This window comes from Paenibacillus sp. N119s (genome assembly GCF_059447605.1).
Window position 1 is genome coordinate 1 of the sequence record NZ_JCAJRU010000006.1, and the last position, 51150, is coordinate 51150.

A 51150-nucleotide genomic window follows, 5' to 3' on the forward strand; every position below is an offset into this window, starting at 1 on the left:
TTTGTGCAATTGGATCTCGCACGATCTCTATACACGTTTAATGCTTTTTTCAGTCAAAGGTACATAATATCCTTTTCCATTCGGACCCATAGCGAACTTATTGCGAAGATGGATTAGATTAGGTCCGAATTTTGCCTCCAATTCTTCACGGAACTCATACAGGATTTCCATGATATAAATATCATGAATAATCACTTCCGTAATCGGCATCACAAGCCCCGGATGCAGCGTCCAGGCAGCGCGGCTGTCATCCCCGAGTGAAAGTATGCCAGCCACAACCTCCCGATCATCTATGCTAAGCACAATCCACCGACCACCGATTTCGGCTGTAATCTCCTCACTCATATCATGGCGGTAAACGGTAGCAAAATCAAAGTTAAGATCACCATATGCTACAATGACCACTTCAATTCCTTGCTGAGCGGCTTGCTCCAGGGCATCTCGGAACACCTCGGCATCCTCTTTCCAAATTTCCAGTAAAATTCGGTGTTTGGCTCCCTTCACACCTTCATTGATGCGGTTGATAATGGCTTCATACCCCGAAATATTCCAAATGTTCTCTCTATTTTGAAACGATGCTGTGTACTGCTCCAGACTCTCTTGCGCCACATTAAAAATCTGCTCTGCTTTGCGTTTTCTCTGGGCAATTAATTCATGTGGAGGAAGCGGCACATACAGAGGTGTATTTTCTTGACTGACCATGATGTCGCCACGGTTGACCATACCCGACAAAACCTCATAAATTTTGGATCTCGGGACTCCAGAGTTCAGTGAGACGGCATATCCCGAAAGTGGAGAGCTTTCCAACAAGGTCACATAAGCCTTGGCTTCATATTCACTAAAATTCAAATCACGCAGAATTTCTAATAGGTTTGGTTTTGATTTCATGACGTCTTCTCCTCAATTCATGTTCTTCCTTACTATATCACTTCCCCTTGACAAAAACTGATATACAAACTATCTTTTTAATAGCATTTTTATAGTAGTAACCATCGTAGCTACTATCATATTTTCATAGGGGATGACCTTAGGGAGGATTTAACTTGAACAAAGTCATAGCTCACCACAGCGAAAGCAACCGGATTTACTACAGTTCTACGATTCTAGCCCTATTAATTTGGAGCACCTCGTTTATTGCTACCAAAGCAGCCTATACGACGTTTCCTCCTATAACCTTGGGTCTATCCAGATTTATATTAGCTTCTATTGTATTAGGTATCGTTTTACTGATCAAAAAAGAACATGTCAAAGTAAAACCAAAAGATTTGGCTACGATTTCGTTTAGTGGAGTTTTGGGAATCACTCTTTATTTTTCAATGGAGAATATAGGGGTTAGCCTGACTACCGCTTCCAACGCAGCATTAATTGTCGCATCGTATCCCGCAATTACATCACTGCTTGAATTTATTTTGTACAAGGTCAAATTATCCAAATATAAAATCTGCGGTATAGCACTGGCCATGATTGGGGTATATTTCTTAACCTCTGTGGGCGAAAGTCCGGATGGCAAAAATCAACTCAACGGAAATTTAATATTGATTGGAACTGGATTTGCATGGGCGTTTTACACTTTTATGACGCGCAAGGTGGTGGACAAATATCCACCAGTGACGTTATCTTTTTATCAAACCGTTGCAGGTAGTATCTTTTTCATACCATTAGCCCTATTAGAAAAGGATAGCTGGCAGGCCCCGACCACGGGATCGTTTATGTTGCTTATGTATCTGGGTGTGTTTTGCTCTGTTATCGCATTTTTGCTTTATAATTACGGATTAATCAAGCTGTCACCGAGCAGTTCCGTTTCTTTAATGAATTTGGTTCCGATATTCGGGGTGATCTTCTCTGTCGTGCTATTGCATGAAACAGTTTCATGGCGCCAAATTATTGGCGGTCTGGTCGTTATTATAGGTGTACTCATGAGTGCACATCAAAAAAATACCTGAAACGATATTACAGATTAGTCCTGTTTGAATATGTGTTTCAATCTTACAATACCAGGGCGAGCGGCCTTTCTAAAAGTTTCTCGCCCAGTCAGTTATATCTATGCAGTCGGCTTTTTTTCTTTTATATAATAAAGGTGGTTATATTGATTGATGAGGTTATCCATAATTACAGACTGCTTAAGCACACTGGCATGATTAAAACCGTGCTTTGCTTGTAAAACATACAGCTTTTGACGGGCATTCTCAAGCTGTTGACGCAAAATGTCGTCTCTTATCATAATATATCCCTCCCTGTCGTAATAACAGTGTAAAGGGTTATGAATAATGCACTAAAAATAAGGGTTTGGGATAATTATCTAATTCACTTATCCGGCAGAATGAATATTCTGATCCGTTGCGTTATTTTGGGTTGAAGCCGTAAAAACGTTTTTTCCTTTCGCCCATAGCAACAACGCTGCAACCAGCAAGATGCCCCCGTTTAATACAAAGATCCAGCGAATGGGCATCCAGCTGCCAAGCATGCCGCCGATCAGCGGCCCCGCCATGGTTGCGAGCTGGGTAGCTGATTGATTCAGGCTAAAGGCTCGTCCGCGAAACTCCGGTTTGGTGACCTCCACAGTCATTGCATTGATCGCTGGCATCACAGACGCATAAAACAATCCGTATCCAAACCGCAGCGCACCAAAACCAACAAAGTTGGTTACAAAAAACTGCAAGATGTTCCCGATTCCGGAACCGATCAGCCCAATCAGCAGCACTTGTGCAAAGCCGATGTTCCCTCCAATCCGGCCCCATCGGGGAGCCATCAACACCGCCGCGATACCTACCGCTGAGAATACAATCCCGGAGCTTAAAGATGCATGACTGCGGTCCACACCCATTTCAAGCACATACACCGTAATTAGCGGTTCCAATATCATGACGGAAAAGGTGCTTAACCCAGCGAGAATAAGCAAAAAGTACAGCGGTCGATTCGCAATAGCCTCTTTGATATCATCACCCACATGCGAGCGGGTACTGGTCCCCTTGAAGCTATCCTCTCTAGCACCAAATGTCGCGATTAACGCAGATACCAATACAAGAGCCGCAGAGAAATAAAAGGCATTCCGATTGCCATAATAATGGCTCACTACACCGCCAATCAATGGGCCTATAATACTGCCCGTCGCTCCAGCAGTCGCCATAATGCCAAGGGCATAGCCCGTTTTTTCTTCAGGTGAGCCCGTTCCTACCAGCGCTATCGCCGCAGGAATAAATCCGGAGAGGAGTCCTTGAAACAAACGAACTCCTACAAATACGTATGGGTCTGTCACCAAAGCACATACCAGGTACAATATCGCCAGGCTAAAGCCTGATCGAATCAGCATCGGCTTACGTCCATACTTATCTGCAAGCGAGCCCCAAAACGGAGCAATCAGCGCGCTCGCTAAAAAAGTGACTCCAAAAGCAATCCCTGACCATAGTTCCAGCTGATTGTTTACGCCCAGTTCCGTATTCAGAAAAATAGGTAAAAACGGAATCGACACGGAATAGGCCATGCTGCAAAACAATACACCGATCCACAAAACAATCAGATTGCGCCTCCAATATAGATGCATGCTGCCACACGTCCCTTCTGTTCAATCCATTATTACCCTCTAAATTAGAAAAGTCTACCGTAACCCTTAGCCTTTCAGCGTGGAACAACCACGAAGAAGCTGATATAATCGAATGGAATGGAGATGATGAGATGGCTAAGAAAAGAAATTCGTCTTTCCCTGCTCCTGCAGCTCAGGACAAACCTGCTACGTTAAAGGATCTATTAAGTCAAGACGTGCTGAACAAACTTAAGGCTCAGGTCAATGAAGCACAAGCAGAACAGGACAAGCGTAAAGAAGACGAACGGCAACGTGCCCTCGAAGCAAAAAAAGCTGAACAAAAGAAGCTGGACAACAACTTTGAACACCTGTTGAATAACAGCGATTTGGACTGGCACAAATATAAATAAGCCAAAACCAGTGCGGTTTTGGCCTATCTTTACACTTTATGTTATAGCCAGTCACGAATATGTTGTACTGAGTACAACACCCCTATCCAAACCGGCAGACTGAACGCCATACCCCATATGAGACCTTTAGCCAGCTTTTTGTCTACCTCCATCATGATCCTGCCCCTTTCCTTGGGAATAGCAGCAGTATGGGTCAAGAATACGGCTTTCAAACCCGTATTTCCTTATCCCTAGCAAAAAAGGTATGATAGTACATGGAAAAGTGTTCTGCGCTGTCCCCAAACTATAAATTAGGATGTTACCCATCCAACCTTTCAGGAGGAATATCAATGAACCGAAAATCGATACGCCCATGGTACACGTTGTGCCTGCTGGCCATCATGCTCGTGCTGGTTGCCGGATGTGGCACAAAAGCGACCGATGTGGAAGCCGCAAGTCGGACAAACACCACAACTCCCGCTGCAACTAAAGACAAAAGCAAGGCTGTTTCACATCCGATTGTCACGATTGTCATGAATGATGGCAAGAAAATCAAGCTTGAGCTGTATCCGGAAGTAGCACCGAACACGGTTAACAATTTCATCTCCTTGGTGCAAAAGGGAGCTTATAACGGTACCATTTTCCATCGCGTCATCCCCGGCTTTATGATTCAGGGTGGTGATCCGCAAGGTAACGGTACAGGTGGCCCAGGTTACAGTATCAAAGGGGAATTCAAGAGTAACGGCTTTAACAATACACTCAAACATACACGTGGCGTATTATCCATGGCCCGCTCGGCGGATCTGGATTCCGCTGGATCGCAATTCTTTATCATGGTTGCCGATGCGGACTACCTCGATGGTCAATATGCCGCTTTCGGTAAAGTAACGTCCGGGATGGACGTGGTCGATGCTATCGTCAACTCCAAGCGGGATAGCAATGACAAACCCATCAAACCGGCTACGATGAAAAAAGTTACTGTTGATACGCTGGGTAAAAAATATCCAGAACCCGTCAAAGTAAAATAACCCGTCTTTCAAAACGGGATAACAGCAACGACCTTGTGCATAGGCATGAGGTCGTTTTTGCTGATCCCCTGATGCTTTCTAAGCTGCTGCCTCTAGGATGTAGTAAGAGTATATACACAAAAGGAAGCGTTTTCAATCATTATTTTTAGAGTTTTTTACTGTTTCATGGACTGTCAGCATTCGACAAAAATTACCAGACGCGCAGTAAAGTCATCTAATTGGATTTGGTCTCGACTGAACGAATACCTTCCATCTCTTGCAGCAGTGACAACAATTCCTCCACTCCCTCTGACCGTGACAGCTTTAGCAGCATATGAATAACCAATTGCTCACCATTATTGATGCGCTCTGCGTGAAAGCTGTGAATGGTCAGCTTCTTGTCTTCTAGCAGTTCTTTGATTCGAGTTAGTGCGCCCGGCTCATTATCAACCTGCACAACTACTTGCCGTGTAGAAGGGGTAGCCATTTGATAAAAACGACTATGGAGCAAGGACTGAGCCGCCAAAATAAACAGCGTTACACCCGCGCCAAGCCCATACATTCCTGCACCGACAGCAATCCCAATCCCGGCGGTAGTCCAGATGCCCGCAGCGGTGGTAAGCCCTTTGATTCTATTTTTTTGTGTGAAAATCATTCCTGCGCCGATAAAGCCAACTCCACTTATGACCTGCGCTGCTATTCTGGAAGGGTCCAGCGACAGGTTAGACCAAACCGTTTGATCCTGAAAACCATATTTGGATACCACCATCATAAGCGATGCCCCGATCCCGACAATGAAATGCGTGCGTATGCCGGCCTCCTTCATCCGGCTTTTGCGTTCATAACCGATTAACGCGCCGCACAACCCGGCAAACATGACCCGAATCAGGTAATCCCAATCCCACATACTTTTTTCACTCCACTATTGTTTATGTTTATACTTAGGCAAATGAGCCTTTATCCAGCCGTTATTTAGTTATTACCCAAACCCTTTAAGGAACCTTCACTTCATGCTCGGGAAGATTGCGATGTGCCTTTCTGCCCTTGAGCAGCCACAGCTCCGGTGTATCCTGCACACCATCCATACGCAAGCTAAACGCCCTTGTTGGCAGATTACGTACACGCAGCCATAGACGGTTTCCGTCTGCTGCTGCATCCACAAGCTCTAGCAGTGTTAGTGAATCACTCCTTAGCTTGTGGTTCAAACCGCGAGTTGAATTCGCGTTGTCCTCCCGACTCCAAATACGCAGTTCATCCACAGACGGGGCTGCAATCCGCTTGCTAAAAGAAATAACCACTTCGTCATCGGCTGAACGTACTGCCTTAAGTGGCACAGGAGGTTCATCGTACATGTAGCCTCCCAGATGGTACTCATAGGCAGTCCAGGCGTTGTAGTCGCCCTCCAGGGCGGCAGCCCCGAACTGCCGTGTCCACTCGCGGTCCCGCACCATCCGCGCGAGTGAACCGATATCCGCCTGCACCCCGAGGGGCAGGTCGGGATAATCGGCGCGTATGGACTGAGCGATGCGAGCGTAGCCGCGAATATACTGTGGCGGCAGGCGGCGGCGCATCCAGTCCGGCCAATGGGTCTGGAGTACATGCATATCCGGGGCTACGCAACCGATCATGGCTACCGCATCCAGACCCTGCCATTCCCGCAGCTGACCGTGAACATCGCCACGCCCGCTCACAGCAAGCGACCATGTCGCCACGCAGATGTCTGGCCGGACATCACGCACACCGCCCGCGCCGTTCACCAGTTCACGGATAAGCCCGTTCACAGCCTCCACGCGCAGATCTATCCACTGCGCGTACAGCTTCGGGACCTTCCGGTAGTAATTCCGCGCATGCTTATCGCGGAAATTCGGAATGTCCTCACCGTAGCGCGCGCGGAAGGCACGCTGTGCATGTGGCCCAATATCCCCGTACACTCCACTGCGCAGCCCGTTCCATTCGGGGAAATATGGCTCCGCCACCTCAAAACCGTCAAATGGAATATCGGTGACGAGCCGGGCAGCGGCCTTCTTTTTCCATTCTACATACTCCTGTGCAAAATGGGAAAGCCGCTGAAAGCCGTCATTCGGCTCACGCAACAGTTCCATGCGCCATTCCTTCCACGCTGGCGGCAGCTGGGACACGCCAAAAGCACCATTGCCCAGCACCATCGCCCACACCGCGATGCCCCTACGCTGAAAAGCAGCCACAAGCGCTCCATCCACTTCATTTTCACGCACAACAAAATAATGCACGGTCTGGTAGCCCGCAAGGGCGATCTCATCCGCTATGCTATCCCGCGACCGGTTGGCGTAATAGGGAAATAACGGATCAATTTGAATACTGGGACCGTTCAGGACCCATGGCTTCATTTTTCCAATTTGTGCTATAGCGTCTGTCGATTCGGATCGTTCCTCTCGCTTATTGTCCAATTCGATCCACCTCCGTCATTCACCTTTTCTCCAATATTTGCTCAGATCTATAGGTTTGAGCTATATGTTCGTACTGGTTCGCCTATGTTACCATATTTCGCAAATGGGGTGAAATACTGTTGCTACTGTTTCACCATTAGCGTTCAGAGGTATTGGAATAACGAGTCAGGTTTAGCTTATGAACGGAATGGGAGGAATAGTCAATGGCAGAGCAGAGATTGCAAGGAAAGATAGCAGTGGTCAGTGGTGGAGGTTCAGGAATCGGTAAAGCAACCGCTATTCGCTTTGCAGAACAAGGCGCCAAGGTAGTCATGCTGGATCGGACACCCGAGCATGCGGAGGAGACCAAAGCAATCATTGAGCAGGCTGGCGGTGAAGCACTTGTGCTGGAGTGTGATATTTCCAAGCCAGATATGATTCAGCAGGGGTTCGCTAAAGTCGCGGAAACCTACGGAAAGCTGGATATCGTGTTCGCCAACGCAGGTATCAATGGCACCATGGCCCCTATTGAGACTATGGAGCTGGAGGAATGGGACCGCACGATGAACATTAATCTACGCGGCACCTTCGCTACCGTTAAATATGCCGTTCCATACCTGAAAGAACGCGGCGGCAGCATTATCATTACCAGCTCGATCAACGGTAATCGAACCTTTTCGGGTATTGGATTCTCAGCCTACGCCTCCACCAAGGCAGCTCAGGTTGCTTTTATGAAAATGGCAGCGCTGGAGCTGGCCCGTTACAAAATTCGGGTCAACGCGATATGTCCGGGAGCGATCGATACGAAAATTGATGACAACACGTACCCTACCGAAGACTTGAAAAAGGTACAAATTCCTGTCGAATTTCCGAAGGGCGGACAGCACCCACTGGAAGACGCTCCTGGTGAGCCAGAGCAGGTGTCCAATCTGGTCTTGTTCCTCGCCTCAGACGAGTCGTCACATGTAACAGGTACGGAAATCTATGTAGACGGAGCGGAATCCCTGTTGCGTTAAGCTTAAAGGAGAACGTTGTACCCAGGCAAGTTTAGACATTCCCAGCAGCCTTATCTCTAGTTATTACTAGTGGAAAAGGCTGCTTTGTGCATGACGTGTGCATGGCTTTACCATGCTTCTATAGCACTCCGTCATCACCATACACAGCTCCTTTGCGAAGACGGACATACAGCCTGCCTCCTGGCAGCACCTCAAACAACAGCATCAGAAGAGAAAAGAATAACAGTGCAATGACCTCTTCTGCCAAAATATAAATAGGGTATGGCCCCAAAACATCCAGTATCGACGGTGTCGATGGCTTTCCGGTCAGAAACATATAGTTGGCACCGAGAGCACGATCTACAATCCACACCATCAACGCCAAGCCATTGAGAAATAGCATAACTCCCCCTACACTCTTCCACGTCGGTCGGAATCCAGCGATCCAGGTCATATATAGGGCGGCCAAAATAATAGCACTATGAGCTACGAAAAAATGGATAAAACGATAGTGCGGAAATGCATAAGCCAAATTAGGCGTGAGTACTGCTTGAAGCGCTCCTCCAATTCCGGCAAATAGGATTATCGGATATAACCAGCGGCTGCGGAAAATAAGCATGAGGATAGACAACAGCAGTGTCACACTGCACAGCTCCAAGGGCAATGAGGTCTGAACATCCCAAATATGCTGCGCCACATACCATATATTCAATGTCACCTCTGAAAGTATGAGGATCGTAATTAGTAGCCAGCGAATTCCCTCACTTACAGGCTTATGCGATCCAATCCAGCCCCGCGTCAGCCACAGCAGCAAAACGCATACAATAAGCCCCAGTACAGCCAACCCATGCGACGGAGTAAAAGCCTCGAACCCTTCCGGCGCGTACGCATCCACCCAAGACCCTGACCCTAGCCAGTCCATAGGAAGCCCCTTTCGATCGATCTCTTTTTTTCTTCATATCTTATATCCTCCATTTTATACCAAACAGTCGAATATGTTCTAGCCCTCTTTCTTGCTTGTTCCATACCTTAAGCTTTATGATAAAAGATATCATATTCAAAGGAGAGCCCTCATGCCTATTAATCGCCGATTAATTACAGATCAGGATTTCAGCGAAGCACTAGAGCGTCATCTTCGTGTCCGGGTATTTCAAGATGACCAATTGATTGGCTCGGGCGGGATTATTATCCGTTTTGACGATCAGACCATCGTTGTGCAGTCCAGCGTCAGTGATCTGGCCTACCATTCCAGAAAACAATGTGAGTTTTTTGAAATTAAAAAATAGCCACCGCACACTGGAGAACGATTTTTTTCGTTTTCCGGTGTACAGCGGCTAAGTTTAGTTGTTCTATTGGTATGCATTATATCTCACATGACGGTAATAGTTACAGCTGCATTCCGCGTGTTTTCAGCATAAGTTTATTGGTAAGCACTTTCAAATCCTCGGAAGAAGATGAGATTTCCTGCATAATTGCCGTCTCCTCATGAGCAGCCTTATAAATTTTGTGAGCCCCCTCAGAGAACGCCCCTGACATTTGTTGAATACGATGAATCTGCTCAAAGGTTTGATCCACCCGGTTCGTTTGCTCTGTTACAGCTTCTTCCATGGTACGGATGCTTTCGACAAATTCACGTACAATGGCGTTCAAACGGTTCAGCGTCTGATCCACAGAGCTTGTCCGTTCCGCCTCAGCACTGACCAAGGACGTTTGCTGATGCATCAACTCCACGGTCTCAACGATTTGCGACTGTACACGGCTAACGATGGCATTAATTTGCTGTACAGATTCCGTACTTTGGGCGGCAAGTGCGCGGATTTGGTGCGCCACTACAGCAAAGCCGTTCCCTTCTTCTCCCGCACGCGCTGCTTCTATGGAAGCATTCAGTGCCAACAGATGGGTCTGTTCAGCAATATCCTTCACAGTGCTTGTAATCGCTTCAATTTGAGAAGCTTCTTGTTCCAGTCGTGCAATCACCTGCTGTGAACGGCTATGTGAAGCTGTCAGCTCACCCATTCCATCCATCAGGGATGAAAACACAGTCTGCGTCGAATCCACGGAATGCTCCATGTGGCCTGACAGTTCCAGCATATGCCCCGATTTGTTGCGCATCAATTTAAAATCGCCCAGCATTCGATCCGCTGTTTTAATAGATTTGGCAGATGCTTGCTTTTGCTGCTCCACGCCATCCAGAATATCTTCTACCACCGTAGACATGGACTCGATTTGCGCCGTAGCTTGCACAATAGCCAAGCTCAGATTTTCCGCACTTTGCGAAGTTGTTCTGGTGCTATACGAGATCTCATTGAACATATCTTTAATGTTCAGCATCAGATGCCGAAATGCATCGTACAACACTTTGATTTCATCATCAGAACGACGCTCTGGAATGACGACAGACAGGTTGCCTGCCGAAGCTTCCTCTGCCGCCTTAGCCAATCTAACAATTGGCCGTGTAAGTAATTTTGAGATCAACCAGCCCAAAATGCCACTCCACAGGACGCCCAATAACAAAATGATCGAAGTATACACCCATTCCTGTGTACCTTGAGCAAGCCAGTCCTTGAGTACAAAAATAAAAAAAGCGCTTGTTCCATAGGTTATTGCTGAAATCGAGACAAATGCAGTAACCATTTTCGTACCTAGTGACATCTTCATGTACTGTAGCCCACCTCAAAAAACTCAAATTTGATTCCATTTTACCATAAAATTGCTACATTTCTAGTAGTATTTTTCACAGACACCTATATTTATAAGCATAAAGATGCAGGTCTCTAAGTCCCCTGACCTAACTACAAAAACAATATGTTATTCAGACAGAAATTTACGCCAAAAAAGCGGACGAATCGCGCTGCCGCTTACGTTGCAGGCTATTCACCACATCTAAAACGCTCTATTACTCCGCAATGCCATTTTCCATTATTGAGAATAATTGTTGTTTTCCTGCTCAACAACCGCCTTTTTAATCGCTTCAATTGTGTCTATTTGATGACTGTTTTTTTCCAGTACAGTAAACTCCCATAATCCGCTGGTCAGCTTGTCTCCTTGCTGGATATCAAAACGTTCTGAAAGCATCCAACCGCCAATCGTATATACGTCCCCGACCTCAATATCCGTCTCCAAGCGCCGATTGACTTCATGAATAAGCGCCTGTGATTTGAGTATGTAACGATGATCATCTTTTTTGGTAATGAGTGGTGTTAGCGCTGTAGGGATTTCAGTATCTGTATAAGAAGGAATGTCTCCCACAATCTCCTCCATAATGTCCTCCAGGGTGACAAGCCCAGACGTACCACCATATTCATCCACCAGCACCGCTACTGGAATACGTCGTTTTTGCATCTGAATTAGCAAATCCCGAGCCTGGACCGTCTCGATCACCTGAAGCACCGGATGAATGTAAGATGCCATCGTCGTGTTCCCCGTGCTATGTCCACGGGCCAAATCATGCAGAGCTTCCTTCACGCGAATCATCCCGATAATCCGATCCCGGTCCCCATGTTCAGCTACAGGTAGAAAATTATAGACCTTGTCCTCGATCAGCTCCATAAACTCGGCTACCGTTGCCTGGTGAGAAATGGAACGAATGTGGATGCGTGGTACCATAATTTCCTGGGCTGCACGGTCGTCAAAATCAAATACATTGTTTAGATATCGATATTCTGTCGGCGTAATTTCACCACTACGATAGCCTTCAGATAACGCCAGACGAAGCTCAGCTTCACTGAGTGCCGCATCTTCTTCAGATACCTTTTTCAGCCCAAAGAGACCCGTAATGACACGTGAAGAGCGACTGAGCACCCAGTTCAGGGGATACGTTATTTTATAGAACACTGTAATTGGACGGGCAAAAAACAATGCCATCGGTTCGGCAATTTGGATGGCAAATGTTTTGGGCACCAGTTCCCCAACGACCACCTCAAAATAGGTCAAAATCAAAAAAGCCAGCAAAAAGGAGAGTATCCCCGTTAATCCGGCCGGAATATGTGCCAACACAAACAGGGGATGCAGCAGCTTCTCAACTGTAGATTCCCCTAACCAGCCCAGCGCCATTGAAGTTAGTGTTGTACCAAGCTGACAAGCGGATAAGTACTCATCGAGCCGAGATAGAATATTTTTAACGGCTTTCGCGTTTTTATTGCCCTCTGAGGCCAATTGATTGATACGGGATACCCGTACACGAATAATGGAATACTCCGAGGCCACAAAAAAAGCAGTTAAGGTGATAAGTAAAATAACCAGAATGATATTTATCGTTTCCATAGCCCTCTCTTGCCCCGTTGATGACGAAGCAAGAAGCACCCCCTTTGACATTCATTTTTGGATGGAATCATCGTATGAATAATGATGCCCATAATCGTGTATTACCCAAAAATGATAAGGAATAGACTATGTAGGACTTTGTTAACGAATCGCCAGCGGACTCTTTTGCACGATATCTATCCATTGATCAGCTATGAGCTGGTGCCCGACCGCTGTCGGATGAACCCCGTCATGCAGCCAATAGGAAGCGTCCGCCTTCGTAGCGGCTTCGTTCAACATGCTTTGGAGCGGCACAAATACGGCCCCATATTGGTCGGCAAGTTGTCGTACAATCCGCTGGTATCCCGTTATTTTTTCTTGCCAAATATCCCAGCGCGCCTCAGTAGCTCCTGTTTTCAAAATAAACGGCTCACACAACACCAGCCCGATCTCTGGCATCACTTCCCGCGTTTCCTCCAGCAGGTGGTCATAGGCTCGTTCAAATCGGTCCGTCACCCCGGACGGCTCCTGCTCCACGATCCGCCAGGCATCGTTCACTCCGATCAGAATACTGAGCAAGTCCGGCTGTAGACTAAACGTGTCTTCATTCCAACGTGCATACAAATCCGAAGCCCGATCCCCTGAAACTCCCCCGATTCACAAATTCAGGCTGCGTTGCAGTCAAGCGACTCCCAAGTGCCCCAGCGATCAGATACACATAGCTCTGCCCCAACCAATGGTTGGCGTCCTCATTCCGTCCCCTTCCCCCATCTGTAATGGAATCTCCTTGAAAAAGAATACGTGTGTGTCCTGTACTCGACATTTTCCATGGTCCCCCTTCACAATTTCCAATAATACCCTTATCATACCCCGTATTCTCCAAATTGGAAAGCGGTTTCAGAAAATCTAGGAGCAAAGGCGATCGCCATCGCTCATTCCGCAACTTCTAGGAAAAATCCCATTCATTTTCACACCGCTCGGTACTTACACACCTCGCGAAAATTACAGCCTCCGCATACTCTGCGTGAAGGCATGGGCGTAAAGAAAGACTCAGGCTTGGGGCGATTATAGTAATCGTCATCAAGACAGGATTTCATTTCCTCGATGTAACGGCCTACATTGCCAACTACCTTGTCGATCTCCTCTGGCGTGGGGCGATATACTTCATGCTCTCCTGTCATCAGGTACTCCACGCGCACCTCAATCTTCTCCAATGGAAGCTGATAGTGCTCCTGCACATAGGAAGCATACAAAAATAACTGGTCGGAGAAGTCGCCCTCCTTACCTGTTTTCCAATCTACAATCACCATGTCTCCGTTGTCCCTGCGATAGAGCAAATCCATTTTGACATATACTTTTGTCTCGTGTAGGAGCATCGTATCCCATTTTTCCACCTCAACGATTCGAGCCTGCCCCTGTTGCAGCTCACGCCAAACCGCGGTACGGTACAAATTGCGCACCACCGCGTGCTGTCGCTCCTTAATCTGGGCAATCCGTTCCGGTAGCACCTCGTCTCCGTAATAAATCTCTGCCAGCATGACGCGATTTTTGGGATCTTGCAGCCATAGCTCACGGTGCAATGATTCCTTGTAGCTGTCATTCAGCATGTTCTTCATAGCTGTCTCCAGAAATGCGGTGCGCGGGATCGTCCCTTTTTCCATCCACCCTCGTATGACCGATTCACACATTTGATGCGTAATATTTCCGAATAAAATATATAAGTTGCTCAGTTGCTTAAGCCGATACAAGGTCACTTGCTCTTCAGTGCCCTGTGCCGAATTCCAGCCATTATGTGAGCCGTAATAATGATAATAGTATTTGCGTAAGCACTCATCGAACGTTTGGGCCCTCGATTGTGAATAGGACCAGGACGGATATATTGCCATGACAGGCCCTCCTTCATTTGAACTTCCATCCCTCTATTATAACGCATCCCTGAGCTGTATCGGCTATAAAAACGACAAAAGACTTTAACCCATAGGTTAAAGTCTCCGACTGACTAGTTAGTACACCCGCTACGAGTCCGTTCAGCATGGATCAATTCACTTACATTAACAGCGCCATCCTCACGGACGTTGACTACAAGTACTGGAGTTCCCAACATTGCGCTGATCCACGCCTTGTAATCATTCACATGATCATTTGGAAGAATCGTCAAGATCACACCGGCAAAGCCTCCACCATGTACTCTGCATGCGCTGTCGTCAATTGATTTTAAATACATTTCCGTTAGGGCCAGTGCAACCGATACATCTTGTTCCCGATCCATCCTACTTCTATATACGTTCTGTAGCCATTTCCATGAAGAATTACCGGATTCAGTGACGAGTTTTAAAAAATCAGAAAAGCGCCTTTCCTCCAGCGATTTCACCTGCTCATCCACACGCTTATTTTCTTCAAAAAAATGCAAAGCACGAAGTACTGCCCGATCCCCAGCTTTTTCCCTAACCATCTTGAGATTGGCATACAGATCCTCAGGCGATAAGTCACGGCAAACAGAAGCGCCTAAAGACTGAGCCACAGCACGCATTTCGTTCGGCACCGCTGCGTAATCATCTGTTAAATCAGCGTGATTTCCACCTGTATTTACAATAACCAGGGAATATCCGTTTTGCTCAAAATTCCAATGGACTGGTTTGATGATGGGTTCCTTGGGATTTTCAAAATCAATGGAAATCAAGCCGCCATATGCGCAAGCCATCTGATCGAGCAGCCCTGAAGGCTTGTTCCAATAGACATTCTCCGCATACTGACCAATTTTGGATGTAGCAACAGTGTCTAACGCGCCCTCGTTATAAAAATGATTTAATATCGTGCATATCAGCATTTCAAACGAAGCGGAAGAGCTTAAACCTGAAGCAGAGAATACATTACTTGATATATAAGCTTGAAAGCCTCCGATGCGATACCCGAATTCAAGCAAACCTGCCGCAATGCCACGGACCAGCAACATCGTACCGTCATCCTCCGGTTTTGGCGACAAGTCGTTTAAATCAATGACGTATTTCGTTTGGTAGCCTTCAGAAAAGAATGTTATAACGGATTCCTCTACTTTAGCAGCCACACCGATCGTATCAAGTGTGATACTGCCGGCTAAACAATTCAATATCCCCTACACCAAAATGCTCCTGATACGCCTGTATAAGTGATTGATATCGAGAGGTTTGCTCGGAAATTTGTTGCTGGCCGTACATCCGTGCGAGAACAATCTGTCCCTCGCTTGAATTCAATAGCTCCATATCTTTCATCGTATATCCCCCTACTTGTATGTGTGCTTCCACTCAGAATGATGCTTTAATTATCTCAATTTTCCCTACGTAAAAGTATGGCACAATTTCAATCTGTAAGCGCTTATTTTAATCGCTTTACTGAGCATTTTACCAATATAACTAAAAAAGAACCAGCCCCTAATCGGGGCCGGTTCCAAGATGTGCTTAATTTCTTTTTAATCGCGTTTCAGTACATATTCTCCAGCACTGTTACGAGTTACAGTGGCGCCTAGCGCCTCCGCAACAGATTTGAAAGGAACATACAATGTGCCATATTCATCCGTATATGGAGCTTGTGGCAAGGTCAATGTGCTTCCTTCCAATACAGCCTGCTTGGAGCCACTTTTCAGCTTAATCGTTTTACCCGTAATATCATCAATTACTGTTGTTTGTTTGGCAGCTGCATCCCATTTTAATTCTGCGCTTAGTTCGCCTGTCAGTTCACGCAATGGGATGAAAGTCGTACCTTTACGATTCTCCAAGACGTAGTAATCGTCTTTAGGATCGAAAGTGGTTTCTACTTTTGTAATTTCCAAATCATTTTTTAAAATATTGTAGATCGGGGAATTTGTTTCAAAGTTACGCAGTGTTGCTCCTGGGGTTAATTCAGCTTGGTTATTCAAGTCAATCACACCGTTAGAAATATCTACTTTATCGGCCGTCACACTACCGTTGACGTTCCAGGCTTGAGTCTCGGTCAGAACGGTAAAGGATTTCACTGGAAGACCGTCGATGTCTGGCAATGCAACTGTCAGGTCTGACAGCGCTTTGCGAACATTTCCTTTTTCATCAAAATACATGTCGCTTTTCAGCACCGTGTTTGCACTCAGAACTGTTTTGATTTCAGGTGCCTGTGCATACATGGTGTTAACTCCTGCATCATACTGCGCCACAGCCAGATCCAAATACTTTTTAACCTCGGTGTAAGCCTCGTTGACCAGTTTTTCCTTGTTTTCATTCAGTTCCGTTATTACTTTATCACTACCTTCAATAGCCATACCGGAAGTGATCGTTTTAGTCACATCAATGGCTTGACTGATCAGTTCTTTCAAGCCTGCCTCGTCCTTGGCCAGATTTTCCAGGAACGGTTTTACCAATGCAACCAGTTCATCACCGCGCAGTTCTGCATGGAGATGGGTCAGTTTCACCTTGTCTTTTTCACCGTACACTTCTTCAGTTACAGACGTTGCAGAAATGGTCGAAGGGTTAGGAGCATGCTTGAGCATAAGTGCAGCCGCTGTTTTGGTCAGGGCTCTCACATCTTTGGAATATACATACGGATCAAACCCAGCAGGCAGACCGCTCAAACGCTCATGCGAGTTTAAAGATATGTAATAAGGTTTTTTAGCACCTTCCAATTGAATAGCGATACCTTGGCGATCCAAAGCAAGCTCAAATGGCAGATTATACTTATCAATGTGCAATGTACCCTTGGCAGAAACAATTTCCTCCGACTGTACCTTGGCTTCATCTACAGTCACCGAAATCGAATTAAGCAAATTTATGATTTCCTGATCTCCTTGTGTGATTCCTTCTCTTGGAGTTAATTTAAGTGAAATCTTCTCCGTTGTTTGCTGGGATTTCACATCAAGTGTTCCCAATAAATTTTTACTTACATCAAATCCGCCTACTGCCTGGCAACCTGTCAAAGCTACCATTAACAGAATAAGAGGGACGGCAATCCATTTTTTTATATTCATATTAATCCCCTTTCAAAATATTTCCCTGATCCCTTCTATTATCTCAGTGTTAATACGCATTGTAAATGAGTAGAACGGAAAATAGAGCTAGTCATTTAGGATCAATTTTCAGCCTGAAGCATCCGGTAAGCCAGAAGTGCCATCTCCAGGCAACGGCGCTTATCAGGGTCTGTCAAATTTCCTTCTACAATTTCGTTGATTTTATCCAGCCGATTATAGAGGGTCTGCCTATGAATATACAGAATTCCGGCAGTATCACGCTTGGAGCCATGGCATTGAAAGTAGGCATCCAGCGTATCCAGAAGCTGCATATGGTGCTCACGATCATGTGCAATCAACTCCCCCAAATGGTCTTGTACAAATTCTTGTAGAAAAGGAATACGAGGCACTGCTTTCAACAATTGATAGATTCCGATGGTGTCGTAAAATAGCTGATCCTTCATCACCGGGACGCTTCGCGCGACTTCAATGACCTGATAGGCCTCTTGAAAACTACGGTCCATCCCTGTCATGCGATGTCTCATCTTGCCAAAACCTGCATGAATGCGCACTTTGTCAAGCTGTCCTGCGGCATAGTTCTGGATATACTGGACCGTATGGGCCAGCACCTTTTTCATCTGTGCTGCGGAACGCAGCGTTAATTCCTCCTTGGCACAAAGGATGTAGCATTGACTTCCCTTCATCATTAACAGATTGTGCAACGTTTCTTTTTTCAGCAGAGAACGAAGCAGCACTAATACATCCTGATTGATGGATTCCTTGCGCACCTGACTGGCGTCCTTGTCCTGATGCTCTACCTCAATGATCCCTGCCCAAAATAAATACCGTCCCTTCGTTAACAATCGCAGTCCCATCCGGGTCTGGGCCTGTTCTTCACTCGGAAGCTGGCCGTTCAACACATCCTGAATCAGTTCATTTTGATTACGTAGCAATCGGTCTTCAAGAAACTGTGTTCTCAGTACCAATGTAGCGGCCGCCTTGGCTGTGTAATCAATGAGCAGCGATATTTCCTCGGTCGGCATTTCACTATGCAGGACCACACCTACCGCAGAAAACACCTGACCGAAGCATACAACAGGCTGAAACAAGACAGCAGTGGATTCATTCAGGTGAAACAGCAGGTGCCCTTCCCGATCGGCCGTCATACTTGATTCCACTTCATGGGCGTAAAAATCTGCAATATGGTCTGCCACATCCGCCTGGACGGAGGGCACGAATCGATTGGTATCAATGGAGGACATGTAGATGACCTGCCGGGCAGCATAGTCATGAAGCACACGCAAGAGAGCATTCATATCGGTGCTGCGCAGAGTTTCCTGCTGAAGCTGACGTGAAAATCGCTCCAGATCTTTTAACAGTTCATGATGTCGGTTAATAAGTAGGGAGTGAATATCTTGTGTAATTTCAACAAAACGCACCGGCTGCTCAAATACGATGACCGGGAAGTGATGCCGTTCCGCCAACTCCAGTATTTCCGAGGGAATCTCATGGATGCTCGTGCCGAGCTCTACACATAATCCTGCGGCTTCCGAGCGGATCAGTTGTTCCATATACTCGGCGCGTTCTTCCCCCTTCCGGGTTAGCCACAGGCCGGTCGTCAAAATCAGGTCATGACGGCTCACAAAGGGGGATACATTGGTGATTTCTAACACATGAACCCAGCCCACACGGCGATTCACGCCCTGTTCCCCAGCAGCCAGCTTCGCCCGCCGGAATACAGGACGTTCCAGCACATCCGCAATGGTAAATGTTTTTTTACCCTTCATCGGCATTCTCCTTATGTGTATGTTTTCATGTCATTTTATATGACATATATTCATCAAAAAGTCGAGCCTTTAAGTCAGATAATCCGACAAAATGTATGATGCCAAGGAGTTAACCCCCTTGTAAACTGTACCTAATCTAACATGAATTGCATTTATCGGCTTGAGTCCATGTAACTAATCGGTAAACTGCATACAAATGATAGTGCCATTTTTGATTTTGCAGCATAGCTGCACTAAAAAGAATTATTTGCTGTGGGATAACAATTATTTTTTAGGAGAGGTGAACGAAATGAAAATTGGGATTCCGAAAGAGATTAAGAACAATGAAAACCGTGTCGCTCTGACACCTGCGGGGGCTGCTCAAATGATTCAACACGGACATCATGTATTTGTAGAAAGCCATGCAGGTGCTGAAAGCGGCTTTACAGACGGAGATTATGCCACTGCAGGGGCTACCCTTGTACAGCAAGCTGCGGATGTGTGGTCCCAGGCGGATCTTGTTATCAAAGTAAAAGAGCCGCTTCCCTCTGAATACGGGTATTTTCGGCCAGATTTGATTTTGTTCACCTATCTGCATCTGGCTGCCGAGCCCGCACTCGCCCGGGCTTTAACAGACAGCGGCGTAGCTGCCATTTCCTACGAAACGCTAGATATTGAAGGAAGCCTGCCGCTGCTTACACCCATGAGCGAGGTTGCAGGCCGAATGGCTGTACAAATCGGAGCACAGCTGTTGGAGAAACCAAAAGGGGGGAAAGGCATCCTGCTGGCAGGTGTGCCGGGGGTCAAACGCGGTAAAGTGACTATTATTGGCGGAGGGGTGGTCGGCACCAATGCGGCCAAGGTCGCCATCGGTCTCGGCGCAGATGTTACACTGATCGATCTGAGCCTGCCAAGACTGCGCCAGCTGGACGATATTTTTGGTAATCAGCTTCATACGCTGGTATCGACCCCCTCCAACATTGCGGAAGCCGTGGCGCAAAGCGATCTGCTGATCGGCGCTGTCCTGATCACCGGTGCCAAAGCCCCACGGCTCGTAACAGAGGCCATGGTGCAGACCATGCAACCCGGCTCAGTGATTGTCGATGTCGCCATTGACCAAGGTGGCATTGTCGAGACGATTGACCATATCACGACACACGATCAGCCAACCTATGTAAAACATGGCGTCATTCACTATGCAGTAGCGAACATGCCCGGTGCGGTGCCGCAAACCTCCACGCTCGCTCTGACGAACGCGACGCTTCCCTATGCTCTCCAACTTGCGGATCTTGGCGTGCAAGAGGCGCTTCGCAGAAGCAAGCCGCTGCTTAGCGGTGCCAATGTCCTGAATGGACATATCACCTACGAAGCAGTCGCCCGTGATCTGGGGTATCCTTATGTTCCTGCGGAACAGGCATGGCAGGCCAAAGCCTTGCAATAAAATCGAAGCAGCACAAAGAACCACACACTTTTTCCCGCAGGGATTGAAGTGTATGGTTCTTTCTTTGTATGCTAACTGCATCTAACATATTTAATCGCATTTAGACGGCTTCTGACGAAAGGAACGCTTGGAGACGGCGATAAATATCTGTGATTTCTTCCAGCGACATGCGCACCAATCCACTAGACGAGGGTGCCACGAATTCATGCATTTCAGGGATTAGCGGTTCAGGCTGAAATCCCCAATCTGCTTTGGATTTTTTACTATATTCGGTGTACACGCCTTTGCCGACAAAGCAAGCGACCTTCGGGCGGTACTCCATAAGCTTCGCATGCAGCTTCAGACGTCCTTCGGCGTATTCCTCTCGTGTAATGTCCTCCACTCCCCTAGTGGGACGAGAGACAATGTTGGTAAAACCGTAGCCTAGCTTTAGCAGCTCTCGATCTTCCGATGGATCGTACAAGCGAGGCGTCAAGCCAGCCCCCTCCAATATGCGCCAAAAGCGGTTGCGTGGATTCGCATAATGATGCCCTACCTCGCCTGATTTCAAACTGGGATTAAAGCCGATAAATACAACGGATAATCCATAGTCGAGATGATCGTCTACCTCGTGCAGTTCAGTCTCTGGCTCTGTCATCGGCTCCCTCCTTCCTCAAACCATATCCAGCGGCTGCTTTCTCGTTGGTGACGGGAAAGCTTCGTCTATTTGATCAAGTTGTTCATGGGTGAGCCGAATGTTCGCTGCCGCTGCATTTTCTCGTACATGCGATTCTTGCACAGCCTTGGGGATTGCCCACACATCACCGTCCCGTATGACCCATGCGAGTGCAATTTGCGATGGTGTTACCCCATGGCTGGCAGCAATGTCTAACATAACAGGATGCTCCAGCAGCCCCCGTCGCAGGCGTCCACCTTGGGCAATCGGGCAATAGGCCATTACAGGTACCCCATGCGTACGGCTCCAGGGAAGCAGATCATATTCGATACCTCGTGAAGCTGCATGATACAGCACTTGGTTGACAGCACAGGCTTCGCCCCCACTCAGGCTCCATAACTCCTCCATATCGGACTTGTCCAGATTGGATACGCCCCAGTTACGGATTTTGCCCTGCTCACGCAGTTTTTCCATGCCCTGTATTGTCTCTTCCAGTGGAATATTCCCGCGCCAATGCAGCAGGTACATGTCCACATACTCGGTTCCCATCCGGGTTAGGCTCGCTTCACAGGCTTGAGCCAATCCTTGACGGTCCGCATGATGGGGGTAAGCTTTGCTGACGAGATATACATCGTCCCGGCGGCCCCGAATGGCTTCCCCGACGATCTCTTCTGCGCCGCCTTCCGCATACATTTCAGCCGTGTCCACCAGCGTCATCCCCAGCTCGAAGCCAAGTTGAAGCGCACGTACCTCCTCCTGCCGGAGCGAGGCTTTTTCACCCATATTCCACGTGCCCTGTCCGATGAGGGGTACTTCACGACCGTCCGTCCAGGTAATCGCATTTTTCTTATGTTGACTTTGACCCATATACATTCCCTCCTTAGGAGTTTGGTGTCACAGGCTTGTCAAATACATGACTCTGCGTCCAGTGCTGACCACCATCCGAAGTGGTATACATAATTGGAGCCTTCTCTGAATCCGAGAAAATAGCCCAGCCTTCCTTGGCATTGGCCATCCCGATTTGCTGGTTGCCATAACCATCAAAGCCTTGCTTGCCGTTGTTCCACGTCTTGCCACCGTCATGGGTCCAACCAATCGTATTAGGCTTGTCGCACGGTGCACAGTAGCCTCCCATCAGTGCGGTACTGCTGTTAACCGCATAGAGCATGCCTGGCGCTGTCCCTTCATTTTTAGAAACCTGGTTGTCCTGCTGGCTAACACCTGGTGCCGGGCCGCCGCCAGCGGTGGAATTCCCCAGTACAGTGCGCCAGCTTTGTCCACGATCAGCAGTATGCCAAAGCGAATACGAGGTCTGATTCATCCCCGTGTCTCCAATTAGCTCAATCCATGCATTGCCCCGCTCTACCGAACGAATAGTTACTCCGTTTAGAGGTCCTTCGGTTGTTCGCGACATAACGGTAGTCCAATTTTGGCCCCCGTTACCGGTATGTAAAATCTGGATCGAGCCTTCTGTCTTCTGAGTTACCGCCCAGCCGTTTTGCCGATCATGGTAATACGGTTGCCCTACCGTGTGGTCAGGAACGGGGAGCGAAGACCAGCTTTGCCCTCCATCTTTGGTATATTGGTTGCCACTGAATCCTTCTTTGGATGATACAAAGTGTAAGAATCCCGCTTGTCCTTGCTTAGGCATAGTCCCGACAGCTTCCCAACGCTTACCGCCATCGGAAGTTGCCAGCAATGAACCGCTATCTTCCATAACAGCCCAGGCCTGCTCTCCATTCAAGGCAAAAATCTGTTGAACTGTACCCTGACCATGATACTGCACATTCCAAGCCGAACCAACTGAACCAGATGCGGCCGCATCTGTTCGGGCAATCCATCCATTGCCGCCGATCCAGCCGGATTGGCCGTCGATCAATCGTAATGCAGTAATATTGTCCATGCGGACCTTTGCTATATTAGCGCCTGTCGAAGCCTGCCCTCCTGTTTCCACTGGTTTGCCAGTGCTGGACGCGGTGGTGCTATTTTTACCGTCAGAAGCAGTCTGCTGTTCCGGTGTAGCTACAGCGGCTCCCGAACCATTGACTTGTGCTGATGCGGCATCCTTTGGTTTGTTCTGAGCCGGTTGTCCTGTTTGTGAGCCTGTTTCACAACCTGCTGCCACTATGGCCACGGCGAGCAAAAGCACCCAAACCGATGTTTTTTTCTTCATTTTGTTCATCCCCTTATGTTGTTGATATACCTGCTGCGCGGGTCATTGTATTCACAGCAAAGTATACTCTATGTATTACCCTACTGTACTGGTTTCACTCTTATGGTGAAACTACGATACTGTCTGTATGCGATCATCCATATAGGATTACGAGATAGGATTACGAGTTTACAGGAACAAAGCCACCCTTTTCGATAGCCTGCGTTCCTGCTTCGCTTTGCAGCCATTCGAGTAATCGTTGCATAGAAGCACGTGGTTTCTCGCCTTCGCGTGTAACTACAAACAGTTGAGCTGTGAATGGATATTGTTTCGAACGAATATGTTCTTTGTCGGGCACCACTCCGTCAATAGATAAAAATTTGACCTCTTGACGATTATGCAGCACATTTGCAAAATAATAAAATGAATAACCGAGCGCATTATGATCCTTGTTAAAATCAGCAACTGCATTAATCATTTCACCCATTATACCAATTTGGAGTTCCCGAGGCGGTTCAGCCATGTCATGACCTTTCATCACTTTCTTCTGCATGTAGGTTTGGCTCCCTGAATTTTCCTCACGCTGATAAGCAATGATCGGCTGATTCTTTCCCCCTACTTCACTCCAGTTACGAATAGATCCTTCATATATGCTGCGCACCTGCTCCGAAGAAAGTCCGTCAACCGGATTGCTTTTATGTACGAGAAAAATAAATGCATCCCACCCGATGGGTGTGAGCTTCATTTGGATTCCCCGACTTTTCGCCAGACGCAATTCCTCATCAGATGGACCCGCCACCAGGATCAGATCCGCCCTCTTTTCAATCAGATTGACATAAGCCTGATGTGTTGTGTTGAATTTCAGTTCGTGGGCCGCACGAACCCTGCTCATTCCGGTCAATTCATGCAGCATATCCTGCGCGAATGGAATGGCCGCTGTAGCTCCATCGACTACCGGAAAATCCCTCTCCGCAATGTACGGACGTTGAGGAAGCATGATCGTAATCACCAGCACAATAATGAGCGCAGCAGATATTGCAGCTACAACCCATTGCCATCTATGGTCCACCTTTCCTTGCTTGTCGGTCACCGCTGGATAACGATCTACCCCAACCCCGACTACCATGCCAGCTATGGGTAGCAGTGAAGTCAGCAAAAACCAAATTCCACTACGCTGTGTGTATAAACCCAATACCTCCAGTACAGGTTCCGCCCAAGCATGATAGAGTGAAAAAAGCTCCCACGCTCCCCCGGACATTTCGGCAAGTTGGCCACCAGATCCTTGTATTCCGATAATCCACAACCACAGCCCGCATAATAATGATGCTAGCCCCGTCAGCATCAGCGGAAGCTTATGCATGCTGGACATACGTGCACTCAAAGCACCATAAGCCGCAAAAATGAGACCAACCAGCCATGCATATAGCAGCAATACTACAATCACGGTTATATCTGTCACACCTTCGTGCCTCAGCAAATACTGCACCTGAGGTACTATAAGCAGACTCCAAATAACATTAAACATGACTGAAAACAATCCAAACATAAACGTACCGACCAGCCATGGCCAAAACCATGCGATCCGCACAGAATTGCCCTCTTCTGGCTTGCTTATAACTCCCTTTGGTTCAGACATGTACATCCCCCTATATCTTATAAATGAAAATGAGCCTGTCAGCCATTGCTTCTTCATTGTACAATTATGGTAAAGATTAGTATACGAAAGGATGGTAAAAATGTCCTTAACCGATCAGCCAAACCATACATCAGATGCTGCATTGCTCCAAAAAGCACACGATGATCTGTGGCATTCCCTACAGCCCCTTCCCAGCGACGAAGCACTCAAGCTACTTCACAGCTTTACAACACAGGTAGCGTTCTATCATGAGAAAAAGGACAAGGAGGAGGACTTTAAAAGTTACCTCAGAACCCCCTTGCCCTATATAGCAATAGCCATTGGTATTTCACTGCCAACCGCCATGTGGCTTCTGATCTTGTTCTTACCCTAATATGTATAACCAAAAAAGCCTCTCCCGCGGGAAAGGCTTTTTGGTATCGAATCCTCTTTATATTGCTCTGGCATGGATCAAAAAACGATGTTGCTTCACGTCCCAGTACCCATCACGTTTAATATCCAAATACAGACCATACAGCTGTTCTATATATTTCTCTAGCTGGAAGTCTGCAATCTGCCATTCAATTACTTTTAAGTAATAGACAATCGCTCCAATATCGTAAAATCGCTGTGTCGGAAACTGCTCCCGCTGCTCTACGATTTCAAAACCATTGCTTTTCAAACCTGCAAGTGCTTTAGAAAGAGTCCAGTCCGCATACATGTAATCAGGCGCTCCCAATCGTGCGTTAATGCCTGCACAATCCAGACCTCCCGTCTGTTGAGTCAAAAACGTACCTCCTGGACGCATAATACGGCGCACTTCCGCTGGCGAAAATGACTCATGCTTGTTCAGCACAAGATCGAACCCGGCATCGCCAAACGGAAGGGAGTCGCCATCATGTATAGCCATCACGCGCACACCCAGCGGCTCCAATCTTGCCTTGGCGATAGGAACGTTCGGTGCATATGCCTCTGTCGCACAAACGATCTCTGGAAAAGGGCGTAACCGCGACAATAGCTCTCCCCCGCCTGTGCCCATATCCAGCATCGCTTTGGAGGAATGAATCAATGCCAAAGCCTTGCTGGCATAAGACCAGTCCAAAGGCTCGCTCGCCACTCGTCCCGTATCCGAAATGAATGAAAAATCATATGCTATCCAAACCAGATACTGTCCCTCGTAGGAGCTTAGGGAACTGCTGGTAATGCCTTGGCAAGCTCCGGTGTCATATCGTTTGGAGTAAAATAGTAATAGCCTGTGTGGGGATCTGAACTAAATAAAGGTTTGATCTTGACCTGAACCAGGTAAGTGCCTTTCGCCATATTTGGAGTAAAGCTATTAGATCTACGCTTTTCCAGTACAGTGCTCCACAGCTTCGGATTTTCAATCGTTATTGCTTTGTGCTTCTGTTGGATGCTTTTAAATAGTTTATAGTCGTCAATATACTGATTGGGTTGATAAGGTTCAAGCTCTTCAGCAATAATAGGAACAGCCCGTATCGAAAAAATATCCTTGGAATCAATGATCACCTTATCCGCATACCCCTTTTGCTCTAGCCAACCTGTAAGCTTGTGGTAGGAAGCCGGCCAATTAAATGAAATTTCACGCTGCCATCTCGGTTCGTTATGGGTAGAAGATGATTCTTTATTTGTAATAGAAATACTCCCCAATGGATATTCCTCTGATTGCATTTCGCTATAACTCATATTTAATACTTCTTCTCTGAGTATATCTTTAAATTCACGAGTTTCTTTTGGATTGGTTAAAACCACTCGTCTTTCATTATCATCTACGGATTGGATATTAATCGTCTCCGCTTTTTCTTGCAGCTTATCCAGCTTGTATCTTACCGTTTTATAAGGCTCAGCTCCCATCACTTTAGCCAGCTCTGTCCGGAAAGGCTTCTCCGGGAATGTATAGCGCCGAGTCATGGTGGAACCATCATCCAAACGGTAGACTATGAATGCCGATTCGACGGCCAGGTTTTTGGACAATGTTTTCTCGCCAGCTGCATGTGCACGTACGAGTTCACGATGTAAATTCAGCACAGAGGCGATATAGGCCCTGTCTTGGGAGTAATAAGCTTCTGTCTGTGCATCTCCCCCTAGAGGTTCCTCTCGTCCGACATAAACTTTTTCTACGGAGTGTGCTGTTGGAATCCGCCCCTCATAACCCAACCAACCTGATATCGGGATATATAGTACCAGCCCCATGATCACACCGTACACGACCATTTCCACCAAAGCTCGAACACGCACAATTTGCCACGTCTTGCGGATGACCATTTCTACAACGATATAGCCTAGAACAGCTCCAAGTGCATACCCAAAAATCGACCAATTTGCTGCTCCTCTTGTACCTGCATTATAAAAATAATCGCCTAGTATAAGCATGGCGCATAATGTGACTCCTGCCTTGAACAAAGGCTGCAAGAAAGGAAATGCTATGGCCTGAGTCGCCTTCTCGACCAAGCGTTTACGATACAAACCATAACTCAAGGCAACAAACAACAGAGAAACACCTAAATAGGCAAGTAGCTCCATGTAGGAAAAGGCACGCTGCGGCAAGTTGTCCATAATGCGTACAAACGGCGATAAGTTTTCCCAAACATTATTATTGCTGCGAAACTCCGAGCCGTTAATATATTGAACAACGGTTTCTCGCACCCGCACATATCCGTATAAATTACGTTCCAGAAAACGCCCTATCATCATGAATAGAAACTGAGGCAATAGGAGCAAAACATACACTACTACGGTCTGTAGCAACGATTGTCCCACGCAAATCCCTACAAACACCGTAAAAGTAAACAAGAAAATCGTAAAGACGGACACGACCAAAGCCCACGATCCAACGTCATTAATTTGAAAAATATAAGGCAGTTCGACTGACGTGTTAACCCAAGCAATTACTCCCGCAGTCAGCCATACAGGTACAAGTAAAAGAATAAGACCGCTAATTACATGTGATGTTAATAAATGCTCTCTACGCAAAGGTAGGCTGTGATACAAATCGGATGGCCCCTGTCGCTGAACAAAACGAAGCAGCATCACACCTGCCAGCACGGGTACGGTCATTAAAATTAATTTTTGCAATTCATTACCCGAGTCAGTGCTATCGAACAAGCTTTTTAAAACCACTCGCGGTTGTTCATCACCAATGCTCATAAACAATGGCAGCAGTACTGTAAACAGCAATCCTACCAAGTACAATAGACCGATCCAGCCATGCTGTCTCAGGCATTGGCGAATTACGCCGCCGCTACAGAAGAATCGGTTGGATGTCATAACCTGCGTCCTCCATTTCATAAATGAAAATTTCCTCAAGCGTCAGGGGCAGCAAATCGAAGACATGCGGCTCATACGCTTCAATCGTCTCAGTAATCCGCTCTCGCTCACCCCGGATAATAAGCAGCAGAACACTGCCCCTGCGCTCCTTATGTACGACCGAAAGCTGACCACAGACAGCTTCCTCATGTATGCTGTCCCGAAAAGCAACCTGCACCTTATGCGTATCAGATTTGAGGTCGTCAACCTCTTTTTCCAACAGCATCCGTCCTTGGTGCATAATGCCGACATGATCACACATATCTTCAATCTCACGCAAATTATGAGATGAGATTACGACAGTCATTTCACGTGCAGCGGTTTCTTGGAACAAGAGATTTTTGATCATTCTACGCATCACCGGGTCCAGACCATCAATGGGTTCATCCAAAACCAGCAGCTCAGGCATACAGCTCAAGGCAAGCAAAAAAGCGGCTTGACGCTTCATTCCCTTGGAAAAACGGTGAAGCTTGCGCTTCGGGTCCAGCTTGAAAATATCTGTAAGCTGTTTGTAGCGTTCCTCACTCCAGCTTGGATAAATGGAGCGGTAAAAGCGGGCCATTTGGCGAATTGTCGCTTGCGGGAAGAAATAGGGGGTATCCGGCAAAAACAGAATGTGCTGCTTGACTTCAGGCTGCTCATATACCGGCTGTCCCCCGATTAACACCTTGCCAGCATCGGGTCGATAAATTCCGGCAATGATTTTGAGCAAGGTTGTTTTCCCTGCCCCATTCGAGCCCAGCAGTCCAAAAATGGAGCCCTTCTTTACCGTAAGGGCTAGCTGGTCAACAGCTTTTTCTTCTGTAAATGTCTTTGTGACTTCCCTTAATTCAATCAAGGGACATCCCCCTTTCCTTTGTCTGCATAGCTTCCACGTATATGTCGTCCACTTCCTGCTGTGTAAAACCGAAATAGACAGCTTCGATCATCTGTTTTAACAATGCCGCCCGGATCTCGTCTCGCTTTATTTGTTGCGGCTGCTGCTGGGTAGGCGTGACAAAGCTGCCTTTGCCTTGAACGGAATAGATATATCCTTCACGTTCCAGCTCGCGATACGCCTTCTGAATCGTATTCGGATTCACCGTAAGTTGAGCGGACAATGCCCGTACAGAAGGCAATTGCTCATCCGGCTGAAGCGATCCGTATACGACCATTTCCTTGACCTTTTCCATAAGCTGCTCATAGATCGGCTTGCGGCTGCGGATATCCAGCTCGAACATGGACTTCCTCCTTTCAACACTGACTCAAATTCAATTTATATAGGTCAACTGTTCTAACTGTACTATCATTAATAGTACAGTTAGAACAGTTTGTCAATCTTTTCTTTGCTGCTTTCTTACAGAAATAGCCGTGATGCAGGTTGCATCACGGCTATTTCTTTTTAGTCTTCCTTTGAATCATAAGGCTGATCACGGTCTATATTCGCAAGCGTCTGCCCCTCTGGCAGCTTTAGGTCCAGCTGGAATCGGAATGTTGCTCCTCTGGCCTCATCGCTGTCCACGCCAATAGAGCCCCCCATTAGCTTGACCAGGTTTTTGCAAATGGACAAGCCGAGGCCTGTCCCTCCATATTTCCGGTTCAATGCCGGATGAAGCTGGGAAAAAGGCTGAAACAATAGATGCTGACGATCTGCCGGGATGCCGATTCCAGTATCGGTTACACTGAACTCAATCAGGCATTTCTTTTTACGGTGGCTGTAGGCCTTTCTCTCCACAAAAATATTTACCCGCCCCCGCTCCGTAAATTTGATCGCATTGCTCACCAAGTTCACCAATATCTGTCGGATACGCACATGGTCACCGACCAGCATTCCTGGTATTTCCTGATCTACATGCCATTCTAGCTGGAGGCCTTTTTCCATAGCCTGCGTCATGAATAGGTCAGCTACACTGCCAACCACTTCCTCCAGCACAAAAGACTCATGCAGCAATGACATTTTGCCAGCTTCGATTTTGCTCAAATCCAGGATCTCATTCAATATCTGCATTAAAGCGTTGCTACTGCTGGTAATAATATCAATATAGCTACGCTGCTCCTCATCTAATTCGGTGTCTGCCAGCAACCCTGCCATACCTATAATGCCATTCATCGGTGTACGCAGCTCATGACTCATCACAGACAGAAATTCAGACTTGGCCCGATCGGCACGTTCGGCCGACTCCTTGGCCCGAATAATCTCCTTTTCATTCGTCCTGTCTACAAAAACCATCACAGCTCCTTTTCGCTCACCGTTATCCATCAAAGGGCTGATTCGGTAGGAGGCCAGAAAACTGGACCCGTCTTTTTTCCAAAATACAGCTTCCTCTGCCTGATAAGAAGCGCCGCTGCGAATCGCTTGCAGAATAGAAGCCTGCTCGTCTGGAAAATGGCTGCCTATTTCGTTAGCATGGCGAATCATGTCTATACATGAACTGTTCAGCGGATTGGCTGAGCCTACGCCGAACATCTCGACAGCTGCCGGATTCATAAAGCGGACATGTCCTTCGGTACTCAAACCCACAATTCCTTCGGATACCGCATTCAAAATGAGCGAATGCTCGTTGCTGAGCTTTTCAATTTGAGCGATGTAGTTTTTAAGAGGGGTCACATTTTCTATAATCCCGTAGCAGCCTACAATGTCCTCTTGCACGAAAATCGGGATATGAGTCATCTTGATGAATAGACGCTCCCCCTCCTTATGTATGAATTCCGATTCATAGGTTTGTGTCTCCCCCTGTCTGGCCAGTTCCATATGACGCTTGATTTTGTCCTGTTCCTCAGAGGAAGCCATTACAAGGAGTTCAGATCCAAGCAGCTCATCCCTCGTATAACCCGTAAGCTGCTCCAGACTTGGATTCACACTCAAAATATGACCTTCCATATCCATAGCGCATATCCCAAGCGGATTATGCTGGAATAGGGACTTATAACGGTTTTCACTTTCACGTAGACGCTGCTCGATTTCCCGATGCTCTGTAACGTCCTGTATCATTCCGACCACTTGAACAGGCTTGCCTGCCTGCTCGTCCATCTCAGCTTCCCAGATCGAACGCAGTACCTTCTGTTCCCCAGTGGGCAATACGATCCGATAAAAGGTTTCTTCGTGAATTCCCTTTAAAATAACGTTGTTGATAATCTGTTTCATCCGTTCTGTATCTTCAGGATGAATCGCCTTCATGAAGGCGTCAATACTTGTTTCAACCGGCTTGACGAGATAGCCAAATATGCTGCGAAATTCCTTGGAAAAATGCATAACATTGTTGACCAGATCCCAATCCCAGGAGCCGAACATCGCCAACTGTTGAGCTTTTGCCAGGTTCTCCTCGCTCTTTTGTCGCTCTGTGATATTCCGGCCAATGGACAGAACCCGCTTGATTTTGCCTCGCTCATCCCGAATAACGCGGAACGATACCTCCAGCCACAAGTAGTGCCCGTCCTTATGACGGACACGCCGCTTCATGATGCCTGTTTCCTTGAACATTCCATGTACACGCATGTAATCGGCATCTTCGACATGGTAAAATTGCAATCGTTTTTTCCCAAGCATCTCCTGTTTCGTATAGCCAAGAAGTTTTTCCACCGAAGGAGAAATATATTGAAGTACGCCGTCTGCCGTGCTGTAGGAGATGACATCCGGCGTATTTTCGGTAATCAACATGTACAAATCCTCATTGTCCGAAAGCACCTGCTCCATGTCCTTTTTCTCCGTGATATCCATTGCATACGCAATCAAATAAGACTGCTCGGTAGCCTCATCATCAAATATGGTTAATTCCAGCGCTAGCCAGACGGTTGTTCCCCGTTTATGCTTTAAACGCAGCTCTGTCTTGTAGACTTGATCCGTTGCCTTTAGCCAGCCTGCATAGGCCTCCCTCAACCCTTGCTGATCCTGAGCCTCATGATACAAAAGATGGTAATATCGGATATCCAGTAATTCCTCCTGCTCATATCCGACCATTTTGCAAAAGGCGGGATTGACGTACAGACACTTCCCCTCCCTCGACAAAATCACGATTCCTGTCGGGGCATGATTATACATATGTTCCAGCAAAGGCAGTCGCCGAGCAGCAGAAAACACAATGAATCTCCTCCTTTGTGGTTCGGCAGTTTTTCTAACTAGCCCTATTTTAATATGAAAGTAATTAAAACATATATGCACAAAGATTGCCGATGCAGGTTCATCGGCAATCTTTAGATTATTTTTTTATACCACCCGGCTAAGAAAATGACGCAAAAATCGCTCTGCGTCTACTTGAAGCGCCACATCTACCGTAGTCGGTGCTTGAGCTTCACTCTCAGTCTAAGATTAACTTTTTGCCCATGATGACCCTCCATTAGTAGAACAGCATTCTTTTTTTTCATTATACACAATTTGAATGCTTATTCCCTTGGTCATCGAATTCTTTATTCGAAGACGTTAAAAAAAGGCTACGGCAGTTGTGCCGCAACCTTTTTAACCATCCATTTCAATTACTCAAGTGTACAATGCAAATTCCACCTACATCCTAAGGCTCGATTCCCCATACCAGCTTATCGTTGTGGAACAACGTAACTTTGTTCCATTCAGCATAAGAGGTTTTGGTTGGATCGAAAGAGTAGTCATTGGATTCATTCAGATTAGACCAGTCGCTATGGTTCATGCGGATCTGAATATCACCTGTTTGCGCCCCAGCAGCAAGCGTACCGGCAGCAGCACTGAAACCGAGTTCAATATACTTGTCTGTAATGGTACGCAGTACGTTATCATTACCTACTTGCGCCCAGTCTACCGCAGATTGCAGCTCTTGGCTGCCATCTTTTGTGAAGTAGTAGCGGATTTTAAGCTCACTCAGCTTCACGGGTGTTGTCCCTTTATTTTTCAGGTTAAAAAAAGGCTTGGCCGCGTTATTCGCTGGATCGGTGTCCCCGGCCCGATACATGACAACCAAATCACCTGCTGGCTCTGTAGGATCAGTAGGGTCGGTTGGATCGGTCGGTGTACCTTTGGGTTCAGCGCTTACCGTTGCGGAATCCTTACTTGTTCCTTTTGCATTCGTAGCACTTACAACATAGAAGTAAGTTGTTCCGTTCGTCAGCCCTTTATCCGTGTACTCTCTTGCAGTAACAAGAGGTGCAACGGTTGTAAAAGGACCTGCTTCGCTAGTGGCACGTTTTACCGTGTAGCTGTCGGCACCAGTAGACGCATTCCAAGTCAGCGTTACTTGGGCATTACCCACAACAGCCTTTAAGCCTGAAGGTACAGCTGGAGCTGTAGGCGCTGGGTCTACACCACCACTGGAAGGCACGATTGCAGGGTACGCATTTTGTACCAGCATTACAAACTGATCATGGAACCATGCTCCTGAAATAGGTGCATTCGGCAAAGCATCCGTTAATGTGCCATCCTTGGTTGTATAGGTAGGATCACACATACGGTCAAAGCCTTTGCCCTCATCGTTCGGAATGAGCGAACTGGAACCATCGGAATCCCCTGGAGGTTTCGCCCAGACATAGGCATCGATATGGCCAGCTGGAGCCGTTTGTGGCGGTGTTCCCATCCCTGCTCCGCTGCTATTACACCAGTTACCACGGTGCGAACGTTTGTCCACACGACCTGAGTTTACATAGGAGTTAATATCATTGCCGACTGCGGAAGTCGGACGGTTAGGTCCCCCCCATCCATTACGGCCGGTATCAATTAACATGCCGAGCGAGCTTGGCCAGCCTGCATTGACAAAATCTCTATGCAAGGACTCTGCGAAATCCGATTCATCGAAATTAGGATTCCATTCGTAGAATTTGGACGATTTGATCGGCTGCCCGCCAATATTCAGGTTGGGATCAGGCAGATTCGGTTCTGTCAACGGTGAAGTATTGGCTGTATTCGTGATAAAGCCATCCACACTGGATAAACCTTTGCTAGTATCTTTGAAGATAGTGGTAAACAGAGATACCGTTGCTGCACGGTTGTTATCCCAACCTAACCAGCCAGAGTGACCGATATCCACGTATTTGTACACATTCGGAATCTCGTTCAGCTTATTCATTGTGTATTTAACGCCAGCCTCATAAATTCCTGTAGATTTGGCTTGTCCACATTGGGGAGTATCCAGATTGGTTACCAGATTTGGCAAACTGTCCGGTTCAATGATCGCTACGATGCGAATATCCTTATATTTGGGATTCGCAAAAATAGAAGCGATTTTGTCAATATAATCCTTTTTGTACGTTTCCAGACCTGCCTGAGTCAACGGCAATTCACCATTGGAAGCCAAGGCATGACAATCCCGTCCAGGCAGATCATACACAATGAATTCCGCCGTAATCGGCATGTTGCCTTTCTTTTGCGCCAATACTTGGTCCAAATGCGCTTCCAAGCCAAGCTTGCCCCCACCACCGTTAATAGCAGCAATACGATCAAGCCATACGGCTGTCGGGAACGTTTTGACCGTTTGCATTTTTGCCTTCAGGTTCGCATCTGTAACCTTGGCAATCGATGTGTCGACACTAGCCGCATAATCAGGGTTAACATATTTTGTCGCTCCTTGGTAAGGATTATCGACATGGGATTCTGCATGTATTTTATCCGTAAATCCTGCACCTGGTAGAAAGCTGCTTGCGACGAGTGATAGCGCAAAAGCATACTTCATTCCTTTACGAAGCACTTGCTTTGTTTTCAATTGCTTCACCTATCTTTCCGTAGATTTTGTTAATCTTCCTATGTCGGCACCTGATTGTTATATGATTAAATGTGTGTTACGCCTACTCTCTTTCCACAAAAAAGTGGCGTTCATAGCTGTAAAAGGTAAGCGCTTTCTATTTGTTCATACGCTTACATTTTCCCCTTTTTGTCACCTCCTATGTTAGATTATAGTGAGCTGGAAATCTCCTGTAAATTGAATAAATTAAGGAGTACATTTATTAATTAGGGCTATGAATTGCCACAACGACGGTTCGGGAAGGCCTCTTTTTTTCTACGATCCGTTCTATCTTTTGTTGAACTTCCCTACTATGATAAGCTCTCAGCGGATTCAAGGTCGACAGTCAAAAAGTCGAATCCTAAAAAACAAGACTGTATTCTTTAATTTCCGTCAGCCCAAATCGACAATGATAAACCTCACGTTACTAGCTACGCTAAAATCGTTAAACCTATCGACAGCAAAAAGAGTGTTCCAGGCCTACGGCCATGAAAACACCCTTCTATCGTTGTACAGTCCACCTCTGCTCATAAACAGGTCCATAGAATGAGCGTTACTGCGATTGTACCAAGTAGCTGTTACGCCTTGCTGTTCTGTACTTTTTCGCGATCCTTGCCTTTGTCGGATTGTCCTGCATTTTTATTGGCGGCATCCCGATCCAGTTGCATTTCTTCAACCGTCTTCACCTTAAGTCGTGCTGCTCCCTCATAAGGCCGGGTTGGAATCAGATCGCCTGCAGCCAAACGTTGGCGCGCCTCGACAATCGCTGCTCCGTATTGCGGCAACCATGCTTCCTGTGCCACTAGCATTTCATCGACCATCTGCCAAATTTCTTTCGGATTACACACCGCGCCCACTAACGGGTCCATCATAAACGCTTGGCGCAGCAGCTTATCGTCACCATGTACAGCCGCTTCGACAGCCAAACGCTGGACGGAAATACTAACATTGCACACGGCAGCAGGACCGAGCGGCAGTTCTCCAACTTGCGGCATAGAAATGCCGTTCCGATCCACATATCCAGGAGCTTCAATAATCGCATCGTCCGGCAAGTTGGAAATCACACCGTTATTCACGACATTAAAGTGCCCCCGGTATACACGTCCTGTTTCCAGGCTTTCGATAATGTATGAGCCGTGCTCTTCACCGCGATTTTCCGCCTTGTACTCCAGTGGCTCTTCCTTCATCCAGTTGGGGAAATCTGTTTCAAACCAGTTGCGTCCTTCCGTACACACACGCAGATAGCCGCCTGTCTCTCCGTTGATCCAGTTCCCCAGATCAATCCAGTCCAGAATTTCGCTCGGACGCTTCCGATACCAAGGTACATATTCACTGAGATGACCATTCGATTCTGTGCTGTAGTAGCCAAAACGACGAAGCATATCGATGCGTACCTTTTCGGTGCGGCTAAATTCAGGATGCTGTTCAAAAGCCTCCAGCAGCCCTGCTGTCAAATCCTTGCCTTTATGCGATGCCTGGACGTACCATGTTTGGTGGTTGATTCCGGCGCATACAATGTCCACATCCGGCTTCTCCAGACCGTACACCTCGGCAATTTGGTGATGCCCATTCTGAACGCCGTGACATAGACCAACCGTACGCACACCCCCGTACTTGTTGCAGGCCCAGGTCATCATCGCCATGGGATTCGAGTAGTTCAGCAATAGCACATCCGGTGCACTTAGCTCGCGGATATCCTTACAAATCTCCAGCATTTCAGCGATACCACGCTGACCATACATGATGCCTCCTGCACATAGTGTATCGCCCACGCATTGATCCACACCGTATTTTAGCGGAATATCCACATCGGTCGCAAAGGCTTCCAGACCGCCGACACGGATTGTACAAATGACATATTTGGCATCCTTCAAAGCTACTTTTCGATCCGTAGAGGACTGTATTTGTATGGACAAACCATTTTCACGAATATCCCGCTGGCACAGTTCAGTAACCATATCCAGATTGTGCTGACTGATATCCGTAAAAGCTACTTCAATATCGTTAAACTCCGGTACCGATAACAGATCTCGCAAAATTCCACGGGTAAAACCGATGCTTCCTGCTCCAATAAAAGCTACTTTAAATGACACGGCATTCAACCTCCGGTAATTAGAATTGTAATATACCGTCATTGTAGCAACATGCCAGTAGAAAACGTTATCAAAATCATGACCAGATTCGTACTTAGGTGTCAAAAATCCTAACTTTCGCATCAACAGATACTGCTTGCCTTGACGATAGCTGCGAATGCTACTTCTATTGCTGTATAATGAGTAGAGTATCTAAATATTCCCAAAGGAGCAAGACATGTCAAACCGTAAATGGACATTTATCCTTATCCCCGTCTTGCTGCTATTTGGCTGGCTGTTGTTTCAGTTCACTCTGTCTTCTTTTCAAATTCATCAATTTGCTGAACAATTGAAGGCGGTTTCACCAAAAGACAGGGGTCCCGATACCAAAGTGGTATTGATATCACAAGAGTTAGATAATTATTACTGGCGGTCCATCGAACAAGGAGCTCGAAAGGAAGCGAAGCAGTACGGTATGCGGCTCGATTATATCGGACCAGACCGCATTAATCCGTCCGAGCAGATCAAATTGCTGGACAAAGCCATCGCCAGTAAGGCGGATGCCATCCTGGTACAAGGGATAAATGATCCGGAGTATCGCCGGTTAATCAACAAAGCGGCCGGACTTGGCATACCTGTCATCACGATCGATACGGATGAGCCGGACTCCCGGAGGCTGGCTTACGTCGGAACGGATAATGAAGGAGCAGGAAAACAGATGGGCGTGCTGTTGGCGAAGGCTTCTGGAGAGCGTGGCGACATTGGAGTGATGATCAGCAACGAGCGTGTGGAGAATCAGCGACTCAGGCTTGCCGGCTTTCGTTCCGTGATCAGCCGCTATCCCAATCTCCACATTGTGGAGATTCGCTCCTCCAATATTTCACGGCTTCAGGCAGCCCAGCAAGCTCAGAACATGCTCACCCGGTATCCGCAAATCCGCTACATGGTCGGATTCAGTGCGCTGGACGGCCTTGGCATTCTGGAGGCCTCAGAACGGCGCGGAGCGCAGAACTTACAAATTTTCGCTTTTGACGATATGGCCGAGACTTTGAAAGCTATCCAAGATCGCAAAATCGAACTGACCATTGTGCAACAGCCAGAGGAAATGGGGGCCAAGGCCATAAAATTGCTAAATGATTATCTAAAGGGGAGCCATCCTCAGGAATTAACATACACCAGAGTATATGAAGTGCATGCAGATACTTCCGACGACAAGTCCGGAGATGACAGACGATGACGATCAGAAAGAAGCTGCTTCTGTTCATCCCTCTTTTAGTTGTGTTTGCCAATATCATCGCTTATTTTGTATTCCAAAGCGGAAAGGTCGTACAACAAAGCTACGATGAAATGCTTGGCCGCATTCTTCTCATCGAGCAAACCTCCGAAGCGGCGGAGAGCAACTTAAATCTCCTATATGCCTTTCTACTCAATCCAAGAGGCGATAAGAGTGTGCAGGGACCGACAGAATACCAATTAAAGCAGTTGAAAGGCAAAATACAGGATGTCTCCGACTCGACCGACCCTTCTTTCGCCGAGGAGGACTACGTGAATCTGTTGTCCACATTTCTGGAACAGAAACAAGCCGCCGTTCTGGATGCAAAGGCACAAGAGCCTCAATCGGCTTTTGAACATTATATTGAAGCGGAAAAAACCGTCAGCTATATTCATGAGGAGGGGCAGCGACTGATCGATGCTGAACTGGCTTATTACCGGCCGATCATCGAGAACATTCGGAACAAGAATGAGCAAATGAATGGATTGGGAGTGGCATTGTTCGGCATGAACGCGCTGATGGGAGTTTTGCTAGCAATCTGGGTCTCGCGCAGCATTACCGGTCCTGTCGGCAAACTTGTCGGACTCGCCAAGCGGATTGCCACAGGTGATCTGGATATCAAGCCCCAACCGCGGCGGGATGACGAACTAGGCGTATTGGCAGACGCCATTTCGCAAATGTCTGCTGACTTGAGCATCCTCATCGAAAAGGATAAACAGAGTCTGGAAATGCAGCGGCTTGTAAAGGAGCTAGAGCTGCTGGCCCTGCAAAATCAAATTAACCCACACTTTTTATTCAATACCTTAAATGTGCTCTCCAAACTGGCGATCCTGGAAGGGGCGGAGAAGACCAGCGACCTGATCGTTTCGCTGTCCAATCTATTACGGTACAGTCTGCAAAAGCTGGACAAACCTGTAACGCTCAAGGAAGAACTGGATCATATAGGCGAATATGTAACCATCCAGCAGGCACGTTTCCGGGACCGAATTCGCTTTGATCTTCACTTTGACGCCTCTGTACTACAGCAGCAGATTCCGGCCCTGACGATCCAGCCGTTGATTGAAAACGCCTTTCTTCATGGTGTGGCGGATATGGAAAACGGAGCTATTATCACATTGACGCTGTCGAGAGTTGACCAGGATGTGCAAATCGAAATTTCAGACAATGGAAAAGGCATGGCGGAGGAAACCCGACTGTCCGTGCTTCGTCTTGAGGGCAGAGCTGAAAGCAGTAGTTCAACGGGACTTGGAATGCAGAACGTGTTTAGGCGGTTGCAGTTATTCTACGGAAAAGAAGGAATGGTTGAAATCAGTAGCAGTACCGGACGAGGTACTACCATAACAATACGAATTCCAGTCAAGCAGGAGAGTGAGCAGACGAATGTATCGGTTGTTAATCGCGGATGACGAGGCTTTGGAAAGGGAAGGACTGGAATTAACAGTGGAACGAGCGATGCCAGGGGTATTCCGGTTTATTCATGCCGGCAATGGCCGCATGGCAATCGAATGTGCGGAGGAGCACCGTCCCCATATTGCCATTCTGGATATCAATATGCCCGGAATCGACGGGCTTGAGGCGCTTCGTGAATTAAAGGAACGTCTTCCCGATACCCGATTTGTGCTCGTCACTGCCTATGATTATTTTGCCTATGCCCAAGAGGCGCTCTCTTTGGGCGTAAAAGAATATATTCTGAAGCCGGCAAAGCGAGAACTCATCATCGGCACACTGAAACGACTGATTGAAGAAATTGAGTGCGAGAAGCGGACACGTACGGAGGAATTGGAGCTTAGGCACAAAATTTCACAGCTAATGCCGCTCGCAGAAAATGAGCTGGCCCTAATGCTTATGGTCGACCAGACGGTGGATTCGAGTGCTTCCCAGCTGTCGGAATGGCTGGACTTCCCTCTTGATCAGGGAAGCGCCATCATTGCCGCCTTTGACGGATATACGGACGAGCAGGATAAAAAGAAAATTTACGACCATTTTCGAAGCTATGTAAAAACACATGGTCCAAATTCCATTGTAAGCTCCTTGATTGACCATCATGTAGCCGCTTTTTTACAAAAGCCGCCTACTACCAGCCAAGACGACTGGCGGCAACTGATTAAACACCTTGTTCAGCAGCTCTCCGAGCTTGCTCACCAGCAATTTGGCATCAAGGCGGCTATTGGAATCGGATCGCTGCATAGCGGCGAGGAAGGACTTCGCAAGTCCTATTTCGAAGCTGTTTTTGCCTCTACCCTACGCAAGCGCGATGGAGGTTATTGCTACTTTGACGAACTAAAGTCGTCAGAGACTGGAAATGCATCCGTGCCTGCCGTCAAAGCGGAGAAAGGAATGCTTCAGCAAACGTACGTCATATCAGCACTGCAACGGATACGCGAACAGCGAGAGGTTCAAACACACACTATGCTGGGCAGGGCAAAAATGTATATTGAGGAACGGTTTAACGATGATCTTTCACTGGAAGAAGTGGCTGATTTCGTCCATTTGAATCCTCACTACTTCAGCAAAATCTTCAAGCAGGAATACGGAGAAACGTTCATCGACTTCGTAACCCGGCTAAGGATTGATAAAGCTATTGCTCTGATCAAGGAGGGCAACCTTGCGCTTAAGGAAATCAGCTTTGAAGTGGGTTATAAGGACCCGAACTATTTTAGCCGCGTCTTTAAGAAGATAACGGGCGTTCCTCCTACAGAGTTCAAAGGCCAAAAATAGCAGAAATTCATCCATGTCGACCCTCGACATGGATTTTTTTAAGCTCAAATGACAAGGTAATGCTAGCTTCGGTCCCTTCATCTCTAATTCGGGAATCGAAGTCAAAATCGTGCATGAAAAGGTCCGTTTATTGAAGACGATCACCGACCTTTCTTTTGAAGGTGCGTGTTATACTTCTCCTCGAAGAACGGAATGAGGTTCTAGGAATCTGAGGGGAGATGATCATATGGGAGTAATCATCCATAATGAAAGCGCTAAACAGAAAGCGCTTCAATCAGAAAAACCCAGTATGCTGTTTGTGACATTGGTGTCCATCGTAGCTGCTCTTGGAGGCATACTGTTCGGTTTTGATATCGCGGTTGTTTCGGGGGCAGTTGAATTCCTACAGCAGCGTTTTTCGCTGAGCGAATTTCAGGTTGGTTGGGCGGTGTCGAGTCTGATTGTAGGAAGTGTTACAGGAGCGGCTCTCTCTGGCTACATGAGTGAAAGGATCGGCAGAAAAAAGGTATTGCTGGCTGCTGGATTTTTATTCGTTGTCGGCTCGATTTGCTCTGCGATTCAAGATTCGTTCACCGGGTATGTTATCTTTCGCATGATCGGCGGCGTCGGCATAGGAATCACTTCCACCATTTGTCCGGTGTATAACGCAGAGATCGCTCCCGCCAAATACCGAGGCCGTTTGGTTGCTTTAAATCAGCTGGCCATCGTAACGGGCATTTTCCTGGTTTATTTTCAAAATTCGTGGATCGTCAGCTTAGGGGATGAAGCCTGGGGTGTCTCAACCGCCTGGCGCTGGATGTTCGGAGTGGGAGCCGTTCCCGGACTAATCTTTATGCTCTTGATGCTCTTCATACCCGAAAGCCCAAGATGGCTGATCAAACAGAATCGACCTTATGAAGCCTTGCCGATTCTGCTAAAAATTCACGGTGAAGAAGCCGCTAAGCAGGAAGTGCGTGATATCAAGGAATCGTTCAAAAATGAAAACAACTCATTTAAACAATTGTTCGCGCCCGGTATTCGGGTTGCTCTCTTTATCGGTATCGCGCTCGCTGTTATGCAGCATATTACCGGCATTAATGCCATTTTATATTATGCGCCGGTTATCTTTAAAGGAATGGGACTCGGTACGGACGCTTCTCTGACCCAGACCATCTGGATCGGGTTGATCAATGTGTTGTTTACCATCGTGTCCGTATGGCTAATCGACAAAGTGGGGCGAAAGGTTCTATTGATGATCGGCACCTCGTTAATGACCCTCTGCTTGATCATTATTGGAGCCGCATTCAAAATGGGCTTAACTACCGGACCACTCGTGCTGATCATGATATTGATCTACGTGGCCTCTTACGCCATATCGCTTGGACCAATCGTATGGGTTATGATCTCGGAGATCTTTCCAAACCGCATTCGCGGCAAAGCAGTCGCCATTGCTTCGATGGCATTATGGGCCGGCGATTATCTGGTGTCCCAGGCATTCCCTCCCCTGCTGGGTTCAGCCGGTCCGTCCAGTACCTTTTGGATATTCGGAGCCATTTCGTTGTTCGTCGTAGTCTTTATATGGCGCAAGGTTCCCGAAACCAAGGGGAGATCACTTGAACAGATGGAAAATATGTGGCTCGGAAAATGACACTATTTTAGCTCTCAAGAAGCCCCACACGTGCTATAATGCTTGAAATCACACAGCCTCTGAATTCATACAGACCTAATCGGTAAGGGTTCAGAGGCTTCTTGTTATTAGCTTCCTCCCTCCTCCCCATAGTTCCTCACATCGCGCTCGACGGCAGAGCGGTATTCAACAGGGGTTTGACCTGTGTGCTTTTTGAACAACATGTGGAAATACTGTCTACTGGCGACGCCAACATAATCAGCAATTTCTTGTATAGGAATGTCCGTTTGCTGAAGCAGCATACAGGCCTTGTCCATTCGCAGCATCGTTAAATATGCGGTAAGCGTTAGCCCTGTATGTTTTTTGAAAATTCGATGCAAATACCCCGGGTGCAGATTGACGGCCGCGGCCATGTCCTTGACTGCAATATCCCGATCATAGTTCAGATGAAGAAATTCAATGCATCGCTTGATGTACAAATCTGTTTGCTGCGTATTGCTGCGCTCTGCTTCTTCCCGCAGACGTGCAATTCGTACGAGCAATTGCATAAAAAGCATTTCTGCCATGGCACCTGGCTGTTCTTTACGTTGATCCAGCTCCAGCACGAGACTTTTCAGCGCATAATATACCTCTTCCGGGTCTGATAGCACCAGATACGGGAATGGACGCGACATAAAGGCCGTGAGCTCCTGCTCCTCCGCAGCTATTTGTTGGATAGACGGTCCTACCCTCACCCCTTCCTTAAAGCCAAACTCTACATTCAGCATCCGGCACGGTTGTTCTCCTTCCACCACCAACCGATGTGGGACACCTGCGTCCAGCATAATAAACTCGCCTTTGCGAAGTGTAATGCTCTCTTCCGTATCTTCTCCGGTTTGTACATCTACCCTGCACAAGCCGGAAATCATATACATGATCTCAGTGGAATGATGATCGTGATAAGACATCGTATAGTCACGCCATTGCTTGTAATAGTAAGCAAAAAAACGGGGAATATAATCCCCGTCCCGCAGTCCTGGCTCAAACAGACTTCCGTTCATCCCCGCACCTCCGCGAAATAGATCAAGCTAATATGGCAACGTATATTACTTTAATTAATCCTTTACTCTGTGTAAACCATAGTTGAAATAGAGGCCATTGTAAATAAAAATACAAACCTGACGAGCCAAGCTCATACGAAACTAGTCTCATTATGCCGGATTTACCTATTAGGCTTCCGTTGTGCAAACTCTTGTAACATCCCTCTTATTTGTTCTACCAATATAGCAAGTGCTTTCTTAGGCGAACCTGTGTCTAGGTATATTTCGATGTTGCATACCCGTAAAAAAGGCATATTTAGAAAAGGAGTCTCAAGGAGTCCTTTCTAAATATGCCTGTAGATCTGATCGAGCCAGCTTACGAGCTTTGTTTTCTTAACTGACCATAATATAAATCACTATAAAATCCTTTGTGAGCCAGCAACTCCTCATGAGAGCCTTGCTCGTCCAGACGGCCGTCCTTTAAGACCAAAATCCGGTCAGCCCGACGTATGGTATTTAACCGATGCGCAATGACAAAACTTGTACGCCCCTGCATGAGCCGTTCCAGTCCTTCCTGGATTTTCATCTCGGTGATGGTGTCAATGCTGCTGGTCGCCTCGTCGAGGACCAGGATGGAAGGGTTGGCCAAGATCGCACGAGCAATCGCCAGCAGCTGTTTTTGACCTTGGCTGATACCGCTGCCGTTCGCTTCCAGCACCTTGTCGTATCCGTCCTTCATCCGCATGATAAAGGAGTGGGCATTAGCCAGCTTCGATGCCTGTTCAACCTCCTCATCGGTGGCTTCCAGCCTGCCGAAGCGGATATTTTCGCGAATGGTCCCTTGAAACAGGAAGGTGTCCTGTAGCACAAATGCCATATGGGAACGCAAGCTTTCACGTTCTATGGTCGTAATGTCGCGCCCATCCAGCGTAATCGTTCCCTTATCTGGGCTATAGAATCTGGAAAGAAGCTGGATCAGTGTCGTTTTTCCTGCTCCAGTCGGACCGACCAGCGCGATCATTTCACCTGGTTCAGCTTCAAAAGAGATGGCTTCCAGCGTAGCGCTTCCCTCATCATAACCAAAGGAAACATCCGTAAACCGTACAGCTCCCTCTACATGCTTCAACTTGACTGCGCCGTGTTCATCCTTGGACTCTTCATCTTCGTCCAATATTTCAAATACGCGCTCAGCTCCGGCAATAGCGGATAACAGTGTATTCCACTGGTTAGCCAAATCGTTCAGCGGTCTAGTGAACTGGCGAGCATATTCTACAAATACGATAATCGTCCCGATAGTAATCGAGCCGTGAATGGCCAAAATTCCACCGATCCCTGCTACAATGGCAAAGCTAAGATTATTCAGTCCGTTCATCAGCTTGGGGATAAAGCCAGAAATCGTTTGCGCCCAGAAGCCCGACAGCCGAATACGATCATTACGCTCACGAAAACCACGGATGACTCTTTTTTCCTGTGAAAATGCTTTAATAATCTGCTGACCAGACAGCGTTTCTTCAATGTATCCGTTCAGTTCGCCCAAGTTTTTCTGTTTTTCCTTATATAAAGGCCCGGTGCGGCGTGTAATCCAGCGCATTCCGGCTGACATTAACGGCACCACGATAAAGGTTAGCAAAGTCATTAGCGGGCTTAACCACAGCATCACCGTGAGTGTACCGATCAGCGTCAATATACTGGAAAAAATTTGAATGGCCGAGCTGTTCAGCGTAGAGCTGACATTTTCGATATCATTGGTCAGACGGCTCATGATTTCTCCCTGCTGACGTTTGCCGTAGAAAGGGATAGGGAGTCGATGCAAATGTGAAAACAGATCGAAACGCATGCGGTACACCGTCTCTTGAGCAATCTCAATCATCCAGATATTTTGCAGCCAGGAGGTCAGCGAATTCAGCAGATACACAGCCGCTAATCCGAGGAGAAAATAAATCCATGTGCGCCCACCCGGACCTTCGAGAAAATCATCCACCGCTACGCCGACCAAATATGGTCCCAGCAACGACAGCCCGGAGCTGAGCAACACCATGAACAATACCAGCATTAGCTTGGCCTTGCGACGGGCCAGATAAGCCCAAATTCGCCCTACCGTGCCAGACCAGTTCTTCGCTTTGGCCTTGCGTCGTCCTTTAGCACCTGCCGGGTTTCGCAGTACACCGGATTCCGGTGTAGGTTGACGGAATGGTTCAATGAGTTCCTTGAGCATGCGACTCCTCCTTTCCGTATTGTGATTTATAGATACGTCGATACAGTTCTGAGCTGTTCATGAGATGCTCATGATCTCCGCTAGCGATCAGGCGTCCCTCATCCAGCAGTAAAATCTGATCTGCGGATGCCGTCGAGCTGATCTTCTGCGTAATGAGAAATGTCGTACAGGACAGGCCATCGAGTGCATTCAGCAATGCTGTTTCCGTCCCCACATCCAGCGCGCTTGTGCTGTCGTCCAGAATCAGCACCGCGGGCTGGCGCACCAGTGCGCGGGCAATCGAAAGCCGCTGCTTCTGTCCGCCGGACAGATTCACGCCACGCTGCCCGAGCATGGTGTCATAGCCTTGCGGCAAGCGTTCAATCATAGGATGGATTTGTGCCATGCGTGCGGCTTCCTGAATCTGCTCCAGGCTAGCATTTTCCAGCCCCCAAGCAATATTATCCCTGATCGAGCCTGTGAATAGCAGTACCTCTTGAGGGACATAACCAATCGCCTCACGGAGAATGGCCCCATCCAGTTCACGAGCGTCCTTTCCGTCAAAGCGGACATAACCTTCATCTTCTTCATACAGACGTGTAATCAACTGCACCAGTGAGGATTTGCCCGAACCAGTAGCCCCCATAATAGCGATCCGCTCGCCCGGCCGTGCCCTAAAGGAGATATCCTTTAATACAGCCAAATCACTGCCCGGATAATGAAAGCTCACCCCATCCATTTCCACCTGTCCCTCAATCCGTGTGTTAGGTGTTGGAACAGCCTCCAACTCGCGCCCCACTTCATTAGGCGTTTCCAAAACCTCTCGAATCCGCCCTGTGGATGCAGTTGCCCGGGAAAATACTACCACGATACCGGACAAGGCAGACAAAGCTCCAATCGTCCGCAAAGAATAATTGACGACTGCAACCACCTGTCCTACACTGGCATCTCCAGTGGAGATTTGAGCGCGCCCAAACCAAAGCACTGCAATAATCCCTACATTCATCGTAAATAAAATGAACGGCATTGTCGTTTCTGTCCAGCGTAGAGCGGATACCGTCCCTTTCATCAACTCGCTTCCGTAATGGGCAAAGCGTTCAATTTCATGCCGCATCCGCACAAAAACCCGAATAAGCCGAATGCCTGTCAGATTCTCCTGGATTACTCCATTAACATCATCCAAGCGCCGCTGAACACCCTTAAACAAAGTGACCGTCCTCCGCATCATTACCAGCACAAATACGAACAACACCGGAGCCATAACCGCCAGCAGCAGCCCAAGCCTAAAATGTACAACCAAGGCCATTATAATACTGCCGATGACCACCAGCGGAACCCGTGTCATAAATCGCAAGCTCATAAACACCGTATCTTGTACTTGCGTGACATCTCCCGTCAGGCGGGTAATCAACGACGAAGTAGCAAACCGTTTGAACACTGGATAAGAAAAGGATTGCACCTTTTGATACAGCTTTTCCCGCACATCATAGCCAAACCCCTGACTTGCATGCGATGCAAAAAAGGAGCTGGATATTCCCGCCATAAAAGCGATCACAGCACTGCCCACCAGTACACCGCCCCATAACCAGACGACAGGCAAATCCTGCTGCCGAATGCCCTCATCTATGATTTTGGAGATCAAATACGGCTGCGATAACTCTACCGTCAGTTCCAGCAACATCATCACGAGCGCCGCGATAGCTGGAACCCGATATTTTTTTAGAAAAGAGAACATCATTCCCACAAGCATTCCTCCAATTGCCCATAGCCGTCCTTCCAGATCAGCGCCTAATCGTTGTATGAATTCAAAGTGGCGTAATACCATATACGCACTTTATATAGCACTATATTTTATTATACCCTTCTGAACGGCTTCGTTTAACCAGCAAATTGGAGACTCCAGTTGCAGGGTTAAAAAACATACAAAGAAAGCGTTCCAGTCACGGTCACACTTACCGGACGGGAACGCCTTTTCAGTTATTTTGGCAGCTCTGCTGGATAATACTGCAGCCAGTGCTTTAAGTCCGTGCTGCGGATGACCCGCTTGGGGTCTTCACCGACTAGGCGAAGCCGCTCCAGCAGGAAGTTGATTTCACCAGAACCTGCTTCAATTCCTTCCTGCTCCAGTATATATTGAACTGCACTTCTGCCCGAATGTTTGCCGAGTACGAACGAATGGTCGGTGCCTAGCTCAGACGGATCAAGGGCCTGATAGGCGGCGCGCTCCTTTAGCAGACCGTTGATATGTATGCCGGATTCATGGGCGAATATCATGTCTCCCACAATTGGCTTGCCTTCAGGAATGGTTCGGTTAGAGGCTTTGGACACCAGTGCAGCCAGCGGGTTCAGCAGTTCGGGACGAACACTGCAGGTTCGTTGATATAGGTCCCTCCACGACATCACTACCTCCTCCAGCGCTGTATTACCCGCTCTTTCCCCAAGTCCCGACACCGTGGTACTGGCCCAGACAGCTCCCGCCTGCAAAGCTGCCAGAGTATTGGCTAGCGCCAGGCCATAATCATTATGACAGTGGATCTCAAGCTCCATATCCTGCGGCACACGCGATACAAGTCTGCCTATGCGAGCCGCTATGGCATCGGGATGGTGAACGGACAGCGTGTCGGCATATCTTAAGCGCCGGATACCATCCCTGTAAAGCTGATTCGCCAACTGCTCAAGGAACAGGCCATCTGCCCTTGAAGCATCCTCAAAGCCTACAGAAACAGTCAATCCTTTACACTGACCGTAATTAACAGACTTGCGGATCAGATCCGTCACCTGCTCAGGATTCATGCCCAGCTTGGCCTTCATCTGCACTGTCGACACAGGAACCGAAATATGGGCCCATCCGACACCTGTCGATTCAGCTGCATCAATATCAGTGAACACCGCGCGATTCCAGGTCATTAACTTCATCTGGAGTCCGAGAGCAGCAATCCTGGCAATAGACCTGCACTCCGCCTCTCCCATTGCCGGAATTCCGATCTCAGCCTGCTCCACCCCCGCCGAGTCCAGCATGATGGCAATTTCAGTTTTCTCCTCAGACGAAAAGGCAACGCCCGGAGCCTGCTCCCCGTCACGAAGTGTCGTATCACAAATATGCAACCGACTCATCTGTATCCCCTCCTGTTCCGCAGCACGGACAATGCGTGTTGCGTTTGACCGCTACGGTGTAGCTACTCATATCCAGCACATTCATACGGTACATGCGGTCAGTGAACAGATTGCCCGCTTTTGTAATCCATTTGATCGCTTCCAGTGCAGCCATACAGCCAATCAAACCGGAGGTGGCTCCCAGGACCGGAAATCCCAGAGGTTCCCAAGGTTGCCCTCCTTCCGGATAGAGACATTCCAGGCATGCTGTCCTACGGGGATCAATGGTCATCAATGATACTTCATAGGCGTACATGGCCGCTTCTATCATCGGTCTGCCATGTCGAACACATAGTCTGTTGAGCGCATATCTTTCTGGAAAGTCATATCGCGCGTCAATCACGATATCCGCTGCTTCTACCCATGGTCCAGAGGATTCTTCCGTGATTCTGTGGGCGTGGCCCTCAAGCTGTGTCTCAGGATTGATACGGTGCAAGTGCTCCAATGCCGTCTCCATCCGTTCCTCCCCGATTCGTCCGCTGTCCATCAGCACCTGCCGATTCATATCGGGCAGATGGATTACACCCTCATGGGCCAATATCAGCTTTCCGACTCCAGCAGCGGTCAGGTACATCGCTGCTGTCCCTCCCAACCCTCCGATGCCTGCAACCATAACAGTAGCCTGCTTTAGCCTGTTCTGACCCTCTACTCCCAGTAGCTTCAACTGGCGTCCGTATCTACTGTCTTCCAGCAACTGTACCATTCGTCCATCCCCTTCATGTGCGGTTCCGCCCTTAAGATATTCGGTCCGCAGGATCTTGACATCATATATGGTTGCCCTTCCTTACAAGATGTTCATGATTCGGCTTTGCCGGTGCCCTCCTCAGCATGCAGGATTTTGGCAAGCCACATGGGCGGATTACGAGCCAACATATTCTGGAGACGCTGGACCTGCTCCTCAATGGTGCTACCGAAGGCCACCTTCACAGGCATAATGGTCCGTTTGGTAACCTGTGCGGCGGCCGAAGCGCCAATTTGTACCAGGAAGATCAAGGCACAATCCTCGATCAGGCCAATTCGGCTGGCGATCTTGCCCGCCTCATTCTCATCGCTCCCCAGGGCTATCCGCCGATGCTCCAGAAACTGAACGCCTGAGTGCCGGATTTCGAATACAGTGAACATAGGACTCTGTCCAAAATGAGCATTCACAAGCACACCGTCTTCTGTCGCAAATGCAACCTTCATCCTCCTCTCCCCCTCTCAGCAAGCACATTGCCCACCTTGTTCACCCATTCCATGGTTCCACGGTATCCGACGCTGACGGATGTGTGGGCGCCTAGCTCGTCATACACCGGCAAGCCTGCCGGTACAAATGAGGCCCCGGCTCGTGCCGCTCCCTTTCTTCCATGTGAATTACTGATCCACAAATCGACACCCTGTGCGTGCTCCTCTGCATCATCCATATCACCAATCCAAACTTCCCGTTCTGTCTTTTGCAGTGCGGGTGTGCTGCAGGGTGTAATTAGCCGCTTCAGTTCCACTCCCATCTCCTCCAACCAGGCAGCGGTCGACAGCAGATGATCCGGTTCTAGCGCTACTACAGCCGAAGCGCCGGAATAATAGAAATGGGCATCCAGCATGCTATCCAACAGATTTTCACGCTGCCAGCGAAATCGAACGGGGACTGGCTCGTGGCTGATTTTCTGCAGAAAATGTATGAACGCATCGCTTGCCGTCAAGCCAGACAGACCAGGAAACAAGTGGTAGGGAATGCCTGCGGCATGATCCAGCCTACGTGCCGGACGTTCCATGCTCGCGCCAATGGCAATAGTGCTGGAAGACTCCAGCATCTGGCAGGCTGAATCCAGTGGAGTTCCCCCCCTCGTCAAAGGAGAAAAGCCTGTCAGCAGGTGACCGGACAAGGAAGTGGAAATATCGGGAAGTGTAATAACCTCCAGGCCGAAGGAAGCAATAATATCTTTGATTTCCATGACATCTCCGGCAGTCAGATAAGAAGCCGGCAGCAGATTGACCTGCGTCCGGCGCTGTTTTTTGGGAAA

40 protein-coding genes and 2 pseudogenes are annotated in these 51150 nt (G+C 47.7%); 11 read left to right on the plus strand and 31 right to left on the minus strand.

Annotated elements, in window-relative coordinates; genetic code table 11:
• Positions 1-27 precede the first annotated feature (27 nt).
• A complete protein-coding gene (locus AC5V8P_RS01675) occupies positions 28-888 on the minus strand; it encodes a TrmB family transcriptional regulator (protein WP_064795527.1) in 861 nt (286 codons plus the stop codon).
• Positions 889-1043: 155 nt separating this feature from the next.
• Between AC5V8P_RS01675 and AC5V8P_RS01680 the strand changes: the two genes are divergently transcribed.
• Positions 1044-1943 (plus strand): DMT family transporter, encoded by a 900-nt coding sequence (locus AC5V8P_RS01680; RefSeq protein ID WP_064795528.1) that lies wholly within the window; start codon positions 1044-1046, stop codon positions 1941-1943.
• Positions 1944-2041: 98 nt separating this feature from the next.
• Here AC5V8P_RS01680 and AC5V8P_RS01685 read toward each other — a convergent pair whose 3' ends face one another.
• Complete coding sequence (locus AC5V8P_RS01685) at positions 2042-2221, minus strand: aspartyl-phosphate phosphatase Spo0E family protein (protein WP_063212446.1); 180 nt, start codon at positions 2219-2221, stop codon at positions 2042-2044.
• Positions 2222-2308: 87 nt separating this feature from the next.
• Positions 2309-3541: an MFS transporter gene (locus AC5V8P_RS01690; RefSeq protein ID WP_064795529.1), complete on the minus strand. Its 1233-nt coding sequence runs from the start codon at positions 3539-3541 to the stop codon at positions 2309-2311.
• 131 nt (positions 3542-3672) lie between these two features.
• On the opposite strand from AC5V8P_RS01690, the gene AC5V8P_RS01695 reads away from it, so the two are divergent.
• Both AC5V8P_RS01695 and AC5V8P_RS01700 read left to right on the plus strand, forming a co-directional pair.
• The gene (locus AC5V8P_RS01695; protein ID WP_064795530.1) at positions 3673-3930 is read left to right on the plus strand and encodes a YqkE family protein; all 258 of its coding nucleotides are present in this window, start codon (positions 3673-3675) and stop codon (positions 3928-3930) included.
• 329 nt (positions 3931-4259) lie between these two features.
• Complete coding sequence (locus AC5V8P_RS01700) at positions 4260-4937, plus strand: peptidylprolyl isomerase (RefSeq protein WP_063212449.1); 678 nt, start codon at positions 4260-4262, stop codon at positions 4935-4937.
• 214 nt (positions 4938-5151) lie between these two features.
• Here the strand turns inward: AC5V8P_RS01700 and AC5V8P_RS01705 are convergent, their stop codons facing one another.
• Entirely contained in the window at positions 5152-5823 is a 672-nt protein-coding gene (locus AC5V8P_RS01705) for an MgtC/SapB family protein (protein ID WP_063212450.1), read from the minus strand.
• 85 nt (positions 5824-5908) lie between these two features.
• Positions 5909-7342, minus strand: coding sequence for a hypothetical protein (locus AC5V8P_RS01710; protein ID WP_064795531.1), 1434 nt, complete (start codon positions 7340-7342; stop codon positions 5909-5911).
• A gap of 203 nt (positions 7343-7545) precedes the next feature.
• Between AC5V8P_RS01710 and AC5V8P_RS01715 the strand changes: the two genes are divergently transcribed.
• On the plus strand, positions 7546-8337 hold the full coding sequence (locus AC5V8P_RS01715; RefSeq protein ID WP_063212452.1) for an SDR family oxidoreductase: 792 nt from the start codon (positions 7546-7548) through the stop codon (positions 8335-8337).
• Between the two features lie 118 nt (positions 8338-8455).
• Here the strand turns inward: AC5V8P_RS01715 and AC5V8P_RS01720 are convergent, their stop codons facing one another.
• The gene (locus AC5V8P_RS01720) at positions 8456-9238 is read right to left on the minus strand and encodes a YwaF family protein (protein WP_064795532.1); all 783 of its coding nucleotides are present in this window, start codon (positions 9236-9238) and stop codon (positions 8456-8458) included.
• Positions 9239-9389: 151 nt separating this feature from the next.
• Between AC5V8P_RS01720 and AC5V8P_RS01725 the strand changes: the two genes are divergently transcribed.
• Positions 9390-9602, plus strand: coding sequence for a hypothetical protein (locus AC5V8P_RS01725; RefSeq protein WP_063212454.1), 213 nt, complete (start codon positions 9390-9392; stop codon positions 9600-9602).
• Positions 9603-9702: 100 nt separating this feature from the next.
• On the opposite strand, the gene AC5V8P_RS01730 is transcribed toward AC5V8P_RS01725, so the two are convergent.
• The 7 genes and pseudogenes from AC5V8P_RS01730 to AC5V8P_RS01760 all read right to left on the minus strand — a co-directional run bounded on the left by AC5V8P_RS01730 (position 9703) and on the right by AC5V8P_RS01760 (position 19293).
• Positions 9703-10974, minus strand: a complete 1272-nt coding sequence (locus AC5V8P_RS01730) for a methyl-accepting chemotaxis protein (protein ID WP_064795533.1) — start codon at positions 10972-10974, stop codon at positions 9703-9705.
• 261 nt (positions 10975-11235) lie between these two features.
• On the minus strand, positions 11236-12579 hold the full coding sequence (locus tag AC5V8P_RS01735; protein ID WP_064795534.1) for a hemolysin family protein: 1344 nt from the start codon (positions 12577-12579) through the stop codon (positions 11236-11238).
• A 141-nt stretch (positions 12580-12720) separates the two neighbouring features.
• A pseudogene (locus tag AC5V8P_RS01740) lies at positions 12721-13425 on the minus strand (SGNH/GDSL hydrolase family protein).
• A 101-nt stretch (positions 13426-13526) separates the two neighbouring features.
• Positions 13527-14444, minus strand: a complete 918-nt coding sequence (locus AC5V8P_RS01745; RefSeq protein ID WP_064795535.1) for a PD-(D/E)XK nuclease family protein — start codon at positions 14442-14444, stop codon at positions 13527-13529.
• A gap of 113 nt (positions 14445-14557) precedes the next feature.
• Positions 14558-15806: pseudogene (locus AC5V8P_RS01750) on the minus strand (galactokinase).
• 197 nt (positions 15807-16003) lie between these two features.
• On the minus strand, positions 16004-17527 hold the full coding sequence (locus AC5V8P_RS01755; RefSeq protein ID WP_064795536.1) for a copper amine oxidase N-terminal domain-containing protein: 1524 nt from the start codon (positions 17525-17527) through the stop codon (positions 16004-16006).
• Positions 17528-17628: 101 nt separating this feature from the next.
• The gene (locus tag AC5V8P_RS01760) at positions 17629-19293 is read right to left on the minus strand and encodes a PucR family transcriptional regulator (RefSeq protein ID WP_064795537.1); all 1665 of its coding nucleotides are present in this window, start codon (positions 19291-19293) and stop codon (positions 17629-17631) included.
• Between the two features lie 289 nt (positions 19294-19582).
• Here AC5V8P_RS01760 and ald point away from each other — a divergent pair, with 289 nt between their 5' ends.
• Positions 19583-20713, plus strand: coding sequence for an alanine dehydrogenase (gene ald / locus AC5V8P_RS01765; protein ID WP_063212462.1), 1131 nt, complete (start codon positions 19583-19585; stop codon positions 20711-20713).
• A gap of 100 nt (positions 20714-20813) precedes the next feature.
• Here the strand turns inward: ald and AC5V8P_RS01770 are convergent, their stop codons facing one another.
• The 4 genes from AC5V8P_RS01770 to AC5V8P_RS01785 form a co-directional block, all read right to left on the minus strand.
• Positions 20814-21350, minus strand: coding sequence for a mismatch-specific DNA-glycosylase (locus AC5V8P_RS01770; RefSeq protein WP_063212463.1), 537 nt, complete (start codon positions 21348-21350; stop codon positions 20814-20816).
• A gap of 15 nt (positions 21351-21365) precedes the next feature.
• A complete protein-coding gene (locus AC5V8P_RS01775; RefSeq protein ID WP_081276712.1) occupies positions 21366-22235 on the minus strand; it encodes an aldo/keto reductase in 870 nt (289 codons plus the stop codon).
• A 13-nt stretch (positions 22236-22248) separates the two neighbouring features.
• Entirely contained in the window at positions 22249-23541 is a 1293-nt protein-coding gene (locus tag AC5V8P_RS01780) for a beta propeller repeat protein (RefSeq protein ID WP_064795539.1), read from the minus strand.
• A gap of 160 nt (positions 23542-23701) precedes the next feature.
• Positions 23702-25156, minus strand: a complete 1455-nt coding sequence (locus AC5V8P_RS01785) for a PstS family phosphate ABC transporter substrate-binding protein (protein ID WP_064795540.1) — start codon at positions 25154-25156, stop codon at positions 23702-23704.
• 100 nt (positions 25157-25256) lie between these two features.
• On the opposite strand from AC5V8P_RS01785, the gene AC5V8P_RS01790 reads away from it, so the two are divergent.
• The gene (locus AC5V8P_RS01790; RefSeq protein WP_063212467.1) at positions 25257-25529 is read left to right on the plus strand and encodes a hypothetical protein; all 273 of its coding nucleotides are present in this window, start codon (positions 25257-25259) and stop codon (positions 25527-25529) included.
• A gap of 57 nt (positions 25530-25586) precedes the next feature.
• On the opposite strand, the gene AC5V8P_RS01795 is transcribed toward AC5V8P_RS01790, so the two are convergent.
• The 7 genes from AC5V8P_RS01795 to AC5V8P_RS01825 all read right to left on the minus strand — a co-directional run bounded on the left by AC5V8P_RS01795 (position 25587) and on the right by AC5V8P_RS01825 (position 37208).
• Entirely contained in the window at positions 25587-26339 is a 753-nt protein-coding gene (locus AC5V8P_RS01795; protein WP_064795541.1) for a class I SAM-dependent methyltransferase, read from the minus strand.
• Positions 26321-28420, minus strand: coding sequence for a DUF6449 domain-containing protein (locus tag AC5V8P_RS01800; protein ID WP_064795542.1), 2100 nt, complete (start codon positions 28418-28420; stop codon positions 26321-26323). Before AC5V8P_RS01800 ends, AC5V8P_RS01795 begins: the two co-directional genes overlap by 19 nt.
• Positions 28395-29297: an ABC transporter ATP-binding protein gene (locus AC5V8P_RS01805; RefSeq protein ID WP_064795543.1), complete on the minus strand. Its 903-nt coding sequence runs from the start codon at positions 29295-29297 to the stop codon at positions 28395-28397. Before AC5V8P_RS01805 ends, AC5V8P_RS01800 begins: the two co-directional genes overlap by 26 nt.
• Positions 29290-29679 carry a GntR family transcriptional regulator gene (locus tag AC5V8P_RS01810; RefSeq protein WP_063212471.1) on the minus strand — a complete coding sequence of 130 codons (390 nt, stop codon included), beginning with the start codon at positions 29677-29679 and terminating at the stop codon, positions 29290-29292. The genes AC5V8P_RS01805 and AC5V8P_RS01810 overlap by 8 nt, the downstream gene beginning before the upstream one ends.
• A gap of 161 nt (positions 29680-29840) precedes the next feature.
• On the minus strand, positions 29841-32516 hold the full coding sequence (locus AC5V8P_RS01815; RefSeq protein WP_063212472.1) for a PAS domain S-box protein: 2676 nt from the start codon (positions 32514-32516) through the stop codon (positions 29841-29843).
• A gap of 427 nt (positions 32517-32943) precedes the next feature.
• Positions 32944-35106 (minus strand): glycoside hydrolase family 6 protein, encoded by a 2163-nt coding sequence (locus AC5V8P_RS01820; RefSeq protein ID WP_064795544.1) that lies wholly within the window; start codon positions 35104-35106, stop codon positions 32944-32946.
• Positions 35107-35693: 587 nt separating this feature from the next.
• Complete coding sequence (locus AC5V8P_RS01825; protein WP_064795545.1) at positions 35694-37208, minus strand: alpha-glucosidase/alpha-galactosidase; 1515 nt, start codon at positions 37206-37208, stop codon at positions 35694-35696.
• Between the two features lie 217 nt (positions 37209-37425).
• On the opposite strand from AC5V8P_RS01825, the gene AC5V8P_RS01830 reads away from it, so the two are divergent.
• The 4 genes from AC5V8P_RS01830 (at position 37426) to AC5V8P_RS01845 (ending at position 42805) form a co-directional block, all read left to right on the plus strand.
• Entirely contained in the window at positions 37426-38424 is a 999-nt protein-coding gene (locus AC5V8P_RS01830) for a sugar-binding protein (RefSeq protein ID WP_064795546.1), read from the plus strand.
• Positions 38421-39866: a sensor histidine kinase gene (locus AC5V8P_RS01835; RefSeq protein ID WP_064795547.1), complete on the plus strand. Its 1446-nt coding sequence runs from the start codon at positions 38421-38423 to the stop codon at positions 39864-39866. Before AC5V8P_RS01830 ends, AC5V8P_RS01835 begins: the two co-directional genes overlap by 4 nt.
• Complete coding sequence (locus AC5V8P_RS01840; protein WP_064795548.1) at positions 39841-41178, plus strand: response regulator; 1338 nt, start codon at positions 39841-39843, stop codon at positions 41176-41178. The genes AC5V8P_RS01835 and AC5V8P_RS01840 overlap by 26 nt, the downstream gene beginning before the upstream one ends.
• A 226-nt stretch (positions 41179-41404) precedes the next feature.
• The gene (locus AC5V8P_RS01845) at positions 41405-42805 is read left to right on the plus strand and encodes a sugar porter family MFS transporter (RefSeq protein WP_064795549.1); all 1401 of its coding nucleotides are present in this window, start codon (positions 41405-41407) and stop codon (positions 42803-42805) included.
• Between the two features lie 107 nt (positions 42806-42912).
• On the opposite strand, the gene AC5V8P_RS01850 is transcribed toward AC5V8P_RS01845, so the two are convergent.
• From AC5V8P_RS01850 to AC5V8P_RS01880, 7 genes are all read right to left on the minus strand, one after another.
• Complete coding sequence (locus AC5V8P_RS01850) at positions 42913-43824, minus strand: AraC family transcriptional regulator (protein ID WP_063212479.1); 912 nt, start codon at positions 43822-43824, stop codon at positions 42913-42915.
• Positions 43825-44179: 355 nt separating this feature from the next.
• The gene (locus tag AC5V8P_RS01855) at positions 44180-46018 is read right to left on the minus strand and encodes an ABC transporter ATP-binding protein (RefSeq protein WP_064795550.1); all 1839 of its coding nucleotides are present in this window, start codon (positions 46016-46018) and stop codon (positions 44180-44182) included.
• A complete protein-coding gene (locus tag AC5V8P_RS01860; protein ID WP_081276714.1) occupies positions 45999-47735 on the minus strand; it encodes an ABC transporter ATP-binding protein in 1737 nt (578 codons plus the stop codon). Before AC5V8P_RS01860 ends, AC5V8P_RS01855 begins: the two co-directional genes overlap by 20 nt.
• A gap of 239 nt (positions 47736-47974) precedes the next feature.
• Positions 47975-49111, minus strand: a complete 1137-nt coding sequence (locus AC5V8P_RS01865; RefSeq protein ID WP_064795552.1) for a hydroxymethylglutaryl-CoA lyase-like TIM-barrel protein — start codon at positions 49109-49111, stop codon at positions 47975-47977.
• A complete protein-coding gene (locus tag AC5V8P_RS01870) occupies positions 49089-49853 on the minus strand; it encodes a HesA/MoeB/ThiF family protein (RefSeq protein ID WP_064795553.1) in 765 nt (254 codons plus the stop codon). Before AC5V8P_RS01870 ends, AC5V8P_RS01865 begins: the two co-directional genes overlap by 23 nt.
• A 92-nt stretch (positions 49854-49945) precedes the next feature.
• Complete coding sequence (locus AC5V8P_RS01875; protein ID WP_063212484.1) at positions 49946-50335, minus strand: NifB/NifX family molybdenum-iron cluster-binding protein; 390 nt, start codon at positions 50333-50335, stop codon at positions 49946-49948.
• Positions 50332-51150: nitrogenase component 1 (locus AC5V8P_RS01880; RefSeq protein ID WP_495473547.1), on the minus strand; the 819-nt coding region annotated here is incomplete at its 5' end. The genes AC5V8P_RS01880 and AC5V8P_RS01875, both read right to left, overlap by 4 nt.

Excerpts from the sequence above, each read along its gene's own strand:
- AC5V8P_RS01675 (WP_064795527.1), bottom strand. The coding sequence starts at position 888 with ATGAAATCAAAACCAAACCTATTAGAAATTCTGCGTGATTTGAATTTT.
- AC5V8P_RS01685 (WP_063212446.1), bottom strand. The coding sequence starts at position 2,221 with ATGATAAGAGACGACATTTTGCGTCAACAGCTTGAGAATGCCCGTCAA.
- AC5V8P_RS01690 (WP_064795529.1), bottom strand. The coding sequence starts at position 3,541 with ATGCATCTATATTGGAGGCGCAATCTGATTGTTTTGTGGATCGGTGTA.
- AC5V8P_RS01695 (WP_064795530.1), top strand. The coding sequence starts at position 3,673 with ATGGCTAAGAAAAGAAATTCGTCTTTCCCTGCTCCTGCAGCTCAGGAC.
- AC5V8P_RS01700 (WP_063212449.1), top strand. The coding sequence starts at position 4,260 with ATGAACCGAAAATCGATACGCCCATGGTACACGTTGTGCCTGCTGGCC.
- AC5V8P_RS01705 (WP_063212450.1), bottom strand. The coding sequence starts at position 5,823 with ATGTGGGATTGGGATTACCTGATTCGGGTCATGTTTGCCGGGTTGTGC.
- AC5V8P_RS01715 (WP_063212452.1), top strand. The coding sequence starts at position 7,546 with ATGGCAGAGCAGAGATTGCAAGGAAAGATAGCAGTGGTCAGTGGTGGA.
- AC5V8P_RS01720 (WP_064795532.1), bottom strand. The coding sequence starts at position 9,238 with ATGGACTGGCTAGGGTCAGGGTCTTGGGTGGATGCGTACGCGCCGGAA.
- AC5V8P_RS01725 (WP_063212454.1), top strand. The coding sequence starts at position 9,390 with ATGCCTATTAATCGCCGATTAATTACAGATCAGGATTTCAGCGAAGCA.
- AC5V8P_RS01730 (WP_064795533.1), bottom strand. The coding sequence starts at position 10,974 with ATGAAGATGTCACTAGGTACGAAAATGGTTACTGCATTTGTCTCGATT.
- AC5V8P_RS01735 (WP_064795534.1), bottom strand. The coding sequence starts at position 12,579 with ATGGAAACGATAAATATCATTCTGGTTATTTTACTTATCACCTTAACT.
- AC5V8P_RS01745 (WP_064795535.1), bottom strand. The coding sequence starts at position 14,444 with ATGGCAATATATCCGTCCTGGTCCTATTCACAATCGAGGGCCCAAACG.
- AC5V8P_RS01755 (WP_064795536.1), bottom strand. The coding sequence starts at position 17,527 with ATGAATATAAAAAAATGGATTGCCGTCCCTCTTATTCTGTTAATGGTA.
- AC5V8P_RS01760 (WP_064795537.1), bottom strand. The coding sequence starts at position 19,293 with ATGAAGGGTAAAAAAACATTTACCATTGCGGATGTGCTGGAACGTCCT.
- ald (WP_063212462.1), top strand. The coding sequence starts at position 19,583 with ATGAAAATTGGGATTCCGAAAGAGATTAAGAACAATGAAAACCGTGTC.
- AC5V8P_RS01770 (WP_063212463.1), bottom strand. The coding sequence starts at position 21,350 with ATGACAGAGCCAGAGACTGAACTGCACGAGGTAGACGATCATCTCGAC.
- AC5V8P_RS01775 (WP_081276712.1), bottom strand. The coding sequence starts at position 22,235 with ATGGGTCAAAGTCAACATAAGAAAAATGCGATTACCTGGACGGACGGT.
- AC5V8P_RS01780 (WP_064795539.1), bottom strand. The coding sequence starts at position 23,541 with ATGAAGAAAAAAACATCGGTTTGGGTGCTTTTGCTCGCCGTGGCCATA.
- AC5V8P_RS01785 (WP_064795540.1), bottom strand. The coding sequence starts at position 25,156 with ATGTCTGAACCAAAGGGAGTTATAAGCAAGCCAGAAGAGGGCAATTCT.
- AC5V8P_RS01790 (WP_063212467.1), top strand. The coding sequence starts at position 25,257 with ATGTCCTTAACCGATCAGCCAAACCATACATCAGATGCTGCATTGCTC.
- AC5V8P_RS01800 (WP_064795542.1), bottom strand. The coding sequence starts at position 28,420 with ATGACATCCAACCGATTCTTCTGTAGCGGCGGCGTAATTCGCCAATGC.
- AC5V8P_RS01810 (WP_063212471.1), bottom strand. The coding sequence starts at position 29,679 with ATGTTCGAGCTGGATATCCGCAGCCGCAAGCCGATCTATGAGCAGCTT.
- AC5V8P_RS01830 (WP_064795546.1), top strand. The coding sequence starts at position 37,426 with ATGTCAAACCGTAAATGGACATTTATCCTTATCCCCGTCTTGCTGCTA.
- AC5V8P_RS01835 (WP_064795547.1), top strand. The coding sequence starts at position 38,421 with ATGACGATCAGAAAGAAGCTGCTTCTGTTCATCCCTCTTTTAGTTGTG.
- AC5V8P_RS01840 (WP_064795548.1), top strand. The coding sequence starts at position 39,841 with ATGTATCGGTTGTTAATCGCGGATGACGAGGCTTTGGAAAGGGAAGGA.
- AC5V8P_RS01845 (WP_064795549.1), top strand. The coding sequence starts at position 41,405 with ATGGGAGTAATCATCCATAATGAAAGCGCTAAACAGAAAGCGCTTCAA.
- AC5V8P_RS01850 (WP_063212479.1), bottom strand. The coding sequence starts at position 43,824 with ATGAACGGAAGTCTGTTTGAGCCAGGACTGCGGGACGGGGATTATATT.
- AC5V8P_RS01855 (WP_064795550.1), bottom strand. The coding sequence starts at position 46,018 with ATGCTCAAGGAACTCATTGAACCATTCCGTCAACCTACACCGGAATCC.
- AC5V8P_RS01860 (WP_081276714.1), bottom strand. The coding sequence starts at position 47,735 with ATGATGTTCTCTTTTCTAAAAAAATATCGGGTTCCAGCTATCGCGGCG.
- AC5V8P_RS01865 (WP_064795552.1), bottom strand. The coding sequence starts at position 49,111 with ATGAGTCGGTTGCATATTTGTGATACGACACTTCGTGACGGGGAGCAG.
- AC5V8P_RS01870 (WP_064795553.1), bottom strand. The coding sequence starts at position 49,853 with ATGGTACAGTTGCTGGAAGACAGTAGATACGGACGCCAGTTGAAGCTA.
- AC5V8P_RS01875 (WP_063212484.1), bottom strand. The coding sequence starts at position 50,335 with ATGAAGGTTGCATTTGCGACAGAAGACGGTGTGCTTGTGAATGCTCAT.